50 protein-coding genes and 1 tRNA gene (2 of these 51 only partly in view) are annotated in these 57204 nt (G+C 67.4%); 19 read left to right on the top strand and 32 right to left on the bottom strand.

Annotated features, from left to right (window positions below; all coding sequences use genetic code 11):
• Positions 1 to 415 carry the 3' portion of a dephospho-CoA kinase gene (gene coaE, locus DX03_RS04330; RefSeq protein ID WP_038686621.1) on the top strand. Its footprint begins 203 nt before the window's first position, so only the last 415 of its 618 coding nucleotides appear in the window; the start codon falls outside the window, past its left edge; the stop codon is at positions 413 to 415.
• 94 nt (positions 416 to 509) lie between these two features.
• Here the strand turns inward: coaE and DX03_RS04325 are convergent, their stop codons facing one another.
• The 6 genes from DX03_RS04325 to DX03_RS04300 all read right to left on the bottom strand — a co-directional run bounded on the left by DX03_RS04325 (position 510) and on the right by DX03_RS04300 (position 5866).
• A complete protein-coding gene (locus DX03_RS04325) occupies positions 510 to 1877 on the bottom strand; it encodes a sensor histidine kinase (protein WP_051598742.1) in 1368 nt (455 codons plus the stop codon).
• Complete coding sequence (locus tag DX03_RS04320) at positions 1840 to 2517, bottom strand: response regulator transcription factor (RefSeq protein ID WP_017356179.1); 678 nt, start codon at positions 2515 to 2517, stop codon at positions 1840 to 1842. Before DX03_RS04320 ends, DX03_RS04325 begins: the two co-directional genes overlap by 38 nt.
• An 8-nt stretch (positions 2518 to 2525) precedes the next feature.
• Positions 2526 to 2993, bottom strand: a complete 468-nt coding sequence (locus DX03_RS04315; protein WP_244880180.1) for a hypothetical protein — start codon at positions 2991 to 2993, stop codon at positions 2526 to 2528.
• Positions 2994 to 3238: 245 nt separating this feature from the next.
• Entirely contained in the window at positions 3239 to 4132 is an 894-nt protein-coding gene (rimK, locus tag DX03_RS04310) for a 30S ribosomal protein S6--L-glutamate ligase (protein ID WP_038686616.1), read from the bottom strand.
• Positions 4133 to 4233: 101 nt separating this feature from the next.
• Positions 4234 to 5433, bottom strand: coding sequence for a hypothetical protein (locus tag DX03_RS04305; RefSeq protein ID WP_051598966.1), 1200 nt, complete (start codon positions 5431 to 5433; stop codon positions 4234 to 4236).
• On the bottom strand, positions 5417 to 5866 hold the full coding sequence (locus tag DX03_RS04300) for a hypothetical protein (protein ID WP_038686611.1): 450 nt from the start codon (positions 5864 to 5866) through the stop codon (positions 5417 to 5419). Before DX03_RS04300 ends, DX03_RS04305 begins: the two co-directional genes overlap by 17 nt.
• A 135-nt stretch (positions 5867 to 6001) precedes the next feature.
• On the opposite strand from DX03_RS04300, the gene DX03_RS04295 reads away from it, so the two are divergent.
• Positions 6002 to 6739 (top strand): hypothetical protein, encoded by a 738-nt coding sequence (locus DX03_RS04295; protein ID WP_038686610.1) that lies wholly within the window; start codon positions 6002 to 6004, stop codon positions 6737 to 6739.
• Positions 6740 to 6924: 185 nt separating this feature from the next.
• Here DX03_RS04295 and DX03_RS04290 read toward each other — a convergent pair.
• Both DX03_RS04290 and DX03_RS04285 read right to left on the bottom strand, forming a co-directional pair.
• Positions 6925 to 6998, bottom strand: a tRNA-Gly gene (locus tag DX03_RS04290).
• A gap of 124 nt (positions 6999 to 7122) precedes the next feature.
• Complete coding sequence (locus DX03_RS04285; RefSeq protein WP_038686609.1) at positions 7123 to 8952, bottom strand: autotransporter domain-containing esterase; 1830 nt, start codon at positions 8950 to 8952, stop codon at positions 7123 to 7125.
• 201 nt (positions 8953 to 9153) lie between these two features.
• Here DX03_RS04285 and thiS point away from each other — a divergent pair, with 201 nt between their 5' ends.
• The 4 genes from thiS to DX03_RS04265 all read left to right on the top strand — a co-directional run bounded on the left by thiS (position 9154) and on the right by DX03_RS04265 (position 12819).
• Positions 9154 to 9354, top strand: coding sequence for a sulfur carrier protein ThiS (gene thiS, locus DX03_RS04280; protein WP_038686607.1), 201 nt, complete (start codon positions 9154 to 9156; stop codon positions 9352 to 9354).
• Positions 9355 to 9418: 64 nt separating this feature from the next.
• Complete coding sequence (locus tag DX03_RS04275) at positions 9419 to 10210, top strand: thiazole synthase (RefSeq protein WP_038686606.1); 792 nt, start codon at positions 9419 to 9421, stop codon at positions 10208 to 10210.
• Positions 10210 to 10944: a tRNA (guanosine(46)-N7)-methyltransferase TrmB gene (gene trmB, locus DX03_RS04270; protein WP_038686604.1), complete on the top strand. Its 735-nt coding sequence runs from the start codon at positions 10210 to 10212 to the stop codon at positions 10942 to 10944. Before DX03_RS04275 ends, trmB begins: the two co-directional genes overlap by 1 nt.
• Positions 10945 to 10971: 27 nt before the next feature.
• On the top strand, positions 10972 to 12819 hold the full coding sequence (locus DX03_RS04265; RefSeq protein WP_038686602.1) for an SLC13 family permease: 1848 nt from the start codon (positions 10972 to 10974) through the stop codon (positions 12817 to 12819).
• A gap of 28 nt (positions 12820 to 12847) precedes the next feature.
• On the opposite strand, the gene DX03_RS04260 is transcribed toward DX03_RS04265, so the two are convergent.
• Entirely contained in the window at positions 12848 to 13195 is a 348-nt protein-coding gene (locus tag DX03_RS04260; RefSeq protein ID WP_038691887.1) for a Rieske (2Fe-2S) protein, read from the bottom strand.
• Positions 13196 to 13372: 177 nt separating this feature from the next.
• On the opposite strand from DX03_RS04260, the gene DX03_RS04255 reads away from it, so the two are divergent.
• The 4 genes from DX03_RS04255 to DX03_RS04240 all read left to right on the top strand — a co-directional run bounded on the left by DX03_RS04255 (position 13373) and on the right by DX03_RS04240 (position 16604).
• Positions 13373 to 13651 carry a hypothetical protein gene (locus tag DX03_RS04255; RefSeq protein WP_038686600.1) on the top strand — a complete coding sequence of 93 codons (279 nt, stop codon included), beginning with the start codon at positions 13373 to 13375 and terminating at the stop codon, positions 13649 to 13651.
• 117 nt (positions 13652 to 13768) lie between these two features.
• Positions 13769 to 14476, top strand: coding sequence for a fumarylacetoacetate hydrolase family protein (locus DX03_RS04250; protein ID WP_038686598.1), 708 nt, complete (start codon positions 13769 to 13771; stop codon positions 14474 to 14476).
• A gap of 56 nt (positions 14477 to 14532) precedes the next feature.
• Complete coding sequence (gene mscL, locus DX03_RS04245) at positions 14533 to 14937, top strand: large-conductance mechanosensitive channel protein MscL (RefSeq protein ID WP_038686597.1); 405 nt, start codon at positions 14533 to 14535, stop codon at positions 14935 to 14937.
• Positions 14938 to 15182: 245 nt separating this feature from the next.
• A complete protein-coding gene (locus DX03_RS04240; protein ID WP_038686595.1) occupies positions 15183 to 16604 on the top strand; it encodes a M28 family peptidase in 1422 nt (473 codons plus the stop codon).
• 44 nt (positions 16605 to 16648) lie between these two features.
• Here DX03_RS04240 and DX03_RS04235 read toward each other — a convergent pair whose 3' ends face one another.
• The 9 genes from DX03_RS04235 to DX03_RS04195 form a co-directional block, all read right to left on the bottom strand.
• The gene (locus tag DX03_RS04235; protein WP_038686593.1) at positions 16649 to 18115 is read right to left on the bottom strand and encodes an alanine/glycine:cation symporter family protein; all 1467 of its coding nucleotides are present in this window, start codon (positions 18113 to 18115) and stop codon (positions 16649 to 16651) included.
• A gap of 43 nt (positions 18116 to 18158) precedes the next feature.
• Entirely contained in the window at positions 18159 to 19094 is a 936-nt protein-coding gene (locus DX03_RS04230) for a hypothetical protein (protein WP_051598741.1), read from the bottom strand.
• A gap of 625 nt (positions 19095 to 19719) precedes the next feature.
• Positions 19720 to 20559 (bottom strand): TrmH family RNA methyltransferase, encoded by an 840-nt coding sequence (locus tag DX03_RS04225; protein WP_038686591.1) that lies wholly within the window; start codon positions 20557 to 20559, stop codon positions 19720 to 19722.
• Complete coding sequence (locus tag DX03_RS04220; RefSeq protein ID WP_038686589.1) at positions 20552 to 22069, bottom strand: alanine/glycine:cation symporter family protein; 1518 nt, start codon at positions 22067 to 22069, stop codon at positions 20552 to 20554. Before DX03_RS04220 ends, DX03_RS04225 begins: the two co-directional genes overlap by 8 nt.
• Positions 22070 to 22386: 317 nt before the next feature.
• Positions 22387 to 25512 (bottom strand): efflux RND transporter permease subunit, encoded by a 3126-nt coding sequence (locus DX03_RS04215; protein WP_038686587.1) that lies wholly within the window; start codon positions 25510 to 25512, stop codon positions 22387 to 22389.
• On the bottom strand, positions 25509 to 26594 hold the full coding sequence (locus tag DX03_RS04210; RefSeq protein ID WP_038686585.1) for an efflux RND transporter periplasmic adaptor subunit: 1086 nt from the start codon (positions 26592 to 26594) through the stop codon (positions 25509 to 25511). The genes DX03_RS04215 and DX03_RS04210 overlap by 4 nt, the downstream gene beginning before the upstream one ends.
• Positions 26595 to 27036: 442 nt before the next feature.
• Positions 27037 to 29097, bottom strand: coding sequence for a TonB-dependent copper receptor (locus tag DX03_RS04205; RefSeq protein WP_038686583.1), 2061 nt, complete (start codon positions 29095 to 29097; stop codon positions 27037 to 27039).
• 73 nt (positions 29098 to 29170) lie between these two features.
• Positions 29171 to 29605 carry a DUF2946 family protein gene (locus DX03_RS04200; protein ID WP_185753525.1) on the bottom strand — a complete coding sequence of 145 codons (435 nt, stop codon included), beginning with the start codon at positions 29603 to 29605 and terminating at the stop codon, positions 29171 to 29173.
• A 247-nt stretch (positions 29606 to 29852) separates the two neighbouring features.
• Positions 29853 to 30836: a LysR family transcriptional regulator gene (locus DX03_RS04195; protein ID WP_038686579.1), complete on the bottom strand. Its 984-nt coding sequence runs from the start codon at positions 30834 to 30836 to the stop codon at positions 29853 to 29855.
• Positions 30837 to 31040: 204 nt separating this feature from the next.
• Between DX03_RS04195 and cysK the strand changes: the two genes are divergently transcribed.
• On the top strand, positions 31041 to 32000 hold the full coding sequence (gene cysK / locus DX03_RS04190) for a cysteine synthase A (protein ID WP_038686578.1): 960 nt from the start codon (positions 31041 to 31043) through the stop codon (positions 31998 to 32000).
• 247 nt (positions 32001 to 32247) lie between these two features.
• On the top strand, positions 32248 to 32844 hold the full coding sequence (locus tag DX03_RS04185; protein ID WP_038686576.1) for an O-acetyl-ADP-ribose deacetylase: 597 nt from the start codon (positions 32248 to 32250) through the stop codon (positions 32842 to 32844).
• A gap of 65 nt (positions 32845 to 32909) precedes the next feature.
• Here DX03_RS04185 and DX03_RS04180 read toward each other — a convergent pair whose 3' ends face one another.
• On the bottom strand, positions 32910 to 33545 hold the full coding sequence (locus DX03_RS04180; protein ID WP_185753457.1) for a hypothetical protein: 636 nt from the start codon (positions 33543 to 33545) through the stop codon (positions 32910 to 32912).
• Positions 33546 to 33852: 307 nt separating this feature from the next.
• Here DX03_RS04180 and DX03_RS04175 point away from each other — a divergent pair, with 307 nt between their 5' ends.
• Entirely contained in the window at positions 33853 to 34536 is a 684-nt protein-coding gene (locus DX03_RS04175) for a hypothetical protein (RefSeq protein WP_038686573.1), read from the top strand.
• Positions 34537 to 34560: 24 nt separating this feature from the next.
• Here DX03_RS04175 and DX03_RS04170 read toward each other — a convergent pair whose 3' ends face one another.
• The 8 genes from DX03_RS04170 to gap form a co-directional block, all read right to left on the bottom strand.
• On the bottom strand, positions 34561 to 35892 hold the full coding sequence (locus DX03_RS04170) for a M1 family metallopeptidase (protein WP_244880179.1): 1332 nt from the start codon (positions 35890 to 35892) through the stop codon (positions 34561 to 34563).
• A gap of 322 nt (positions 35893 to 36214) precedes the next feature.
• Entirely contained in the window at positions 36215 to 37219 is a 1005-nt protein-coding gene (locus DX03_RS04165) for a class I fructose-bisphosphate aldolase (RefSeq protein ID WP_038686571.1), read from the bottom strand.
• Between the two features lie 167 nt (positions 37220 to 37386).
• Entirely contained in the window at positions 37387 to 38853 is a 1467-nt protein-coding gene (pyk, locus tag DX03_RS04160) for a pyruvate kinase (protein ID WP_038686569.1), read from the bottom strand.
• A gap of 213 nt (positions 38854 to 39066) precedes the next feature.
• Positions 39067 to 39732 (bottom strand): HAD hydrolase-like protein, encoded by a 666-nt coding sequence (locus DX03_RS04155; protein ID WP_051598739.1) that lies wholly within the window; start codon positions 39730 to 39732, stop codon positions 39067 to 39069.
• Entirely contained in the window at positions 39732 to 40907 is a 1176-nt protein-coding gene (locus tag DX03_RS04150) for a phosphoglycerate kinase (protein WP_038686567.1), read from the bottom strand. Before DX03_RS04150 ends, DX03_RS04155 begins: the two co-directional genes overlap by 1 nt.
• Before the next feature lie 617 nt (positions 40908 to 41524).
• Positions 41525 to 42889: a DUF3999 domain-containing protein gene (locus DX03_RS04145; protein ID WP_038686565.1), complete on the bottom strand. Its 1365-nt coding sequence runs from the start codon at positions 42887 to 42889 to the stop codon at positions 41525 to 41527.
• Positions 42889 to 45585, bottom strand: coding sequence for a DUF2339 domain-containing protein (locus DX03_RS04140; RefSeq protein ID WP_038686563.1), 2697 nt, complete (start codon positions 45583 to 45585; stop codon positions 42889 to 42891). Before DX03_RS04140 ends, DX03_RS04145 begins: the two co-directional genes overlap by 1 nt.
• Positions 45586 to 45768: 183 nt before the next feature.
• A complete protein-coding gene (gene gap, locus DX03_RS04135) occupies positions 45769 to 46773 on the bottom strand; it encodes a type I glyceraldehyde-3-phosphate dehydrogenase (RefSeq protein WP_038686561.1) in 1005 nt (334 codons plus the stop codon).
• 199 nt (positions 46774 to 46972) lie between these two features.
• Here gap and DX03_RS04130 point away from each other — a divergent pair, with 199 nt between their 5' ends.
• Positions 46973 to 47602, top strand: coding sequence for an OmpW/AlkL family protein (locus DX03_RS04130; RefSeq protein ID WP_038686559.1), 630 nt, complete (start codon positions 46973 to 46975; stop codon positions 47600 to 47602).
• A gap of 290 nt (positions 47603 to 47892) precedes the next feature.
• Here DX03_RS04130 and DX03_RS04125 read toward each other — a convergent pair whose 3' ends face one another.
• Together DX03_RS04125 and DX03_RS04120 are read right to left on the bottom strand one after the other, a co-directional pair.
• Positions 47893 to 48807 carry an IS110 family RNA-guided transposase gene (locus DX03_RS04125; RefSeq protein WP_038685553.1) on the bottom strand — a complete coding sequence of 305 codons (915 nt, stop codon included), beginning with the start codon at positions 48805 to 48807 and terminating at the stop codon, positions 47893 to 47895.
• Between the two features lie 548 nt (positions 48808 to 49355).
• Positions 49356 to 50057 (bottom strand): aspartate/glutamate racemase family protein, encoded by a 702-nt coding sequence (locus tag DX03_RS04120; protein ID WP_081797144.1) that lies wholly within the window; start codon positions 50055 to 50057, stop codon positions 49356 to 49358.
• A 104-nt stretch (positions 50058 to 50161) separates the two neighbouring features.
• On the opposite strand from DX03_RS04120, the gene DX03_RS04115 reads away from it, so the two are divergent.
• Together DX03_RS04115 and DX03_RS04110 are read left to right on the top strand one after the other, a co-directional pair.
• Positions 50162 to 50977: a S1/P1 nuclease gene (locus tag DX03_RS04115; RefSeq protein WP_038686556.1), complete on the top strand. Its 816-nt coding sequence runs from the start codon at positions 50162 to 50164 to the stop codon at positions 50975 to 50977.
• 10 nt (positions 50978 to 50987) lie between these two features.
• Entirely contained in the window at positions 50988 to 51794 is an 807-nt protein-coding gene (locus DX03_RS04110) for an MBL fold metallo-hydrolase (protein ID WP_038686553.1), read from the top strand.
• A gap of 169 nt (positions 51795 to 51963) precedes the next feature.
• On the opposite strand, the gene DX03_RS04105 is transcribed toward DX03_RS04110, so the two are convergent.
• Genes DX03_RS04105 through DX03_RS04095 form a run of 3 tightly spaced genes read right to left on the bottom strand, consistent with a single transcriptional unit; the run spans position 51964 to position 54120 of the window.
• On the bottom strand, positions 51964 to 52518 hold the full coding sequence (locus DX03_RS04105) for a hypothetical protein (RefSeq protein ID WP_244880178.1): 555 nt from the start codon (positions 52516 to 52518) through the stop codon (positions 51964 to 51966).
• 17 nt (positions 52519 to 52535) lie between these two features.
• Positions 52536 to 53762 (bottom strand): M56 family metallopeptidase, encoded by a 1227-nt coding sequence (locus tag DX03_RS04100; RefSeq protein WP_038686551.1) that lies wholly within the window; start codon positions 53760 to 53762, stop codon positions 52536 to 52538.
• Positions 53755 to 54120, bottom strand: a complete 366-nt coding sequence (locus tag DX03_RS04095) for a BlaI/MecI/CopY family transcriptional regulator (protein ID WP_038686549.1) — start codon at positions 54118 to 54120, stop codon at positions 53755 to 53757. Before DX03_RS04095 ends, DX03_RS04100 begins: the two co-directional genes overlap by 8 nt.
• Positions 54121 to 54238: 118 nt before the next feature.
• On the opposite strand from DX03_RS04095, the gene DX03_RS04090 reads away from it, so the two are divergent.
• The 3 genes from DX03_RS04090 to ybiA all read left to right on the top strand — a co-directional run.
• The gene (locus DX03_RS04090) at positions 54239 to 54796 is read left to right on the top strand and encodes a flavin reductase family protein (RefSeq protein ID WP_038686547.1); all 558 of its coding nucleotides are present in this window, start codon (positions 54239 to 54241) and stop codon (positions 54794 to 54796) included.
• 31 nt (positions 54797 to 54827) lie between these two features.
• Complete coding sequence (locus DX03_RS04085) at positions 54828 to 56786, top strand: acetyl-CoA hydrolase/transferase C-terminal domain-containing protein (protein WP_038686545.1); 1959 nt, start codon at positions 54828 to 54830, stop codon at positions 56784 to 56786.
• An 87-nt stretch (positions 56787 to 56873) separates the two neighbouring features.
• Positions 56874 to 57204: the 5' portion of a riboflavin biosynthesis intermediates N-glycosidase gene (gene ybiA / locus DX03_RS04080; protein ID WP_038686543.1), read on the top strand. It continues 218 nt past the right edge of the window; only the first 331 of its 549 coding nucleotides appear in the window; the start codon lies at positions 56874 to 56876; its stop codon lies off the right edge, out of view.

Raw genomic sequence — 57204 nt, 5'->3', positions numbered from 1 at the left:
TGCGGCGCTGCGCGAGCGCATCTTCGCTTCCGCGCAGGAGCGCCAGGCCCTGGAAGCCATTACCCATCCGGCGATCCGGCAGCAGCTGCGCGCCACCTGCGAGCAGGCCACCGGGCCTTATGCGATGGCCGCCATTCCGCTGCTGGCCGAGGCCGGCGGCCGCCAGCAATACCCTTGGCTCGACCGGGTGCTGGTGGTGGACGTGCCGGTGGCGGTGCAGCACGCACGCCTGCTGCAGCGCGATGGCATTACGGCCGAACTGGCCGACCGGATGATTGCCGCCCAGGCCAGTAGGGAACAGCGCCTTGCCTTGGCCGATGACGTGGTGGTCAATGATGGCCAGCCGGAGCATCTGCAGGCGAAGGTGGAGCAGCTGGACCGCCTGTACCGCGAATTGGCGACCAGCCCCCGGTAGAGCCATCCCATGGGTGGTTGCGCGATTATCTTATGCCGTGAAGAGCAGCCACCCATGGGGTGGCTCTACCTGCGTGGGATTCGCGGGTGCCGCCTTACAGCGCTGGCGCGAACGTCAGTGTGGCCACCACGCCGCGCTCAACACCCGGGCGCACACTCACCTGCCAGCCGTACAGGTCGCACAGCCGGCTGACGATCGACAGGCCGATGCCGCCGCCCTGCGAATGGCCGGCATGGGTGCCGCGGTAGCCGCGCTGGAACAGTTTGGCCGCGTCTTCGGCGCTCAGGCCGGGACCGCTGTCGATCACGTCCACGCGGTTGCCACTGACCCGCACGCGCACCGAGCCTTCCTGCGAATACTTCACGGCGTTGCCGATCAGGTTGCCCAGCGCCACCGACAAGGCCGATTCGGGCGCATCGATGACCAGATCGCGGTCGCCCTCGAGCACGAGCTCCAGCGGCTTGCCGCCCAGCTGCGCACGGTGCGCGTCCAGCAGCTGCTCGGTCACGCGCGCGACATTGCTGTTGCCCTGCCCGCGCTCGTTGCGCGACAGCAGCAGCAGCGACCCGATCAGGTCGGTGCATTGCTGTTCGGCGCGCTGGATGCGCTGCAGGCGCTGCACCACTTTTTCGTCCAGCCCCGGGCGCGCCAGCAGCAGCTCGGTAGCGCCGCGAATCACCGCCAGCGGCGTGCGCAGCTCGTGGCTGACGTCGGCGTTGAACTCGCGATCGCGCTGCACCACTTCGGTGAGCCGCGAAGAATAGTCATCCAGCGCCTGGGCCAGCTGGCCCACTTCGTCATCGGGGAAGCGCGGGGCCAACGGCTCCGGTTCGCTGGTGCCGCCGCGATAGGCGCGCAGGCGCGCGGCCAGGTCGGACACCGGCTTCATCACCTTGGACGCCGACCACCAGCCCAGTACCAGCGACAGCACGCTGAAGACCAGGACGGAGAAGAACAGCGCGCGGTTGAGCTGGGCTTCGCCGCGGATGCTCTCGGTCATGTCGTACGCGAGGAAGAACCACGCATCCGGCGTCTTGCGGACGGCCAGCTTGTAGGAAAACGGACGATTCTCTTCGTCCACCCCGGCCACGTTGTAGTTGCCCGTGGCGTAGGCAGCCCATTCCGGTCGCTCCTCACGTACCCGGTCGAACTTGTCCTTGGGGTAGGCAAACGCGCGCACCTGCTGGAAAGGCACCTCCGGGCTGCGGCCCGGATCGAGTTGATACCGCATCGCGAACTCGTCGATGTTGCGGTTCAACACGTCTTCCACCAGCTGGTTTTCCACGCGTGCGCGGGTCCAGTTGGTGGCAAACGCAAACAGCGCTGTCAGGCACAAGCCCAACAGCGCGAAGGACACGATGATGCGACTGCGCAGCCGACGCCGGTACGGTGCCCGGCGGCGCTCCCCCTTCGCCGTCACCGGATCAGGCTTCCGGGGCGGCGATGCGGTATCCGATGCCATGGCGGGTCTGGATCAACGGCACCTCGAAGGGCTTGTCCACCACTGCACGCAGGCCGTGGATGTGCACGCGCAGCGAGTCCGAATCCGGCAGTTCCTCGCCCCACACGCGGGTTTCCAGCTCCTGCCGGGTCACCACGGCCGGGGCCGCTTCCATCAGTGCCTGCAGGATCTTCAGTGCGGTCGGGTTGAGCTGAAGCAGCTTGCCCTGGCGGCGCACTTCCAGCGTGTCCAGGTTGTATTCAAGGTCGCCGGTTTCCAGCACGCGGGTCTGCACGCCCTTGCCGCGACGCGACAGGGCGTTCAGACGGACTTCGACTTCCTGCAGCGCGAATGGCTTGATCAGGTAGTCGTCCGCACCGGAATCGAACCCGGCCAGCTTGTTGTCCAGCGAATCCCGTGCGGTCAGCATGAGCACCGGGGTCTGCTTGCGTGCTTCGTTGCGAAGCTTGCGGCAGACCTCGATTCCATCCATGCCCGGCAGATTGAGATCCAGCACGATCGCGTCGAACTCATGGACCACCGCCAGATGCAGGCCGGTCACGCCATCGGCGGCGAAGTCGACAGTATGGCCACGGTCTTCGAGGTAGTCACCCAGGTTGGCGGCGATGTCGCTGTTGTCTTCAATTACAAGAATTCGCACTGTGACCTCTAGTTGGAGAAATTGCCAACGCGCTGCGCCTTGTTCATCTGCAGCTGCGCATCGTTCTTCATGCGCTCACGCTGGGCGAGAGTCAAACACTGGGTAACCGCGAAATTGGAGCCGGTTGCCTTCTCACGCCGACATATTAGACGGCTATCCTCGCGCGCCTGTGTCAAAACCGTGTTCACGATCTGCTGGTCGTTGAACAGATCGGTCTTGGCAGCGGCGGGAATGGACGCCTCCTGCGGGAAGCGTTCCAGGGTGATACGCATACGCCCCAGTGCTTCACGAACGCGACTGCGATCTTCAAGCTTGAGTTCAGAGTACGTCTTGCCATCGTTCATATCGACATCGATGCGCTGGAGTTGTTCAGCCAGCGGTTTGCCGGTGGCGAACACTTCGTCTTTGGCGGCCTGCACCCCACCGGAGGCCAGCAACAGGAGCGACGCAACGGTGGCGAGCTTCATGCGATTCATTTCAACCAATCCTTTAGTCAGCCTGAACAGAACGCCGACTGTATCCCTGTCGGGTTTCCCTCAGCAAGTGAGTTTTGGCAGGCGCGGACGCCCTTGGAAAAAGGCCCAGACGGTAAACCGCCTGGGCCTGAAGTGTGTTCCCGATTACCGATCCTGCTGAGGAGGGCAGAGCTGCGGTTCGTCGAAGCCTACGCCGGGGTCGATTAAACCGGTGTTAAGCGCTCCGAAAGGTTTCGGAAAACCAATCAAGCCTTTGAAATGGAAGGCTTTTTCATGGATGCCACGTGATCGATGATGCGGCCGGCCAGGTCGGCTTGGCAGATCGCCTCGATGCCCTCCAGCCCGGGCGTGGAATTGACCTCCAGCACCAGCGGGCCGCGGCTGGAGCGGATCAGGTCGACGCCGGCCACGCTCAACCCCAGCGCCTTGGCCGAGCGCACCGCCACCTGCTGTTCGGCGCGGCTGGCCTTGGCCGCGCGGGCACTGCCGCCGGCATGCAGGTTGGAGCGGAAATCCCCGTCCGGGGCCTGGCGCTGCATGGCGCCCACCACCTGGTCGCCGACCACCAGGCAGCGCAGGTCGGCGCCCTGGGCCTCGCCGATGAATTCCTGCATCAGGAAGTTGGCGTACAACCCGCGCAGTGCCTCGACAATGCCGCGCGACGCGCTGGCCTTCTCGGTCAGGATCACCCCCCTGCCCTGGGTGCCCTCATTGAGCTTTACCACGTGCGGCGGCGGGCCGAGCATCGACAACAGGTCGACGGTGTCGTCGGGGTTGTCGCCGAAGACGGTCACCGGCATGTCGATGCCCTTGGAGGCCAGGATCTGGTGTGCACGCAGCTTGTCGCGGGCCCGCAGGATGGCGTCGGAGGGGTTGGGCGTGCGCGCGCCCATCATCTCGAACTGGCGCAACACCGCGGTGCCGTAGCGGGTGACCGAGGCCCCGATGCGCGGGATCACCGCATCCACCCCGGTGATCGGCCGGCCCTTGTAATGCATGGTGAAGCCGTCGGCGGCGATCCGCATGTAGCAGCGCAACGGATCGAGCACCCGCACGGTGTGGCCGCGGGTGCGCGCGGCTTCGACCAGGCGGCGCGTGGAGTACAGCTTGCTGTTGCGGGACAGGATGGCGAGTTTCATCGCGGTGCGAAGGGGCGGGAAAGCGCGCAGCATAGCGCGGGGCTACCGTGTCCAGATGACGGTGTGCGCCCGCGCATGCATGCCCCCGGATGAATGCCCGGTCAGCCCTTGGGCACCGCCAGCCGCGCGCGTAGGCCACTGCCGCCCACCGACACTGCGGTCTGCCGCCACTCCACCACCACGTACAGGGGAACGTTCACCAGCGGCTCCCGATGCCAGCCATCGGCGTCTGCCCATTCGGTATAGGCCTGCAATTCCAGACGGCCGTCGTCGCCCGCCGCGAGCACCTCCAGCCAGGCGCTGCGACGCTGCTTGCCCTGCCCGGCAAACACATGGCGCCCCACCGCCTGCCAGCGGCCGTGCCAGTAGACCAGCCACACGCCTTCCACTGGCCGATGGGTGGCGTCCAGGCAGGAGCCGGCCACCACAATGCACTGGCCGCCGGGACTGGCAATGACGTTGTCCAGATCGCAGACGTGGCGCCCGCTGTCAACGCCGTCCAGGGCCAGCGCGTACGGCTGCGTGCGCGTGAACAGCTCCGGGTGTGCGGTCAGCCGCAGGTCGTCGGGCAACAGCAGGCCTGCGCTGAGCTCGCGACCATCGGGCAGGCGGTGACGCAGCTGCGCATGCATCGGGCTGGCCAATGCCGGGTCATCAGGCGCCAGCCAAAGGCCGTGGTACGCAACCAGCGCAGTGGCCACATGCGGCTGGCGCAGCACCCACGCCGCCGCGGCGGCGTCCCCGTCAGCCTGGCGCCGTTCGCCGAGCATCTGCCAGAACACATGGGGGACCGCATTGAAGTGAAGCAGGACCTTGCGCTGCGCGTCATACCCAAGCACCGCCCCACTGCGGTCAACGTAGGCCAACGTGAGGCGCAGCGGCGTTCCTGCCAGGTCGGTCCACGTGCTGCTTCGCGCATTTCCGCCTTCGCAGGCGATGTCACCCACGATCGCACCGTCGCGCAACATCTGGGTGCAGTACGCGGGGCCACCCATGCCCAGCTCGGCCCAGCCCAAGGTCACATCGCCGGTGGGGGGCTGGCGGGCGAAGGGCGACAACGGCGTCGAGTGCAGTGTCGCGCCACCGACCGGCAGCACGTCGCCGGCCAGGTCGAAGCGCTCCAGCACGCTTTGTACGGCAATAGAGGCGGCCAATGCCGCAATCACGCCCAATGGCGACCACCAGGCGATGCACACCGCCACCAGCACCCCAATGGGCAACCAGCGGGTGTAGCGACGCAACGCCGTACGGTCGGCGGGTCCCGGCGAGGGCGACACGGCGCGCTTACTCCCGCGGGACATGCGGCGCATCCATCCGCACCTTTGGGGTGCAGACACTGTCGTACTGCGCGGTGGCCAGCCAGTCGAGGTTGGTTCCTGCCGGAATGCGCGCTACCGGTCCGTCGATGGTGCTGCGCTCCCAACCTTCTCCGCGTCGCCGTGCGGCATATCGCAGGTCCCACTGCCCCTTCTCCAACTGGTACATCGCGACGCTGCCCCGGGTGCAGTCGGCCTCGATCCGGTACGTTTTGTAGCCAGGCACACGCCCTTCCACGCGACGCGTGCCATCGGGCAAGGTGGTGCGCGTCGACACCGTCGCCTGTACGCCGGGCTCGGCCGGAAACTGCTCCAACGGCGGCAGCACCGCCCACGCGGGCGCGACCATTGCGGTGAAGGCGGGCACCAGCAGATACCGCAGTCGAGACGCTGTGCGGTCGACACTGCGACGGATCATGAACGTTCCTTTTTCAGATCGGGCAAGCGGATAGTATGACGGCGGCCCCGTGCCACGATCCCGTCATCCTCACCCGCCGATGCACGGTGAATCGTGTCGACGCCGCGCAGGCCTGCACTCTCCAATGGATTTCCCATGAAACGGATCATTCCCGCCGGCATTGCCCTGCTGAGCCTTCTCCTGTCGGCGACGACACAGGCTGCACCGGGTTCCTTCACCAACTACGGGGATTTCTACCGCTCACTGGGCGGCAGCCTGTTCCAGGGATCGGGGACTGACATGGCAATGCCCTGCACAGACGCGCCTCGCAACTGCGTCTGGGTGACCTCGATGGGCCAGGCGCTACGACGCTTCGACCAGACGCTCTGGAGCGGGCCGGGCGACCTGGCCATGACAGCCCCTGCCGGCGTACCCGAGGTGGCGTTCGACGGCGAGGCGTTGGTGGTGGGCACGCAGCGCTGGCCCCTGAGCCGTGCGATCAACCTCGCGCCCGCACCGTGGAATGACAACGCGCCGATCGCTGCCGAGAACGTCGCGGTCATGACGCTGTGGCACCGCGGCAGCTCGGTGTGCCTGGACATCCGCCAGGTCAGCAGCGGCAAGGGCGACCGCTATACCAAGGTCGTGCTGCTGCATGAGAAGCAACTCTACGTGCTGCCCCCACTGTTCGGCACCTGTGCCGCGGTTCGCGAAGCGCCGCACCAGGGGTTCAGCTATCCGAGCAACAGCTACCTGGGCGCCGGGATGGAAACCGATCCGGAAGGTCTGCAGGTGGACTACCTGCTGTCTGACGGCATCACGCGCATCGCGCGATACCGGCTGCGCTTCCCCGACCACGACGATCCCTTCGTGTTCGAGGCCATGCGCGAGTAAGTGGGGATGGCAGCGGCCAACGCGTGCCGATGGCTCCCAAGCGATGTCGTTGGAAGTGCCCGGATCTGGCGCCCTGTGCGGATGCCGCACGCGAAAGACGCGATGGCGGTGCGCAGGCAGAAAGAGGGGAATGCGCTTCGTTCAACGGCTTGCAGAGCGCCGCGGGCTGCGGCGGAAGCCGGTGATGGAGCGGGTGAAGGGAATCGAACCCTCGTCAGTAGCTTGGGAAGCTACAGCTCTACCATTGAGCTACACCCGCGTTGCGCCGGGCAAGTTTATGCGGCGGGGCGGTAAAAACGCAACGGGCGGCACTGGGCCGCCCGTTGTGGCTGGCTTTCGCCAGCCGCCGGCAACGCCCCGTGCGGGGCGTTGCGCGCGGTGGATCAGAAGCTGCCGCTGAAGCTGGCGAACAGCGACACGTCGCGGGCACGCTTCTGCAGCGTGGTGGTGCTCATGCCCACGTTGCTGTTCAGGCCCCACAGGTTCAGGCGCGCACCCAGCACAGCGGTGGCGTAGTTCTTGTCGAACTCCAGGCCCGGCACCTTGTACATGCCCACGTCCGGCATCGACTGCAGCCACGCGCTGGCCTGCTTGCCGTCTTCGAACTCGTGGTCGTAGGTGACCTGCACGTACGGCTTGACGCTGCCGCCGTCGAAACGGGCCTGCCAGCCGATGCGGCCGACGGTGGAATCGACATCCTGGTCGCCATAGCCCAGCGCGGTGGCGCTCGGGTTGCTTTCGGTGTAACCGTCCAGCTTGACCTTCTGCCAGATCACCGCGGCCACCGGGCCATGGCGGAAGCCGCCCTCAGCGCCGAACTCATACCCGGCGTTCAACGCGGCGGTCAGGTTGCTGCCTTCCGGCGAGCCTTCATGGATACGGGTCGCCGGGCCCAGCTGGACCTTGCGGGTGACGTCATAGTCCAGCCAGCTGTAGCTGACCTGGCCGTTGACCCACACGCGCTCGCCATACCAGCCGGCGAACAGACCCAGAGAGGTATCGGACTGGGTGAAGTCGCCCTTGCTGTTGCCAAAGTCGGCGTCCATGCGGCCATAGCCGGCGAAGCCGCCGACCACCATGCCGTCACGCGCCCAATCCACGCCGAACAGGCCGGCCGGGGCCATGCCGTCGTACAGATCGGCATGCGCGTAGCGCTGCATGTCGCCGCGCAGGTTGCCCCACCAGCTCAGGCCGTCGGCCGGACGGCCGTCCAGATGCCAGCTGACCTGGTCGGCGCGCGAACGACCGATGGTCTGCGCCGAGTGGGTGAGGATCTGCTGGTTGCGCGGGGCTTCCAGGATCGACAGGGTGTACTGGCCCAGCATTTCATGCGTGGCCGAGGACGGGTGCACGCCGTCGGCGAACACGTAGGTCTTGTAGGCGTCCGGGGTCGCATAGGCGGCCGGGCTGCAGGTCAGCGAGGTCGCGGTGAGGCAGGCCTTGTCGGTGACATTGACGAAGCCGTAGGTGGACGGGCTGGCGACGATTTCCTGCAGGATGTGGAAGGTGTCCACCGGAATTACCTGCAGGCCGGCCGCTTTCAGGCCACCGAACAGCGCGTCGTTGTAGGCCTTGGCCAATGCGGTGCCGCCCGCCATGCCAACCGGGCCAGCCGCACGCGCGTCCGGGGTCAGGCCGATGTCGGGAATGGTGGGCACCACCACGTACTGGGCACCGGCCGCCTTCAGGGTGCCGACGATGCCGACCTGATCGGTCACCGCCGCGCCCAGGGTGGCGGCCAGCGGCGCGCCGCGCTGGATGGCGAACAGGTCATTGGCGCCGCCCCACACGGTGTACAGCGCGTTCGGGTCGGCCTTGCCGCCATTGGCAGCCAGGTACTGGTTCATCTGGGTCTTGAGCGAGTACACCGGCACTGCCGGGGTGCCCGGCACCAGCACCTGGCTGGTATCCACACCGACGCGGGCGCCGCCGATGGCGTAGTTGTCACCGCCCTGGCCGTTGCCGTGCGCGCCGCCGTTGGTGCCGTAATAGTCGGCCACGTACTCGGACCAGATCCAACCGGGGTTGGTGGTGAACTGGCCGATGATCGGGTTCGCGCTGGCCGGCAGCAGCGGGCGGAAGTAGCCGGCGTCGCTCAGGCTGTCGCCAAATACCACAGTCTTGGTATACGGCGACTGGGCCATGGCCGGCAGGGCGGCCATGGCGATGGCCACGGCCATCAGGGAACGCAGGGGGCGCTTGCTGAGCAGCATGTAAAGCTCCTTGAAGTGGGGGAACAGCCGGACGTACGCCGGCGCACGGTGGCAATGGTTTCACCGCGCCCCGGGCAATTCACGCTGCGTCGCGGCATGAAATCGCCCCGGAGCCGGGAAAACCCGCCACAGCAACGTCCGCCGCCCGGCAGGCGGCCGGCAAGGGTACGCACCCCGGCCACAATTAGGGACAATGGCGTCATGAACATCGTCCTCAATGGCGACACCCGCCAGCTTCCGCAAAGCGCCACCGTCCACGACCTGCTGCACACCGAGCAGCTGCTTGAGCGCCGGGTGGCGGTGGAGGTCAACGGCGAGATCGTCACCCGCAGCCGGCATGCCAGCCACGCCCTGCGGGACGGCGACGTGGTCGAGATCGTGCACGCACTGGGCGGCGGTTGACCGTGTTTGGAGCGCGCGTGCACGGGCGCAGCATCGTGACGCGCGATAGGCGATAATTCGCGCCATGAATCCACACGCCCCCAACGACGCGCTGGTGATCGCCGGCAAGACTTACGGTTCCCGGCTGTTGACCGGCACCGGCAAGTTCAAGGACCTGGAAGAAACCCGCATCGCCACCGATGCCGCCGGTGCCCAGATCGTGACCGTGGCGATCCGCCGCACCAACATCGGGCAGAACCCGGGCGAGCCGAACCTGCTCGACGTGCTGCCGCCGGACCGCTACACCATCCTGCCCAACACCGCCGGCTGCTACACCGCCGAAGACGCCGTGCGCACCTGCCGCCTGGCCCGCGAGCTGCTGGATGGCCACAACCTGACCAAGCTGGAAGTGCTGGGCGACCAGAAGACCCTGTACCCGGACGTGGTGCAGACCCTCAAGGCCGCCGAACAGCTGGTCAAGGATGGCTTCGCGGTCATGGTCTACACCTCCGACGATCCGATCCTGGCCAAGCGCCTGGAAGAGATCGGCTGCGCCGCGGTGATGCCGCTGGCTGCGCCGATCGGCTCGGGCCTGGGCATCCAGAACAAGTACAACCTGCTGCAGATCGTCGAAGACGCCAAGGTGCCGATCATCGTCGACGCCGGCGTGGGCACCGCCTCGGACGCGGCCATCGCGATGGAGCTGGGCTGCGACGGTGTGCTGATGAACACCGCCATTGCCGGCGCCCGCAACCCGGTGCTGATGGCCAGCGCGATGCGCAAGGCGGTCGAGGCCGGGCGCGAGGCGTTCCTGGCCGGGCGTATTCCGCGCAAGCGCTACGCCACTGCCTCCTCGCCGGTGGACGGGCTGATCTGATGACCAATCCCTTCGACAGCGCCGGCGCCAAGGCCCCCGCCAAGCCGTTCACCATTACCGAAGGCCGCCGCGAGGTACGCAGCTTCGTGCTGCGCCAGGGCCGCTTCACCCCCGCCCAGCAGCGTGCGTTCGACGACCGCTGGCCGCGCTTCGGCCTGGACTTCACCGGCGAGCCGCGCGACCTGGACGCCACCTTCGGCCGCGATGCGCGCAAGGTGCTGGAAATCGGCTTCGGCAACGGCGCCGCGCTGCGCTTTGCCGCCCAGCAGGACCCCAGCCGCGACTACATCGGCCTGGAAGTGCACGCCCCCGGCGTGGGCCGTCTGCTCAACGCGCTGGCCGACGACAACGCCGACCACGTGCGCCTGTACCACCACGACGCGGTGGAGGTGCTGGAAAAGGAAATCGCCGATGGCGTGCTCGACGAAGTGCGCATCTATTTCCCGGACCCGTGGCACAAGAAGCGCCACAACAAGCGTCGCCTGATCCAGCCGGGGTTCGCTGCACTGCTGGTGCGCAAGCTGCGCAGCGGCGGCCGCCTGCACTGCGCCACCGACTGGGAAGACTACGCCGAGCAGATGTGGGAGGTGCTGGACGCCACGGACGGGCTGACCAACCGCGCCGGTCCGCGCGGCCAGGTGGACCGTCCCGAATGGCGCCCGCAGACCCACTTCGAAACCCGTGGCCAGAAGCTGGGCCATGGCGTGTGGGACCTGTTGTACGACCGCACCTGATCCCCGCCCAAGGAACCGCGCCACCCCATGGATACCGCGCTGACGCTGACCACCGATATGAAGCTCGTGCTCGGGCTGGTCGGCTTCACGATGGCGATGTTCCTGTTCGAGCGCATCCGCGCCGACGTGGTGGCGCTGGTGGTGCTGGTGGTCCTGGGTGTCACCGGCTTGATCGCGCCGGAGGAAATCTTCGGCGGCTTCTCCGGTAACGCGGTGATGAGCATCATCGCCACCACCATCCTCGGTGCGGGCCTGGACCGCACCGGGGCGTTGAACCGGCTGGCCGCCTGGCTGCTGCGACGCGGGCACGGGGTGGAAACCCGCCTGCTGATGATGACCACCGCCATTGCCGGCTTGAACTCCTCGTTCATGCAGAACCCATCGGTGATGGCGCTGTACCTGCCGGTGGCCTCGCGGCTGGCCGCACGCACCGGACTGACCCTGCAGCGCCTGCTGCTGCCGATCGCCGCGGCGATCGTGATGGGCGGCGCGCTGACCATGGTGGGCAATTCGCCGCTGATCCTGCTCAACGATCTGCTGGCGTCGGCCAACAACAACCTGCCCTCGGGCCTGGCCACCATCGAACCGTTGCGCATGTTCGCGCCGCTGCCGATCGGCGTGGCGCTGCTGGTTGCCTCGCTGCTGTATTTCCGCTACTTCGGCGACCGCAAGCTGGTCGAAGAGGAAACCTTGGCCAACGACGGGGTCACCCCGGCGCGCACCGAGAGCTACTTCGCCAAGACCTACGGCATCGAAGGCGACGTGTTCGAGCTGGTGGTCAGCGCCGAGAGCCCGCTGGTGGGCATGACCCTGGGCGAAGCGGAGAACGTGCACGACGCGCCGCTGCTGCTGGCGCTCAAGACCGGCAATGACACCCGGCTGGCACCGCCGGCGGAGATGCGCATCTGGGTGGGCAGCGTGCTGGGGGTCATGGGCGCCCGCGCGCAGGTCAACGACTTCGCGCAGAACCAGTTCCTGCGCATGTCCTCGCGGCTGAAGCACCTGGGCGACCTGTTCAACCCCAGCCGCGCCGGTATTTCCGAGGCCGTGATCCCACCCACCTCGGACGTGATCGGCAAGACCGCCTCGGAACTGCGCCTGCGCAAGCAGCGCGGGATCAGCCTGCTGGCGATCAACCGCGACAAGCAGGTGATCCGCGAAGACGTGCGCAACGTGGCCCTGCGCGCCGGCGACATGCTGGTCTTCCACAGCATCTGGACCGACCTGGCCCAAGCCGCCAAGAGCCGCGATTTCGTGGTGGTCACCGACTACCCCAAAGGCGAGCAGCGCCCGCACAAGTTCAAGATCGCGATGAGCATCTTCGCCATCACCATCCTGATCGCGCTGACCTCCAAGCTGCCGGTGGCGCTGACCCTGATGACCGGCGTGGCCGGCATGCTGCTCACCGGCGTGCTGCGCATGGACGAGGCGTATGCCTCGATCAACTGGAAGACCATCTTCATGATGGCCGGCCTGATTCCGCTGGGTTGGGCCATGGACAGCAGCGGCGCGGCGGCGTGGGTGGCCGGGCACACCATCGACCGCCTGCCCACCGGCATTCCGGTGTGGGTACTGGAGATCGCGCTGGCGCTGTTGACCACGGTGTTCTCGCTGACCATCAGCCACGTGGGCGCGACCATCGTGATGGTGCCCATCGCGGTCAACCTGGCGCTGGCCGCCGGCGGCAACCCCACGGCGTTCGCGTTGATCGTGGCGTTGTCGGCGTCCAACAACCTGATGACCGCGTCCAATCCGGTGATCTCGATGATCACCGGGCCGGCCAACTACACCCCGCGCGAGCTATGGCGCGTCGGTGCGCCCCTGTCGTTGATCTACACCATCGTGGTGGTGGCGATGATCAACCTGATGTTCTGAGGAAAGCGTAGCGACCCACGGTCGCTACCTATCCGAGCCACACCTGGCCGTCGCGCACCTGCAGCGGTACCGCGCGCAGGCGGTCGCCCTTGCACGGGCCGGCCACGCAGCTGCCATCGTCAAGCGAGAACGACGCGCCGTGCGCGGCGCACACCAGATGGCCTTCACGGCTTTTCAGGAACTGTCCCGGTGCCCAGTCCAACCGTCGCCCGGCATGCGGGCAGATGTTCAACCACCCGCGCACGTCGTCACCATGGCGGTACATGACCAGCGACTCGCTGTCGCCGTCCAGGGTGACCTCGACCTCGGCAAAGCCTGCGTCGGCAATGGCGTCCAGGGCCATCAGGGGAACGGCGGCGGTATCGGAAACAGACATGTCGGCACGCGGATTCAACGGGGCGGCATTCTCTCACGCCGTCACGTGGCTGGCCCGGCGATGAACACAAGTCATTGATTTGAAATGAACGCACGGTACGTTTAACGAGTTTTTCACTCAATGGCAGAGGCCACCCCGGATACTGATGGCTCGCTGACTTCAGCCAAAAGAAACGCCATGTACAAGCGCTACTTCCAGTTCAACACGTTCCGCACCCTGTTCGCGCCGCGCAAGCCGCGCCATCCGCTGGTGCGCGTCGCGGTGGGTCTGTTGGGCTTGGCTATCCTGGCCGCGCTGGTGTTCGTGGGGGTGTTCGTGGGGGCGGCGATGATCATCGCCGGCGTTGCGTGGAAGCTGCTTGCCCAGCGCAAGCAGGGCACGCGCCCGAGCGACCCGCAGGCGGTGGACGCCGAGTACCGCGTGGTTCGCAAGCAGGCATTGCCGCTGTCGCGTTGAGGGGTTGCCGCGCCGTCGCGCGGCCCTTTGTCCGTCCCGCATTCGGCCACGTTTGGCGTGGCACGTCGCGCGCGCTCGTTCTAGACTGCCTGTGACCCAACGTGACAGGACGCGAGCATGACCGATGTAATTCCCACACCCGAGCAGCCGCGCATTCCGGTGGCCGGTGGCGGCACGTTCCCGGTGCGCCGCATCTACTGTGTTGGGCGCAATTTCGCCGACCACGCACGCGAGATGGGCGCCGCCGTTCCGGCAGCCGATGACCGCGGCCGCCCGATGTTCTTCAGCAAGCCCGCCGATGCGATCGTGGTCGGGCATGACGATGTGATCCCCTACCCGCCTGCCACCCACGACCTGCACCACGAAGTGGAGCTGGTGGTGGCGATCGGTCGCGACGCGCCCGCCGGCGAGCTGCCGGTGGACCAGGCCGAGGCGCTGGTGTTCGGCTACGGTGTCGGGCTGGACCTGACCCGCCGCGACCTGCAGGCGGCGGCCAAGGCCAAGGGCCACCCGTGGGACCCGGCCAAGGGCTTCGATCATTCCGCGCCGATCAGCGAACTGGTGCCGGCCGGTGAAGTGGGCGACCTGGCCGCGCTCAATCTGTCGCTGGAAATCAACGGCGAAGTGCGCCAGCAATCGCTGCTGGACCAGATGATCTGGAACGTGCCGGAGATCCTGCACGAGCTGTCCAAGCTGTGGGCGTTGAAGGCCGGCGACCTGGTCTTCATGGGTACCCCGGCCGGCGTGGCGGCACTGCAGCCCGGCGACCGTTTCAGCGCGCGTCTGGAGAATGTGGCAGAGCGCCACGGCATCATCGCCGGATGACACCTGCTGCGTTACGCTGCGCCGTCATTTGATTACCCCTGCCACAGGAGAGCCCGATGGGAATGTTTACCGAGTTCAAGGAATTTGCCATGCGTGGCAACGTCATCGACCTGGCGGTCGGTGTCGTGATCGGTGCGGCGTTCGGCAAGATCGTCACCGCACTGGTGGACAAGATCATCATGCCGCCGCTGGGCTGGCTGATCGGCCGGGTGGATTTTTCGCAGCTTGCCTGGACCCTTGCCCCCGCGCGGCTGGGACCGGATGGCAAGGAAATCCCGGCGGTGGTGATCGGCTACGGTGACTTCCTCAACACGCTGGTGCAGTTTGTGATCGTGGCGTTTGCGATCTTCCTGGTGGTCAAGGTGATCAACCGTCTGGCCCGCAAGAAGGAAGCCGCGCCGGCCGCCCCGGCTGAAGAAGTGCTGCTGCTGCGCGAAATCCGCGACAACCTCAAGCGCTGAAGCATCAGTATCCCGGTAGTGCCGGCCGCCGGCCGGCTCCAGGCGATGCTGGATGTCTGCAGAGCCGGCCAGCGGCCGGCACTACCCGGTGGTTCTGGCGGTTGCCGATGCACATGCGAAACCTCGCCCCGGCGGGGTTTTCGCGTATGGAAAACAGCGTCCGCGCAACCATGACCTCCCACCCATGTGCGGGCCGGGCAGGCTGCTAAGCTCGGACGCTTCTGTCCTGCTTTCCGGAGCTGTCCATGCGTCGCCGCGTCCTTGCCATCGCATCCTCCCTCGCACTGTTGGCCGCCCCGGCGTTCGCGGCGACCGGCCCCACCACGCTGGCGCCCAAGTCGCTGGCCACCGCCGCCGAACTGCGCGAGCAGGCCCTCAAGGACGACACCGGCTGGAAGGTGGTCGAGTCGCTCACCACCGAGATCGGCCCGCGCATCGCCGGTGGCGAGGCCGATGCCCGCGCCGTGGCCTGGGCCGTGGCCAAGTTCAAGGCACTGGGTTTTGACAAGGTCTGGACCGAGCCGGTGACCTTCCCCAAGTGGGAACGCCGCAGTGAACACGCCCAGGTGATCGGCAAGCACGCCCAGCCGCTGACCATCACCGCGCTGGGCGGCAGCCCGGGCGGCACGGTCGAGGCCGAGGTGGTGCGCTTTGCCGACCTGGCCGCGCTGCAGGCGGCACCGGAAGGTTCCCTGAAGGGCAAGATCGCCTTCGTCGACTACCAGATGACCGCCTACCGCGACGGTCGTGACTACGGCAACGGTGGCGCGGTGCGCAGCAAGGGCCCGTCCGAGGCGATCCGCAAGGGTGCGGTGGGCTTTGTGATGCGCTCGGCCGGTACCGATTCGCACCGCGTGCCGCACACCGGCATCACCCGTTTCGATGACGGCCTGACGCCGGTACCGGCCGCGGCCTTGTCGGTACCCGATGCCAACCAGCTCGCCCGCCTGGTCGCGCTTGGCAGCACCACGCTGAAGCTGAGCCTGGATTGCGGGTGGGACGGCAAGGCCACCTCGTACAACGTCATCGGCGAAATCACCGGGCGCAGCCTGCCCAAGGAAGTCGTTGTCATCGGCGGTCACCTCGATTCCTGGGACCTGGGCACCGGTGCCGTGGACGATGGCGCCGGCGTGGGCATCACCATGGCCGCGGGCCACCTGATCGGCCAGCTCAAGCAGGCCCCGAAGCGCACCATCCGCGTGGTGGCGTTCGCCAACGAGGAACAGGGTCTGTACGGCGGCAAGGCGTATGCCGAGGCCCATGCCAAGGACGTGGTGCTGCACCAGCTGGCCGCCGAGAGCGACTTCGGCGCCGGCCGCATCTACGCCTTCAACACCGGCTCGCCGAACCCGCAGGGCTCGCGCGATGCCACCCGCCAGATTGCCGACGTGCTCAAGCCACTCGGCATCGAGTACGCCGCCGACAAGGGCGGCCCCGGCCCGGACGTGGGCCCGCTGGCCGCCAAGGGCGGCGCCTGGGCGTGGTTGGCGCAGGACGGCAGCGACTACTTCCACCTGCACCACACCGCCGACGACACCCTGGACAAGATCGACCCGGCCGCGCTGGCACAGAACGTGGCCGCTTACACCGTGTTTGCCTACTTGGCTGCCGAGGCCGACGGCAGCTTCGGCAGCGAAGCCAAGCCGACCACGCCGCCCAACGAATGACGGTCCTCAGGGACCGTGGCGCATCGCCACGGTCCCTGCCCTGCTCATTTGCCGCCGCGCGCGGCGATCTCGTTCCACAACTCGGCCCGGGCAACGCCGGCCACCTGCGGGTTGAACACCGGGTCGATGCCGGCACGCCGGCTTTTCTCGTAGTCCCGCAATGCGGCCAGTGCCGGCTTCTGCAACAGCAGCAGCGCGATGATGTTCAACCAGCTCATCAGGCCGACGCCGATGTCGCCCAACGACCACGCCACCGTTGCGGTATTGACCGCCGACCACGTGGCCACGCCCAGGAACGCCACCTGGAACAGCCGCAGCACCCACGGGCGGTGCTGGTTGCGGCACAGGTACACCACGTTGGTTTCGGCGTTGTAATACAGCGCCAGGATGGTGCTGAAGGCGAACGGCAGAATCGCCAACGCGATGAAGGCCGTGCCGAATCCGGGCAACGCCGACTCGACCGCGTGCTGCACGAAGTGCGGTCCGGCGGCCAGCCCCGGTACGTTCGCCACCAGCATGCCGGCATGGCTTGCCGCCGCCGGGTCGTACACGTTGTAAGCGCCGGTGGACAACACCAGGAATGCGGTGGCGCTGCACACCACCAGGGTGTCGATGTAGACCGAGAATGCCTGCACCAGGCCCTGCTTGACCGGATGCGAGACCTCGGCGGCCGCAGCCGGATGCGCGCCACTGCCCATGCCGGCTTCATTGGACATCACCCCGCGGCGCACGCCCCACTGGATGGCGGTGCCGATCATCGCGCCAAAAGCGGCATCGGTACCGAACGCGCTGTCGACGATCAGCCGCGCCATGCCCGGCAGCGCATCCACGTTGAGCGCCATCACCACTGCGGCCACCAGCAGATAGCCGATCGCCATGATCGGCACCACCACCTGCGTCACGCTGGCGATACGGCGTACGCCGCCGAAAATCACCAACCCGATCACGACCACCATGCCGGCCGCCGATGCACTGGCGGGAACGCCCCAGGCGCCGTCGAGCGCACTGGCGATCGCATTGGACTGGGTGCCCGGCAGGAACAGTCCGCAGCCAATCACCGCGCTGATCGCGAAGGCCACGGCATACCAGCGCTGGCCCAGCGCGCGTTCGATGTAGTACGCCGGGCCGCCGCGGTACTGCCCGTTGGCATCGCGCTCCTTGTAGATCTGCGCCAGGGTCGATTCGATGAACGCGCTGCTGGCACCCAGGAAGGCCACGCACCACATCCAGAAGATCGCGCCGGGACCGCCGTAGGCGATGGCCATCGCCACGCCGGCGATGTTGCCGACGCCGACGCGGCTGGACAGCGACAGGCTCAGTGCCTGGAACGAGGACACCCCGGAGGCCGAACTGCTGGAACTGAACAACAGGCGCAGCATGTCCGGCAATGCACGCAGCTGGATGAAGCGGGTGCGCACGCTGAAGTACAGGCCGGCCAGCAGGCACAGCCCCACCAGCGCTGGGCTCCAGACCAGGTCGAGCAGGCGGGCAACGATGGATTCAATGGTCATGGGCGGCTCCCGGGGACAGGACGGCGGGTCGAGGGCGCGCGCATCAGAAGTACATCCCGAGTGCGATCTGCGGGCTGACGAACGCACCGCTGTTGCGGCCGCCCACGCTGAACTCGACGCCGGCGATCAGCCCCAGCGAGGGACTGAAGTGGTACTCGATGGCCGGCGCAAGGCTGACGCTGCTGCTGGAAGGCCGGCGCTGGTTGACGCTGCGCAGGCCCTCGCTGCCCGGGGCATAACCGGTGATGTGCTGGTCGCTTTCGCGGCTGGCGGTGAGGTCCAGCGCAGCCACCCAGCGGGCGTTGAAGCTGTATTCGGCCCCCAACGAGAGACCCAGCAGCGAGCCCCGCGCGATGCTGCCGCGGAAGCCGGGATCGGTGCCGTACACGCTGCTGTCGTGCAGCGCCACGCGCGCCGGTGCCGGGCTGGCGCTGAGCTGGCCACGCCAGCGCAGCGGGCGGTCATTGGGCATCCACAGCACCTGCTGCACGCCCAGTGCAAAGGTGGTGCGCTGCACGCCATCGCCCTGGGCGTTGAGTGGATTGCCACCGATGCGGTCGTAGCTGCCGGTGGCAAAGCGCTGCAGCAGCGCCACCGAAATGGCCGGGCGCGTGCCGTCGGCGCTGGGCGCCTGCAACAGGTACTGCAGCCGCGCGGTGGTGTCACCGGCACGCACTGCACCGCTGCGCGCGCCGGCCGCGTCGGCACGTGCCGCGCTGAGATTGACCTGCGCGGTCACGCGCTCGCCCATGCCATAGGCGATGGGCACGACGGTGAGCCAGGCGCCGCTGTCGCTGCTGCGCTGGCGGCGACCGGTGGTGTCGTAACCGGCATCACTGTCGACGCGGACCAGGTACGGCTCGATGTACCAGTGGCCGCGCGCCACCCCGGCCGGGTTGGCAGTCACCAGCGGACCGGTGAAGTTCACCCCGTCCAGGCTGCGCGCCTGCGCGGCGGCGTGCGGAGCGACAAGCCCCATGGAAACAGCCGCCAGCGCTAGTGCGGCGACACGATGAAACGACAACGCGGACAAGGTCATGCCAAGACTCCCGTGAGACTGGAAAGAAGGCGGTGCTCAAGCACACCGCTGCGCCAATCTGCACAGCGCGTCGGGCGGCAACAATGTGCAGAACCCTTGTTTTTGCCGATCTGTGCGGGGCCGCACGCACGCCATTTCGCATCACGTGCGATGGTGTTGTTCTGCGTTCTTGGCCGGCGATCGCAACCATGGTGTTCATTGCGTGGGGCAATGACGGAAGCGTAGAGAGCGGGTGTTCCCGCGCTGCGTGCAGCCACCCGTGGGGTGGCTCTACCCATCGATGACGCATAAAAAAGCCCGGTCGAAAAACGACCGGGCTACCGGGACTCGTCACACCCCACGCGGTGAGCGTCACAGACATTCTGCGATCCGGACAACGGCGCCGCGCTGGGTGGGTGTCTCTCCTCACCTACCCAACACAGCACCGCCGAGCACTGTGACGCAGCTCAAGGCCAGCGCACTATGCGAAAAATCCGAATCGGCTGTAGTCACTACGCCATCAGTGACACCGATCACACCGCGTTGGGCAAGCGCGCACGCGCGCTACCCGAAAAACATCACCTGTTCAGCGGACCTGGCGTCCGTACCAGTGCGACAACAGCACCGCTGTCGCCGATGCCACGTTGAGGCTCTCCACCGCGCCGGTACCCGGAATGGACACCTGCGCGTCGCAGTCCTGCGCCAGCTCACGGTCCATGCCCTCGCCTTCGGCGCCCATCACGTACACCAGGCGCGCCGGCACATCGCTGGCGAACAGGTTGTCGCCGCCGTCCACCAGCGTCGCGGCCAGGCCAAAGCCGGCGTCGCGCAGCTGCTGCATCGCCTGCGGCACTGCCGGCAGCCGCACCAGCGGCACCGATTCGGCGCCGCCTTCGGCTACGCGCGCGGCCGCGCCGGACAACGCCAGCGTGGACCCCGGTGGCAGCAGCAGGCCGGCCACGCCGAAATGCGCCGCCGAGCGCAGGATCGCGCCGAAATTGTGCGGGTTGCCCACGCCATCCAGCCACAGCGCCAGCGCCGGCGTGCCGGCCGGCAGCGTGCCCAGCCACTCGCCCAGCTCCAGCATCGGCGCGCGCAGCACGTCGGCCACCACCCCTTCATGGTGGGTGGTAGCGGCCAGCTTGTTGAGGTCGCCCTCTTCCACCACGCGGTAGCCCACCCGGTTGGACACGCACCACTTCAGCATCGGCTGCAGGCGCGGGATCAGCGATTCGGCCAGGTACAGCTTGCGCAGCGCCTGTGGGCGCTTGTCGAACAGGGCCTGCACGGCGTTCCAGCCATACAGGCGCAGCTCGTCATTGCCCCGCCCCGGCGGTGGCGGCGTGCCGCCCTCGCGCGGGGGCAGCGGGGTGGCCCGCGGCGGCCGCGAAGACGGGCGGCGGGCATTCTTCCAGGGATCATTCACTACGGGACAACTCCAGCTTGCGTTGACGCCAGAAATCGGCGTTCTTGATGCCCAATGCATCGGGGTCGAAGGTCGGATCCAGGCCGAGCTTCTTCTGTCGTTCGTAATCGCGCAGCGCCAGCATCGCCGGCTTCTGCACGATCAGGATGGCGATGATGTTCAACCAGGCCATCAGGCCCACGCCGATGTCGCCCAGCGCCCACGCCAGGGTGGCGTTGTGGAACGCACCGAACACCACCATGCCGATGATGCCCAGGCGCAGCACCAGCACGGTGAGCGGGCGCTTGCGGTTCTGGTTGATGTAGCTGAGGTTGGTTTCGGCCATGTAGTAATAGGCCATGATCGTGGTGAAGGCGAAGAAGAAGATCGCCACCGACACGAACGAGGCGCCCCAGCCCGGCAACACCGCTTCCACACCGGCCTGCGCGTAGCCCGCGCCTTCCGGGATACCGGCCAGGCCCTGGAAGATCGGCTCGGCACCGGCCACCGGCGAGTACACGTTGTAAGTGCCGCTGGCCAGGATCAGGAAGGCGGTGGCGGTGCACACCATCATGGTGTCGAAATAGATCGCGAAGGCCTGCACGTAGCCCTGCTTGGCCGGGTGCGAGACCTCCGACGCAGCCGCGGCGTGCGGGCCCGAGCCCTGGCCGGCTTCATTGGCATAGATGCCGCGCTTGATGCCCCACTCCACCGCCAGGCCCATCATCGCGCCGAACGCGGCGTGGGTGCCGAAGGCGCTGTCGAAGATGATGCCGAACATTTCCGGCACGCGGTCGTAGTTGATGATCATGATGACGATGGCCATCAGGATGAACGCGGCGGCCATGAACGGCACCACCACTTCGGCGAAGTTGGCGATGCGCTTGACGCCGCCGAAGATGACCACGCCCAGCAGCAGCGCCACCACGACGCCGATACCCAGCTTCAGTGCCTGGACGTCGGCCAGGCCCATGAATTGGCCATCCAGCGGGCCGCACAGGGCGCCGCCACGGCAGGCGTTGATGATGCTGTCGGCGATGGCATTGGCCTGCACGCCCGGCATCAGGAAGCCCGCGGCGATGATGGTGGCCACGGCGAAGGCCAGGGCGTACCACTTCATGCCCATCGCTTTTTCGATGTAGTACGCCGGGCCGCCGCGGTAGCGGCCTTCGGCGTCCTTGGTCTTGTAGATCTGGGCCAGGGTGCATTCCACGTACGAGGTGGAGGCGCCGACGAAGCCCATGACCCACATCCAGAAGATCGCGCCGGGACCGCCGAAAGCGATGGCGGTGGCCACGCCGGCGATGTTGCCGATGCCCATGCGGCCGGCCATCGACATGGCCAGGGCCTGGAAGGAGGACACGCCGGCATCGGACTTCTCGCCCTTCACCGTAAGGCGGCACATCTCGAAGAAGCCGCGGATCTGCATGAACCGGGTGCGGACGCTGAAGAACAGGCCAGCGCCCAGGCACACGGCGATCAGCGCCTTGCTCCAGATGATGCTGTTGATGAAATGTACGGTTGCTTCCACGCGCTCTCTCCAGTCGGCGGAAAAAAAGGACGTCCCGTCGGCTGGAGGGGACCGGGTCGATTCTCCACCATCACGGCCGCCACGGGTAGCGCCGGGTGCGTGGGGGGCGGCGGCGTGGGGCGGGTGAACGCGTCGCCACGCGCCCGGGCAATCACACGCCAGCGCCGTAGAGCCGGGCTCTGCCCGGCTGCTTGATGCTTTTTGGCCGCGCGGAGCAGAGCAGCCGGGCAGAGCCCGGCTCTACGCGGCCTCTTATCGGCAGAGCAGCCGGGAAAAAGCCCGGCTCTACACGGCAGCTACGTATTCATCTGCCCCGGTCAGGCGTGCCCGCCCACCGACGGGGTCTCCGCCTCCTGCTTCTCCAGCTCACGGGCCACCGCTTCGGGCGAACGCGTGTACGGGGCCAGCAGCGAATAGAACGCCGGCACCACGAACAGGGACAGGAAGGTGGACACGGTGACGCCGAAGATCACCACGATGCCGATGGTGCCGCGGCTGGCCGAGCCCGGGCCGCCGGCGACCACCAGCGGGATCGCGCCGACCACCGTGGCAATGGAGGTCATCAGGATCGGGCGGAGGCGCACCATCGACGACTCGACGATGGCCCGGTGCACGTCGCGGCCTTCGTCGCGCAGCTGGTTGGCGAACTCCACGATCAGGATGCCGTTCTTGGCCGCCAGCCCGACCAGCATCACGATGCCGATCTGGCTGAACAGGTTGATGCTGCCGCCACTGACATACAGGCCCAGCAGCGCGCCGAGCACGCCCAGCGGCACGGTCAGCATGATCACCAGCGGGTGGATGAAGCTCTCGAACTGCGCGGCCAGCACCAGGTACACCACCAGCAATGCCATGGCGAAGGTCAGCAGCACCGCACTACCGGCGTTCTGGTATTCGCGCGATTCCCCCTTCCAGTCCAGCTGCGCGTGCTGCGGCAGTTCCTCGCGGGCGGTCTGCTGGGCCCACGCGATCGCCTCGCCCAGCGGGTAGCCCGGGGCCAGCCCGGCGGTGATGGTGATCGAGCGCAGCCGGTTGAAGCGGTTGAGGTTGCCCGCCTCGGCCACTTCGCTGAGCGTGACCAGGTTGGACAACGGCACCAGTTCGCCGCCGCTGGCACGCACGCGGATGGCGGCCAGGTCGGCCGGGGTGGCGCGGCCATCGCGGCCAGCCTGCACCAGTACGTCGTATTCCTCGCCGTTGTCGACGAAGGTGGTGACCCGGCGCGAGCCCATCATGGTTTCCAGCGCGCTGCCGATCGCGGTGACCGACACGCCCAGGTCGGCGGCGCGCTGGCGGTCGATGTTGACCCGCATCTGCGGCCGGGTTTCCTTGTAGTCCGAATCCGGGCCGACCAGGCCCGGGTTGTCGGCCATGCGTGCCAGCATGCGATCGCGCCACTGCGCGATTTCGGCGTACTCCGGCCCGCCCAGCACGATCTGGAACGGCTGGCCCTGGCTGCGCACCAGCCCGCCACCGACCTGGGTGCGCACGCGCACGCCGCGTATGCCATCCAGGTGCTTCTGCAGGTCGGCGGCCACGTCCGGCGTGGCGGCCTGGCGCTCGCGCCATGGCTGCAGGAACACGCTGATGCGGCCGGTATGCATTTCTTCGCTGGCACCGAAGCCGCCGGGCACGCGCGGGTTGGCGCGCACGATCGGCTTGTCGTCGCCGACAAACCCGGCCACCACCTTCTCCACTTCCTGCACCTGGCCCACGGTGTAGTCGTAGCCGGCGCCTTCCGGGCCATCGATCATGATCTGGAACGAACCGCGGTCTTCGGCCGGCGCCAGTTCGGACGGCAGCAGCTTTAGCAGCAACGCGCTGGCCAGCAGCGACAGCAGCATCACCACCACGTAGATCCAGGTGCGCCCGACGTGTGCGTCGAGCACCCGCCCGTAGGCGGCCGAGACGCGGTCCAGATTGCGGTTGATCACCCCGTGCAGTCCCTTCGGCGGCTGGCCGCTGTGCGGCTTGAGCAGCTTGGAGGCCATCATCGGGGTCAGCGTGAGCGAGACGAACGCCGACAGCGCCACGGCGGCGGCCAGCGCCACGGCCAACTCGCGGAACAGGCGACCGGTATTGCCTTCCAGGAAGCCCACCGGCAGGAACACCGCCACCAGCACGGCGGTGGTGGCGATCACCGCGAACGCCACCTGCGCGGTGCCGCGCTTGGAGGCCACCAGCGGCGGCTCGCCCAGGTCGATGCGGCGCTGCACGTTTTCCACCACCACGATGGCGTCATCAACCACCAGGCCGATACACAGCACCAGCGCCAGCAGGGTCAGCAGGTTGATGGAAAAACCAAACGCGTACAACGCGATGAACGCCGCCACCAGGCACACCGGCACGGTGACCGCGGGAATCAGCGCGGCGCGGAAACTGCCGAGGAACAGCCAGATCACCGCCAGCACCAGCAGCATGGCTTCCACCAGCGTGGCGTAGACGCGGTCCACGGCCGCTTCGATGAAGGTGGTGTTGTCGAAGGCGACGAAGATGTGGGTGCCTTCGGGCAGGGTCTGCCCGACGCGCTCGGCTTCGGCACGTGCGGTGCGGGCCACGTCCAGCGAGTTGGCGGTGGAGGTCTTGACGATGCCCAGCCCGATGCCCGGTTCGCCATTGCTGCGGTAGTACGCGCGCCGTTCGGACGAAGCCAGCTCGATCTTGGCCACGTCGCCCATGCGCACCACGTAGCCATCGGCGCCCTTGCCGAGCGGAATGGTGGCGAAGTCTTCCGGCTTCACGTAGTTGCGCTCCACGCGCAGGGTGAAGTCACGGTCGGCCGATTCGATGCGGCCCGCCGGCAGCTCGACGTTCTCGTTGCGCAGCGCGGTTTCCACGTCGCCCACGGTGAGGCCGCGCGCGGCCAGCTGGTCGCGATCCAGCCAGATACGCATGGCATAGCGCTGGCGCCCGCCGATGCGGACCTGGGCCACGCCATCCAGGCTGGAGAAGCGGTCGACCACGTAGCGGTCGGCGTAGTCGCTCAGCTCCAGCGTGTCCATGCTGGAGGAGGTCATGTTGAACCAGATGATCGGGTCGGCGTCGCTCTCGACCTTGGCGATTTCCGGCGGCCGCGCTTCTTCGGGCATGCGGTCGGCGACACGGCTGACCGCATCGCGCACGTCATTGGCCGCCGCTTCGATATCGCGGTTGGAGGTGAATTCGATGCTGACCTGGGCGCGGCCGTTGGAGCTGCGCGCGTTGATGGTGTCGATGCCTTCGATGCCGGCCAGGGCATCTTCGAGCACCTGGGTAATGCGGCTTTCGATGACCGCGGCCGAGGCGCCGGTGTAATCCACCGAGACCGAGACGATCGGCGGGTCGATCGCGGGCAGCTCGCGCAGGGTCAGGCGGGTGAACGACATCACGCCCAGCACGACCAGCAGCAGGCTCATCACCACGGCGAAGACCGGGCGCTGGATGGAAATATTGGAGAGTTTCATCCGGCCGGGTCCGCGGCCTTGGCGGCGGGCACGCCGGCAGCCGCCGGCGCCGGGCGGTCATCGACCTTCAGGCCCGGGCGCAGCTTGCCGGTCCCGTCGACCACGATGCGGTCGCCGGCCTTCAACCCGCTGCGGATTTCCACCACGCCGGCACGGCGCGCGCCACTGGTGATATCGAGGCGTTCGACGCTGTGGTCGGCCTTGACCCGGTACACGAACGAGTCGCGGCCGACCTGGACCACGGCGATTTCCGGGATCACCAGGGCCTGGCGCTCCGGACGGAACATGCGGATATCCAGCAGCATGCCCGGGCGCAGGGCGTGGTCGGCGTTGATGAAGTCGGCGCGCACGGTGACCGCGCGGCTGCCCGGGTCGACGCGGGTATCGATGGTGGCCACCACGCCCTCGAAGCTGCGGCCGGGATACGCCACGCTGGTGGCGGTGACCTTGTCGCCGTTGCCCAGGCTGGCCAGTTCGGCTTCGGGCACCTGGAAATCGACGTGCATGCGTTCGATGTCGTCCAGGGTGGCGATGCTTGTGCTGGGGGTGACCAGCGAGCCCGCGCTGACCTGACGGATGCCGAGCACGCCGGCGAACGGTGCGCGCACGCGACGGTCGCCGATGTCCGACTGCATTTCGCGCACGCGCGCCTCGGCGGCGTCGCGGATGGCGCGCTGGGTGTCCAGGGTGGCGCTGGCGACCAGCTGCTGGGCGGCCAGTTCGCGCTGCCGCTTGTAGAGCTGGTCGGCCTCGGCAAACGTGGCTTGGGCCTGCAGCAAGGCCGCTTCCTGGGCCTGCCCACGCAGGGTGACCAACGGGGTGCCGGCGCTGACCTGCTGGCCGCTGTCGAAGTGGACGGTCTCGATGATCTCGCTGACCTTGGCGGTGATGGTCACCGACTCACGCGCCTTGGCGGTGCCCAGGGCCTGCAGCGTGTCGTTCCATACGGAGGTCTGCACCACCTGGGTAGTGACCGGTACGGCGTCTGCCGCCCGGCGCGCGGTGTCGTCCTTGCTGCTGCACCCGGCCAGCAGGGCCAGGGTGAGGCCAGCGGCGATGCGCGCGGTGATGCGTCCCAACATTTGGAAAAATCCCGTTAAACCCACGACCGCCGAGTGTACGGGTCGGGGCTGGCCGGGCATATGTGCCAAGCGTTTACCGGCGCCCGGTGGCAGCCGAAATGCCTTTCGTGCTGGCCTGTGCGGGTGTGTAACGGCATGTATCGGCGCGTGTCGGATGACGTCAATCACCGGGTGGAGCCGACCGTTGGTCGGCTGGACGCGTCTCGTAGAGCCGGGCTCTGCCCGGCTGCGGTTCCGTATCGGACGGTGACGCATGCAGCCGGGCAGAGCCCGGCTCTACGTGGCTGCGGCTCCGTGTCGGGCGGTGATGCATGCAGCCGGGCAGCGCCCGGCTCTACGTGGCGGCGGTTCCGTGTCGGACGGTGGCGGATGCAGCCGGGCAGAGCCCGGCTCTACGTGACGGTGACACGTGGCAGCCGGGCAACGCCCGGCGCCACGTCCCTCAATACCGGTAGTTCACCTTCATCCACGCCGTCCGGCCCGGTTCGTTGATCCGCACCGGGTCGGCCGGGAAGCCGAAGTCGGCGCTGCCGGCCAGGTTCAGGTGTTCGCTGTAGGCGCGGTCGAACACGTTGTCGATGCCGGCACTGAGCAGCAGCGCATCGTTGATGCGGTAGCTGGCATTGAGCGCAAGAGTGGCAAAGCCGGCGCTCGGACCCAGGTCACGGGCCACCACGTTGCCTTGGCCATCGGCGACCCGATGCTGGTGCGCTACCGCACGGGCCAGCGCGCCCACGCTCCAGCGGTCGGCTTCCCAGGTGGCGCTCACGCGTGCTTCCAGCGGCGGCATCTGCGGCAACGGGCTGCCATCGCTGCGGTTTTCGCCCCAGGCATAGGCCAGGCTTCCGCCCAGTTTCCAGCGCGTACCGAGCATGATGTCGGCGCCGGCCTCGGCACCGGCGATGCGGGCATCCACGTTGTTGGCCTGGGTCATGCTGCCCATCATGCCGCCGTCGAAGTAGGTGAACAGGATGTAGTCCTGCAGCCGGCCGGCATACGCCGATACCCACGCGTTGAGGCGCGCGCTGCGGTACTGCAGGCCCAGGTCCAGCTGGGTGGTCTGCTCCGGCTGGATGCCGGTAAACGCGTTCGCCGCGCCCATCGGCCCCATGTCCGGCGAGAACAGTTCCCAGTAGTCGGGCATGCGTTCGCTGTGGCCGATGCCGGCGTACCAGGTCAGCGACGGCGCCAGATCGCGTTCGATGCGCAGGAAGCCGCTGCCGAGGTACTCGCGGCGCTGCTGGCCGGCGGTGGGGTTGGGCATGGCCATCATGCCGCTGGTGCGGCGTTCGTCGGTGACCTCGGCGCGGTCGATGCGCAGGCCGCCCACCCAGCGCTGGGCGGTGCCCTCGCCCAGGGTGATCTCACTGAAGGCACCCAGGTTCTCGAAGCGCGCGTCGGTGCGCCAGGGCTGCTGCTCATAGGTATTGCGGCCCATGCCGCTGCGGCTGCGGTGCCGGCTGTCCTGCGCGTCCACGCCGGCGACCACCGCGATGTCCTGCCAGCGCCATTCCGAGGCGATGCGGCCGCCGGTGGTACGACGGTCGACATTGGCGGCCATCGGCATCGGCATGCTGCTGTCCGGATTGGGCGTGCGCAGCGTGTAGTTGTCCATCACGTGGTCGGCGTCGTTGTAATACACGTTGGCCAACAGCTTGTCCCAGGCACCGGGCAGATTGTCCTTCTCGAAACGGGCGGCATAGCTGGTGCGCTTGAACGCGGCGCCGTCCATGCCACGCCCGGCGTAGCGCGCGATGGCGTCACCGGTGCCGGCCGACAGCTCCAGCACGGTGTCGGCATCGGGTGTCCAGCCGACGGCCACGTCGCTGTTCCACTTGCGCCATTTCGACGGCACCACGTAGCCATTGCCGTCCTTGTAATCGTCCGCTTCGGAGCGGTTGCCGTTGACCCGCACGTAGCCCTGCGACGCACCGGCGGTCAGGTCGAGCACCTGGTCGTTGCGGTTGCGCGAGCCCACCAGTGCACTGGCGTTGATATCCATGGCCGGTGCGTCGAAACGGGGGGTGTCGCGCTCGAAACGCACCGTGCCGGCCGAGGCCCCGGCGCCCCAGCGCACGCTCTGCGGCCCCTTGATGATGGTCAGCCGGTCGAAGGTTTCCGGCGCGATGTAGGACAGCGGGTTGTCCATGCGCGAGGGGCAGGCGCCGATCAGGTTGCCCTCGTTGCTGACGATGTTCAGGCGTGACCCGAACATGCCACGCAGCACCGGGTCGCCGTTGGTGCCGCCGTTGCGGATCGCCGAAAAGCCCGGCACGGTCTTGAGGTAGTCGGCGCCATCGCTGGCGGGTACCGGTTGGCGCGGCAGGCGCGGGTCGGTGACCCAGTGCAGCGGCGAGGACGGGGCGGTGGCGGTCACCACCAACGTGTCCAGGGTCTGCGCGGGTTCACGCTCGGCGGCGTGCAGCGGCAGCATGGCCAGGGCGAGCGACAGGGAAACAGACAGGCGCGTCATTGCGCCCGCACTGCGGGAAGCGAGATTCATGTGGAACTCCAGAAAACGCACAGGCGCGCGCCGCCATCACGGCGTCACGCAGCAGGAAAGGACATCGGCGGTTTCAGGCGTTCAGCGGTGGGCCGCGTGCGGCATGCGCAGGCCAGCGCAGGCTGCGCGGCGTGGCGACGGCGCGCAGCACCGTCGGGGCGACCACCGGCAGCGCCGGTAGCAGCAGGATCAACACCGCCAGCCACGGCATCAGCCGCGAGGCCATCATGCAGTACTCGCACGCCTCGCCATGGCCGGCGTGTTCGTCCAGCGGTGGCGCAGGTGCACTCGGCGACGGGGCGGCGGCGTGCGTGGCCATGCCGTGCATCGGCATGTCCTGCATCGGCATTGCGTGGTGCTGGTGCGAGGCCGGCATGCCGTGCCCGGCGTGCGGATCAGCGGGAACGTCGGCAACCGGCATGGCATGAGCCATGCCCGAAGGCATCAGCATCAGCGGCGCATCGGCATGCGCCTGTTGCCAGCGGCTGACCAGCGGCGCCAGCGCCATCAGCAGCGTGGCCACGAAGGCGAGCTGCAGCAGAACGGCGTACGGGCGACGGCGGACATTCACCCCATCATGGTAGCGCCCGACCGTGGGTCGGGCGGCCCGACGCCCTGCGACCAACCGTCGCAGCGGCCTCTGCAAGGCCCCGGCCGATCCCCTACCCCCCTCTGGAGAAAAGCCCCCTTCTGTTAAAGGGGGCGCGCCAAAGTCGCGGGGTAGAGGAAGCATGCGCCGCCATCACCGTCGCTTCTCAGACGGTGATGGTCTGCGTCAGCGATTCCCAGGTGGGCGGCAGCGGCCAGTTGGCCTCCTGGTTGCCGTCGATGACGCGGCGCAGGTCGCGGGTGTCGATCTGCGGGGCCAGCACGTGCACCAGCTCCAGCGCGTAGTCGCGCAGCACGCGGTCGCGCGGCAGCACCGCCCACGCGATGCACTCGTCGATCGGGGCCGGGGCCGGCCACGCGCGCAGGTCTTCGTCGCTGGCGTTGACCGCCATTTCCGCCAGCAGGCCAACGCCCAGGCCGGTGCGCACGTAGGTCTTGATCAGATCCGCATCCAGCGCGGTCAGCGCGATGTCGGGGGTCAACCCGGCACTGGCGAAGGCACGCTGCAGCGAGGAGCTGCCGCGGGTGGAGGATTCATAGCTGATCAACGGCTGGGTGGACAGCGCCTGCAGGTCCGGTGCGGCACCGGGGCGGTCCAGCACATGCCCGCGCGGCACCAGCACCAGCCGCCGCCAGCGGTACAGCGGAATGGCGATACCGGCGCTGGGTTCGGCGCCGGCCGTGGAAATGATCGCAATGTCCGCATCGCCCTGGCTGAGCAGATCCAGCGCATCGCTTTCGGCGGCCTGCTGCAGGTGCACGCTGACCTGCGGGTAGGCCTGCTTGATCTTCGCCACGGCCGGCGGCAGCACGAAGCGCGCCTGGGTATGGGTGGTGGTGAGAACCAGCTGGCCCTGGCTTTCGCGGCGCTGGTTGGCCGCGTAGGTGCGGATGTTGTTGGCTTCCCCCAGCACGGCACGCGCGCGGCCGATCACTTCCACGCCGGCCGGCGTGACCGCTTCCAGGCTGCGCCCTTTGCGCACGAACAACAGGAAGCCCAGCTCGTCTTCCAGCTGCTTGAGCTGCTTGGACAAGCCAGGCTGGGTGGCATGCACGCGCGACGCGGCGAGCGTGATGTTGAGCTCGGCGTCGGCGATGGCCACCAGATAACGGAGTTGGGTCAGCGTCATGGGCGTGTGGCACGGCAGGCGAAGGGAGGGCAATCCGACTGTAGGGCAATTGCCGTCACCAGCTTATAACCAAATGTTGTTTAAGAAGGGTATCAGGTCATTTCCCGGGGGCATATGCCGGGGCTACGGTCTGCCGGAGCATCCCCGCCCTGCCCTCCCCCTGCCGCGCCGGGCGCGGTGAACGGACTTCCCTGGAGCATTCCCATGGCCCTGTACAACTCGATCCTGGACACCATCGGCAACACCCCGGTGGTCCGCCTGAACCGCATCGCCCCCGACCACGTCACCGTCTACGCCAAGGTCGAGTCGTTCAATCCCGGCGGCTCGGTGAAGGACCGGCTGGCGCTGGCGATCATCCTGGACGCCGAAGCGCGCGGCGTGCTCAAGCCCGGCGACACCATCGTCGAAGCCACCTCCGGCAACACCGGCGTGGCGCTGGCGATGGTGGCGGCCGCGCGCGGCTACAAGTTCGTGGCCACCATGGTGGAGACCTTCTCCATCGAGCGCCGCAAGCTGATGCGCGCCTACGGGGCCAAGGTGATCCTGACCCCGGCGGCCGAGCGCGGCTCGGGCATGGTCCGCCGCGCCAAGGAACTGGCCGACGAGCACGGCTGGTTCCTGGCCAGCCAGTTCGCCAATCCGGCCAACCCGGCCTACCACCGCAACACCACCGCACCGGAAATCCTGCGCGATTTCGCCGGCAAGCGCCTGGACTACTTCGTGACCGGCTGGGGCACCGGCGGCACCCTGACCGGCGTGGGCGAGGTGCTCAAGGTGGCCCGCCCGGACACCCGCATCGTCGCGACCGAGCCGTCCGGTGCGGCGCTGCTCAAGGGCGAGGAATGGAAGCCGCACAAGATCCAGGGCTGGACCCCGGACTTCGTGCCGGAGGTGCTCAACCGGGGCGTCTACGATGAACTGCTGAGCATCGACGATGCCCGCGCGATCGAGACCTCGCGCCGGCTGGCGGCCGAGGAAGGCATCTTCGTGGGCATCTCCGCCGGGGCCACGGTGGCCAGCGCGCTGGACATCGCCGCCCGGGCCGACAAGGGCAGCGTGATCCTGGCCATGCTGCCCGACACCGGCGAGCGCTACTTCTCGACCCCGCTGTTTGCCGACATCAACGAGGGCTCCGACGACGACTGGCTGGCCGGTCTGCCCTGAGCCCCGCGTTGGTCTGAAGGAGCCCGAGACGCCCACCGCCCGGTGGGCGTCTTCGTATTCAGCTATCGAAGTTGCCTTCATCTACGGTGAAGGCAATGGACCGCATCGTGTGAACTGCAAGGCGGCGCACATCGGGTCGCGCCGCCTGAGACGATGATGACGCAGCCTAGATCCCCCGCCCGGTAACGTGCGAGGCAGCAGTCACCCGTTGCAATGGACCCGGTATCAGTATCAAGGAGCGGCACGCATGAAGATCGAAGTGTGGCAGGGCGACATCACGACCCTGGCGGTGGATGCGATCGTCAATGCGGCCAACGAATCCCTGCTTGGCGGTGGCGGTGTGGACGGCGCGATCCATCGCGCGGCCGGCCCGGCGCTGCTGGCCGAATGCCAGGCCCTGCCCGAGATCCGCCCGGGCATGCGCTGCCCTACCGGCGAGGTGCGTGCCACGGCGGCCTACAACCTGCCGGCCCGCCACGTGATCCATACGGTGGGCCCGGTGTGGCAGGACGGCCAGCGCGATGAACCGGCCCTGCTGGCCAACTGCTACTGGAAGTCGCTGCAGCTGGCCGAAAAGCTGGACCTGCAGTCGATCGCGTTCCCGGCCATCAGTTGCGGCGTGTTCGGCTATCCGCTGCACCAGGCGGCACAGGTGGCGGTGACCGAAACCCTGGCGTGGCAGCGCAGCCATGCGCAGCCCAAGCGGATCGTGCTGGTTGCGTTCAACACGGCCACCGCGAAGGCCTACCTGCAGGCACTGGCGACGGCAGGCCAGAGCGCTGACGAACCGCGCCCACTGGTGATGCCACCACTCGGCGATGCAGGCTTGGCGGCCTCGCATTGAGCGAAAACGGCTGATGCACGAAAAACGCCGGCACTGCGCCGGCGTTTTTTTTCATGCGTTGCCGATCACGGACAGACCTGGGTGACCTGTGCGGTGCAGCTCAGCCCACCGCCCGCGGCGGGATACTGACCACCACAGGAAATCGAGACCGTGCCCGGTCCCGACGATGCAATGGTCTGGCCGGCCGTCATCGACGCGTTGGCGCCCGGCGCCTGGATGCCGCAGGTGGTGCCGTTGGTGCCGCCGGTGGCCGAGACGCACTGGATGGTGGCGTTGGCTTTCACGGCCGCCAGGCCGCGATACGAGTTGCCACCGCTGGCCGCGCCGGAAATCGTCTGCGATGCCGTGCACACCGTATCGTCGATCTGTGCCGTGCAGCTCAGCCCCCCAGTGGCGGGATACGTCCCGTTGCAGTTGAGGACGACGTTGCCGGCGCCGGTGGTGCCAATGGACTTCCCTACTTCAACAACGCCGTTCCAACCCGGGGCCTGCACACTGCAGCGCGGGATGGTGCCAGCACTGCCCCCGGAGGCCTGCGTGCAGGTGATCCGTGAGGCCGACGTGGCAATGGCATTGCCGGATGTGGAGCCGCCGTTGCGGGTACTTGCGGTAATGGTCTGGGTGGCTGCGAACGCGGCGCCTGCCAGCAGACCGCCCGCAACGAGCGCTACCAGCACACCGGGAAACAGTTGACGCTTCATCATCACTCCTACTCCTGTTGGAAAGAACATTCCCTTGGATGACACATGGAGAAGCCGGAACGCCGAACCGCAACCGGGCGCAGGACGCGCCCTTCCGTACACCACCCCCGGCCATCGTGGACCGTGCGTACAGATGCAAAAGCAATAGCTTGTATGCATCTCAATGCAGCCTACTGCGCATTGCGTCAATCGAAACGTGAACTGTGTTCTATTTCCACCTGCGTACCGCCGATAGTGTTTGCGCTGTAGCAGATGGGCATGGCGCAGGGGTAGCGCAGCCGTTACCGCCGCCAACACGGAGAATGGTATGAGCAAGGGAAACACGCTGCGGGTGGGCAGCCTGGTGGTGATCGTGCTGCTGGCCGGCCTCTGGTTGGTCGTGCAGCCGCGCTCGCTGGCCCGCATGCTCGGCACGGGCGAACCCGCAGATGGCCTGGCAGCGTCAGCCACGCCGGGATCTACCCGACCGACGTCACCGCTCAACGGGCGTGACGCGGGTACGCCAGATGCACGGTGGGTAACGCCCTCGACGCCGCCCGCGGCCAACCCAGCCCCCTACCTCGCGTTTGAATCGGCGATGTTGCAGGGCTCGGAACTCTCCTTCGACCAGGCCATGCTTGCGTTGAAGGGCGACGCGTTCGATCACTACCTGGCGTTGATCGCGCAGCAGTCGATGCGTGTTCCGGAAGCGGCGGAACTGACCGACGCGTATTCCCGGAACCTGCAAGCCGCACTGAAGGAAAATCCGGCGCTGTCGATGCAGAATTTTGCGTGCGGACTGAGCCTGTGCGCGGGCACGATCTCCACGGGCGGCCGCGCTGACGCGGCGCAGGTCGAGCAGTGGCGGCAGTCGCTGTCGCTTGCCGGTAACACGCCCGCCTATTCGATGATCGACGTAACGGTGCCCGGCAAGGACGGGCGCGTCGAGCACCGCTTCATCTTCTCTTCCGATGCCAGCATCAACGGTATCCACGGGCCGTCACTGCCCTAGTACGGCGTGCCGTTGCCAGCGTTTTCAGCGCGCCGTTGCGTCTGCGCCGTACACCCAGTGCTGGAAGAACGGTTGCAGCGAGCGCCCTGCCGACTTTTCCATCGCGTGCTGGAAATCGAGGGTGGTCACCGAACGGCCGTCATAGGTGCGGGTGTAATCGCGCAGGCCGCGCCAGAATGCCTCTTCCCCCAGTTCACCGCGCAGCAGGTGCAGCACATACGCGCCCTTGCGATACACCACCGCCCGGTCGTCGCCGGTCGGCGCATCCCAGTTGGCATAGACCAGCGCATGATCGGCGCCTTTGGCGCGCAGCGCCTCCAACCGCGTGCGCCAGCCCTGCACCTGTGCCTGGTAGGCGGCCTCGCCCTGCGCATGCTGCAGGTAGGCGGCGGTCATGAAGTTGGCCATGCCCTCGTTGAGCCAGAAGTGTTCCCAACTGGCGCAGGTCACCCGGTTGCCCCACCACTGGTGGGCGGCCTCGTGCGCCATCAGCGCGGTGTCATCCGGATCGTCCAGCACGCCCTGTCCGTAGTCTTCGGACATCAGCGATAGCCCGGCCATTTCCTGGCCGATGGTACTTTCCACCAGTGCCTGCTGGTAACTCTCACCGCGGTAGGGCAGCCCGGCGCGCGCAGCGAAGAAGTCGAGCATGTCGCCGGTGCGGGCAAACAGCGTCTGCAGTTGTGCCGGGGTTCGATCCACCGACAGGAAGCGCAGTGCGATGGCATCGTGCTGGCGGGTGGCTTCCTGATAGCGCCCGGCCGCAAAGCCATACACGTACGCCGGCAGTGCGCTATCGGACGACCAGCGGTGTTCAATTCGTCCATCAGCCAGCGTGCGCGGTGGTTTTGCACGACCACTGCCGGCGGCCAGCAGACCGGCTGGTAGTGTGAGCGACAGATGCAGGCGGGCCCGCTCATCCGGCGCATCCACCGACGGCATCCATTGGCTGGTGGAGAACACGCTGTACACCTCGTCGCGCTCGGGGGCGAACTCCAGCCCGAAGCGGGGCGCGCCGGAGTATGCAATGCGAACGTTGCCGAAGGCGCCTGAAGGTATCGGCTCGGCCAGCGTGATCCGAAGGCGGCCGTTGGTCTGCTCGAACTGCAGCGCCCGCCCGCCCTGGGTGACCGAAGCTATGTCCAGCTCGCCGGCATCCAGGGTCAATGTCTGCACGCGCTGGACCGCGTCGAACCACACCGTCACTTTTCCCTGCAGGCGCTTTTGCTGAATGTCCGGCTCAAGCGCGACTTCGTAGCTGATGACATCAAACGCGCGCGGTGCAGACGCATGTGCACGCACGGCAAACAACAACGGCATCAACAGAAGCGCGTGCAACAACGAACGGCATGCCATCTTCGACTCCCTTCTCGCCCAGGCCTGGCGCATCCTGCCATGCCACGATGGATGCGTGCGGCACGCCATCACAATGGTGGTGGACCTGGAAACAAACCCGCGATGTTCGATGGAGTCGGCGGGTTGGGCGCTGGGGCCCCATGCCCTTGGAGGCGAAATAAAGGAGGAGGTGGCGGCCGCAGGCCGACGCCGGGGGACATTCGCCGGAAAGGGCATGGGGCCCCAGCGCCCAACCCGCCGACGGTTGCGCCTGGGCAGGGCGAAGAACCAAGAAAAATGCCGGCACAGGGCCGGCATTTTTTCAGGTGCGGTCAGGCCGGTATCAGCCGTTCCACTTACCCAGTGCCGCCTGGCCGTTTTCCTTGGCGCGGTCGTACACGGTCTGCTGTGCCTTGGCGATGTTGGCCTTGGTGTCCTTGGCCCACAGCTTCAGCGCGGCCTGCTGCATGGCGCGGCCGTAGGAGAAGCTCAGCGGCCACGGCAGGTTGCCCATCTGGTTCATGGCATCCAGGTGCGCGGTGGACTGCTCGTCGCTCTGGCCGCCGGACAGGAACACCACGCCCGGCAGGATCGCCGGCACCGTGCTCTTGAGGCACATCACGGTCGATTCGGCCACTTCCTCGACGTCGGCCTGCTCTTCGCAGCCCTTGCCCGAGATGACCATCGAGGCCTTCAGGATGGTGCCTTCCAGCAGCACGTTCTGCTGGTACAGCGCGTCGAACAGCGAACGCAGGGTGGCTTCGGTGACTTCGTAGCAGGTTTCGATGTCGTGGTCGCCGTCCATGATCACTTCCGGCTCGACCATCGGCACCAGGCCGCATTCCTGGCACAGCGCCGCGTAACGGGCCAGCGCGTGGGCGTTGGACTCGATGCAGGTGCCCGACGGGATGCTTTCGCCGATGTTGATCACCGCACGCCACTTGGCGAAGCGCGCACCCAGCTTGTAGTACTCCTGCAGGCGCTCGCGCAGGCCGTCCAGGCCTTCGGTCACCAGCTCACCGGGGCAGCCGGCCAGCGCATGGGCGCCCTTGTCGACCTTGATGCCCGGAATGATGCCGTTGTCGGCCATGTACTTGGCAAACGGCACGCCGTCCTTGGTGGACTGGCGGATGGTTTCGTCGTACAGGATCGCGCCGGAGATATGCTCGTTCAGCTTCGGCGTGGTCAGCAGCATTTCGCGGTAGGCGCGACGGTTCTCTTCGGTGTTTTCCAGGCCGACGCTGGCGAAGCGCTTGCCGATGGTGCCGGTGGATTCGTCGATCGCGATGATGCCCTTGCCCGGGGCGACCATGGCCTGGGCGGTTTCGGCCAGCTGTTCGATGCTCATGTATTTCCTGTGGCGGGTGCGGGAAAAACGCAATTATAGCGCCCGCCTCCCGTGAACTGACCGTCCACAGAATCTGGAAACGCTTTCAGATGCCCAACGCATGACGGCGCGACGTTTCCGCCGCGCCGCCGTGTGCTGCACTGCCGGGGTTTGCCCGGCAGTTTCCCTTACAGGTCGCCCAGACCGCTGGCGCGCCCGTCTTCACCCACTTCCAGCAGGCGCAGGGTGTTGGTGGCGCCATGGGTTTCCATGTGCTCGCCGCTGGTGAACACCACGCGGTCACCGGCCTGCAGCTGGTTGGCTTCCACCAGCAGGCGGATGCTGCCGCGGGCGGCTTCGCGCGGGGTGAAACCGCGGCTGTCGAAGTTGATCGGGAACACGTCGCGCATCAGCGCCATCTGGCGACGGGCGCCGTCGTGGCGGGTCACTGCGAACACCGGGGCCGACGCACGGAAGCGCGACAGGTAGCGCGCGGTGCCACCGGATTCGGTCATCGCCACGATCGCACGCACGCCCACGTGCTGGGACAGGAACATGGTGGCCATGGCGATGGCCTGGTCGGCACGTTCCAGGTTGCGCGGCGAGGCGCCGAAATCGGTCTCGGTCTGGAACTGGCGTTCGGCACCGAGGCAGATGCGTGCCATCGCTTCTACCGCCTTGACCGGGTACATGCCAGCGGCGGTTTCGGCCGACAGCATCACCGCATCGGTGCCGTCGATGACCGAGTTGGCCACGTCCAGCACTTCGGCACGGGTCGGGATCGGGCTTTCGACCATCGACTGCAGCATCTGCGTGGCGGTGATCACCACCTTGTTCTGGGCCAGCGAGGCCTTGATGATCTTCTTCTGCAGGCCCGGCAGTTCGGCATCGCCGATTTCCACGCCCAGGTCGCCACGGGCCACCATCACCACATCACTGGCGTCGACGATTTCTTCCAGGTTCTCGATGGCTTCGGTGCGCTCGATCTTGGACACCAGCGCGGCGTAGCAGCCATGCGATTCGGCGATGGCGCGCGCATCGTTCATGTCCTGCGCGTTGCGGCAGAACGAGACAGCGATGAAATCCACGCCGATCTTGGCCACGATGCCGATCAGTTCCTTGTCGCGCTCGGTCAGCGCGCCCAGCGACAGGCCACCGCCCTGCTTGTTCAGGCCCTTGCGGTCGGACAGCACGCCGTCGTTGAGCACGGTGTTGATGATGCGCTCGCCCTGCACTTCCAGGACCTGCAGCTGCATCAGGCCGTCGTCGAGTAGCAGCACGTCACCGGCCACCACGTCCTGCGGCAGGCCGAGGTAGCTCACGCCCACCTGGGTGGTATCGCCCGGGGGCGGGTTGGCCGAGGCGACCAGGTCGAAACGGTCACCGGCCTTGAGCTTGATCTTGCCTTCGGTGAAACGCTCGATGCGGATCTTCGGGCCCGGCAGGTCGGCCAGGATGCCCACTTCCACGCCCACGCGCTGCGCGGCGGCGCGCACGTCGGCGGCACGCTTGGCCTGGCCGGACGGGTCACCGTGGCTGAAGTTGAGGCGAACCACGTTCACGCCGGCGCGGAAGAGATCCTCCAGCACGCCCGGCGGGTCGGTTGCCGGTCCGAGGGTGGCAAGGATCTTGGTGCGACGCTGACGCTCAATCATGGTAAATGGGCTCCCGGGAAAGGATCGAAATTAGCACACCCTTCACGTCCCATGAATACGTTTACAGCCTTGGGGCAGCTGGCTCTTGCTGTTGTCCTGCAGACACCGGCGGACCGCCGGGCGGACATCGGTTGACGCCGAAATGCCGACAAGCCCCGACCCGGTTGGCTTTGCGCGGGACATGCGGCGGCGTACGGGACGCCGCCGCGTGCCTCAGGCGAGCAGCGTGAGCAGGTCGTCTGGCGTGTTTGCCAGATGTTGCGCACCGGCCAATTGCAGCTCTTCCGCGCCGCCGAATCCCCACAACACGCCAATATTGCGCATGGCGTGATGACGCGCGCCGGCAATATCCATGCGCCGGTCGCCGATCATCCAGCACTGATGCGGGGTCAGCGACAGGCGCTGCAGGGCTTCGGCGACCAGCTGTGGTTTCTCGCTGCGGCTGCCGTCGATCGTGGCCCCGATGACGTCCTCGAAGCAGCTGCCAAACGGCAGGTGGTCGATGATGCGGCGTGCGTGCGGCTCGTTTTTGGCGGTGACAATGGCCAGGCGGTGGCCGCGGCCGTGCAGTTCCTGCACGACCTGGCCGATGCGCGGATACACCTCGTGCTCGCGCCAGCCCACCACGTCGAAACGCTCGCGGTAGTAGGTGACTGCCTGTTCGACATCGGCCGGGTCGGCAAACAGCGGCGCGAAGCTGGTGCGCAGCGATGGGCCGATCCAGCGCCGCAGTTCCTCCTGCGGCGGGACCGGCTGGCCCATCTGGGTGAGCGCATGGGCCACGCACTGGGTGATGCCGACCGCCGAGTCGATCAGGGTGCCATCGAGGTCGAAGAACAGCGTTGGGCGCTGTTCGAAGGCGTGACGACCGAGGGTCATCAGGCGCCCCGTGCTTCCAGCGCGGCGACGGCCGGCAGGGTTTTGCCTTCCAGGAACTCCAGGAACGCGCCGCCGCCGGTGGAGATGTAGCTGACCTGGTCGGCGATGTCGTACTTGTCGACAGCCGCCAGGGTGTCGCCGCCACCGGCGATGGAGAACGCCGGGGAGGCGGCGATGGCCTGGGCCAAGGCCTGGGTGCCGTGGCTGAAGGACTCGAATTCGAACACGCCGACGGGGCCGTTCCAGACCACGGTGCCGGCCTTGGCGATGAGCCCGGCGTAGTGCTGGGCGGTGTCCGGGCCGATGTCGAGGATGAGGTCGTCTTCGGCGACGTCGGCCACGGCCTTCACGGTGGCTTCGGCGTCGGGCAGGAACTGCTTGGCAACGACGACGTCGGTGGGCAGGGGGATGTCGGCGCCGCGGGCCTTGGCGTCGGCGACGATTTTCTTCGCCGTGTCGAGCAGGTCCGGTTCGTACAGCGACTTGCCGACCGGGTAGCCGGCGGCGGCGATGAAGGTGTTGGCGATGCCGCCGCCGACAATGAGCTGGTCGACCTTGCCGACGAGGCTGGACAGCAGTTCAAGCTTGGTGCTGACCTTGCTGCCGGCGACGATGGCGAGCAGTGGCTGGGCGGGCGCGAGCAGGGCCTTGGCGAGCGCGTCCAGTTCGGCCATGAGCAGCGGGCCACCGGCGGCGATGGGGGCGAAGCGGATGACGCCATGGGTGGAGGCCTGGGCGCGGTGCGCGGTGCCGAAGGCGTCCATGACGAAGACGTCGCAGAGGGCGGCATACTTTTTGGCGAGCGTTTCGTCGTCCTTGCCTTCGCCGACGTTCATGCGGCAATTTTCGAGCAGGACGATGGAGCCGGGGGCAACGTCGACGCCGTCGACCCAGTCGCGCACGAGCGGGACCTGGACGCCGAGCAGCTGGGAGAGGCGCAGGGCCACGGGGGCAAGCGATTCGGCTTCGCTCCAGACGCCTTCGGTGGGGCGGCCGAGGTGCGAGGTGACCATGACGGCGGCGCCCTTTTCCAGTGCGAGCTTCAGCGTCGGCAGCGATGCGGTGATGCGCTGTTCGGAGGTGATGCGGCCATTCTCGATCGGTACGTTGAGGTCCTGGCGGATCAGCACGCGCTTGCCGGAGAGATCGAGGTCGGTCATGCGAACGATGGACATGGGCAACTCTTTGGCTGAAAAAGGAAAGGGCGCCACGCACGGCGCAGACGCCCATTGTCCCGGCTGCGCGGGTGCATCGCAAATTTTCGGGTGGAAACAGAAGCCAAAAGCCAAAAGCCGAGTCCAAGTCCAAGTGCAAGTCCAGAGCCCTACGGCCGATGCTCCTGCGCTGTGCGGGGGCCTGTGGGTTCACGGGACACGCTGCAAGTACGTCCCTGTAAGCTCCGTCGCCGCATCCATGCGGCTCAGGGTCCCGTGAACCCACAGGCCCCCACACTCGACAGTTGGTCGGCGCGCATGCAAAAGCCCACCGGTAGTGCCGGGCGCTGCCCGGCAGCCTCATCGTCATGAATGCGGAGGAATGGTGAGAAGCACGTCCACAAAGCGGCGCTCGGACACGTAGTGCCGGGCTCTGCCCGGCAGCTCTTCCCCCACCGCCAACGCGGTGAACCGTCCGGAGGTGGCCGGGTGGCCTTGCCCAGGACCGTGTGTTGCCATGGATGGCAACACCGAGCCCCCAAGGACGGGTTTACGGCGTGTCCTGGGCAAGGCCACCCGGCCACCTCACCGCAGGAACAACCAAAGCGCCGCCTTAGCCGTCAGCAAAACAACAACAATCAACCAGCAACGTCCCCAGGCTTCTGCCGCAGCACGCTCACCGCAAACCCGCCCACGATCAGCACGCCCAGCACCAGCAGCCCCCACAGCAGCCACCGCTTCCAGTCGCGCTGCGTGGCCACGGCGGCGGCGCCGCCCAGGACCTGCGCCTGCCCCTGCAGCGTCGCGGCGGCCGGCTGCCATTGCGCGCCTTGCTGCTCGCGCAGTTGCGCGATCACCGTGCCCACCGGCGCATCGCTGCGGCGCGCGCGCACGCTGCCGGCGGCCACGCTGTACGGCGGCTCGCCCTGGCTCAGGAACACCAGGGCCTCGGGCTGGTAGCCCAGTTTCAGCGTGGGCGCCTGGTTCGGCTCGGCCTGCGCCGCCACCAGCTTCCAGTAGCGGTCGCGCGTGGGCACCGGCAACGATTGTGTCTGCGACCGACGGCGTTCGGCGGCGTCCTGCACCTGGTAGGCCACCCACGGGCCTGCGCGTACCTGCCACGGCTGCGCGGCATCGTCGCGGCTGAGCAGCGTCCACTGCACGACGCTGTTGTCGGCCGTGCTGATGTCGACCTGCGAGATCGGGAAACGCCCCTGCAGTTGATACTCGAACTCGCCCGGCTTGCCGGCGGCGCCACCCAACGATTCCCAGCGCCAGTTGATCGCCTCCAGCGCCGGTGCCAGTTCCGCCTGCACGTTGGACAGCACCGGCAGTGCATCGGCACCGATCGGCAGGATGCGGAAATAGCGCGCCTGGCGGCCGATCTCGATGCGCCGCTGCTGCAGCCGCCGCCCATCGTGCTGCAGGTCCACCAACGGTACGTCGTCGGCAATGCGCTGCCACTGTTGAAGATCGTCGCTGGCCTCCACCCGTACCCGCGCCTGCAGCGACGACTGCGCCTGCCAGTCCAGCCGCAGCGCCTGCACACCCACTTTCAGCGCACTTGCGTCCACCAGCCACCCTGCGGCCTGCGCACTGCCGGCACCACTGCGGCCCAGCCGCGCTTCCACCCGGCGCACGCTGCCGTCGGTGTTGCGTTCGGTCAGCAGTTGCAGGTCATCGGCACCGGCACCGGCCATCGCCGGCAGCGGGAACCAGGCCAGGTCCTGCCACTGCGCAGGACGCGCCAGCGGCTGGTCGGCACTCAGCAACGTGGTCGGCAGGGCCTGGCCCTGCGCGTTGAACACCTGCACATCCGCCAGCCTGGGCGACACCGCGCTGCGGTATACCGCCTCGTCCAGCATCACCCGGTAAGCGCCGGCCTGCGGCTGGGACAGCTGCAACGGCCATTGCTGGCGGTAGTCCTGGCGCGCATCGGCGGCCTGCGCCAGCGACGGCACCGCGGCAAGGGACAACACAGCGATCAGGGTGCGCAACGTCATCACGACTGAGACTCCACGGTAGCGTCCGGCGCGCGCGGCGGTGCCGGTGCGAGGTAGCCCACGACCGTGCACAGCAGGCCGTAGGCGATGAAGGAGGAAATGCCCAACAGGTTGCCCAGGTGTTGGCGGTCGATCAGCACCAGCTTGGCCAGCACCACGCCCATCAACACCGCGCCCACCAGCCACAGGGTGCGCTGGCCACGGCGCGAGCCCCACACCCAGCTGATCACGCCGAGCACGCTCCAGACCACGGTGAGGCTGGTCTGGGCCAGGGTCGAGGACCACAGTGCGTCGTTCCACGGCACCGCGCCCCAGTGGTGCACGCTGTGCAGGGTGGTGCTGGTGAGCAGGGCGAAGCCGGCGATGGCCAGCACCGGTACGCGCCGGCCCCGCAGACCGGCCGGTGCCGGTGCCGACCACAGCCAGCGTGCCGCCAGGGCGAGCACCGCCAGCTGCGCCAGTTCCATCGGATTGAGCAGGGGCAGCCACGGCAGCGGTGCCGGCGAGGCCGGTTGTATCAGCAGACATAGCCAGCTCACGCCCAGCACCCCGAACAGCGTGGCGGTAAGTGCGGTGCGCAGCACGTCGAAGCGTGCACCCAGCGGCATCGCCAGCCACGGCCAGCGCAGCAGTGCGGTGGCGGCCACCAGTAGCCACGGCAGCAACGCCAGCGCCAACGACCAGCCCTGCGCCAGCGCGAAGCGGTCGGCCAGCCACATGCACGCCAGCGACACCACGCTGGGCCACAACAACCACCAGCTGAACTGTGCGGCCAGCGCCACCCGGTCCTGCCCACCGCGCAGGCACCACAGGCTGCGCACGCCCAGCACCGCGAACACGGCCCAGGCCAGCGCGCCGTAGCCGGCGAACGGCTGCTGGTGCACGTCGGCCTGCCACAGCGCCAGCGGGAACGCGGCCAGCAGCATCGCCAGCGTGGTCAGCACCAGCGCGCGGGCTGGCGCGCGCCGATGCACTTCGGCCGCCACCCAGGCGCTGAAGGCCACCGCGATCAGCAGGGCGTCCGGGCGGCTGTCGCGCGCGACGAAGCGGCCCACCTCGTGGATCACGCCGCCCAGCCACCACAGCAGGCCCCACAGGTAATACACGATGGCGGGCGAATCCTGGCGTGCACGCCGGTAGCACCACGCCGAGGCGAAGCCGGCCACGGCCAGCAGCAGCCCGCTCATGAAGGTGGGGTTGGCGATCGCGGTGGCATCGGTGTGCCAGTAGTCGGCGCCGACCACGAACCCAAACGCCGCCCCCAGCTGCAGCAGCGCGCCGGCGATCTGGGGCAGCCACCGCTTCTGGCGCAGGCCCAGCCAGACCAGCCCGGCGCCTTCCAGCGCGAACACGCTGGCGGTGGCGCGCGCAGACAGCGCCAACGGTACCGCCAGGGTGGCAAAGCCCACGGCCAGCACCGCGTGCGACTGGCCCAATGCGGCGTAGCGCGCGCGCCGGATCAGCGCCCAGCCGAGCACCGCGTACAACGCCGCCAGGCCCAGGGCACACAGGGCCAGTGCAAGCCGGTCGTCATGCAGCATGCCGGCCTGCAGCGAGAAGGCGATCAGCGGCGTACCGAACACCAGGCTGCCGTCGACCAGGTCGCGCTTTTCCGCCGGCTGCCGGCGTGCATACAGGATCGGAATCAGCAGGTAGAAGGCGAAGAACAGCAGCAGGAACGGCTCGGTGCTGCTGAACTTGTCGGCGTTGTACTGCAGCACGCCCCATGCAGTGCCGATGCCGAAGGTGAAGGCAAACCCGAGCAGGTTGAGTACCCGCCACGGACGCCACCAGGCAATGGCGAGGATCGCCGCGTTGAGCACCGCGTAATACGAGAACAGTGCGACGTGGTTGCCGCTGCCGGTGGACAGCCAGATCGGCGCCATGAACCCGGCCAGGATGCCGAGCACCGCCAGCGTGCGCGAATTCTGCACGACCGCCAGCACGCCCATGCCGGCGATCAGCAGCACGCTCATCGCAAACGCCGGCAGGGCATCGATCAGGTCGTAGCGCTTGAACGCGGCGAAGACGGTCAGCAGCAGCACGCCGATCGCCCCGCCCTGAAGGGCCAGCGCGAACAGGCGCCGGCGGTCGCGCTGGACCCAGCCGAACACCAGGCCGCCCAGCGCGGCAGCGGCAATGGCGGCCAGCCGCAGCTCGATCGGTGCGTTCAACCAGCCCTGGTCGCTGGCGTACTTGAGCAGCGCGGCGACACCGGCCAGCAGCACCAGCATGCCGATCTTGACCGGCACGTTGCCGTCGGTGAACCAGTGTTTGATGGCCCCCACAATGCGCTCGCCCAGGCCCGGCTCCGAAGGCGGTGGCGGCGCGCTCGGTGCCGGCGGCAGCGGTGGCGGCCGGCTGGGGGGCGCGGCGGGGGCCGGGTCAGTAGCGGCGGCAGATGCGGCCGCGGCCGATGCGTCCGGCATGGCCGGCCGGGTCAGGGTGGCCGGCGGTTGGGCAGCATCGGCAACCGGGACGCGTGCCTGGTAGGGCTGGTCGGCCCAATGCACCGAGCGCACCTCCGGCGCGTCGGCGTGTGCGGGGTCAGCGACGTTGGCCGGCCGGCCCTCGAACTGCTGCAGTTCCAACGCGGCAACCCGCCGACGCAGGCCGGCGATCATCACCAGCGCCACGATCAGCAGCACCGGGATCAGCAGCAGCACCACCGCTACCAAGGCAATCAACGCTTCCATTGCACGCCATCCTCATAGGGAAGCCCCGGCGGCCCTTGCCAACGCCATGCCGGTGGCACGCGGCCATGCTAATGGATCGGCGGCGGCTGCGGGCGGTCGCCCGCCCGGACCGGTTGCACCCCGGAAACGACGAACCCCGGCACAGGGCCGGGGTTCGCAGGGACTACCGATGACGCGCCGCGCTTACTTGGCGGCAACAACCTTGGCCATTTCCAGGCACTTGTTGGAGTAGCCCCATTCGTTGTCGTACCACGACACCAGCTTGACGAAGGTGCTGTCCAGCGCGATGCCGGCATCGGCGTCGAACACCGAGGTGTGGGTCTCGCCGCGGAAATCGGTGGCCACTACCTTGTCTTCGGTGTAGCCCAGGATGCCCTTCAGCGCGCCTTCGCTCTGTGCCTTCACTTCGGCGCAGATCTCGGCGTAGGTGGCTTCCTTTTCCAGTTCGACGGTCAGATCGACCACCGACACGTCCGAGGTCGGCACGCGGAAGCTCATGCCGGTGAGCTTCTTGTTCAGTTCCGGAATCACCACGCCCACGGCCTTGGCTGCACCGGTGGAGGACGGAATGATGTTCTCCAGGATGCCGCGGCCGCCGCGCCAGTCCTTGTTGGACGGGCCATCGACGGTCTTCTGGGTGGCGGTGGCCGCATGCACGGTGGTCATCAGGCCGCGCTTGATGCCCCACTTGTCGTTGATGACCTTGGCCAGCGGGGCCAGGCAGTTGGTGGTGCACGAAGCGTTGGAGATGATGGCCTGGCCGGCGTAGGTGCTGTCGTTCACGCCGAACACGAACATCGGGGTGTCGTCCTTGGACGGCGCCGACAGGATCACCTTCTTGGCGCCGGCATCGATGTGCTTCTGCGCGGTGTCCTTGGTCAGGAACAGGCCGGTGGATTCGATGACGACGTCCACGCCGACTTCGTCCCACTTCAGGTTGGCCGGGTCGCGTTCCTGGGTCAGGCGGATCTTCTTGCCGTTGACCAGCAGGTCGCTGCCGGACACTTCCACGTCGGCCTTGAAGCGGCCATGCACGGAGTCGTACTTCAGCATGTACGCCAGGTAGTCCGGCTCCAGCAGATCGTTGATGGCGACGATTTCGATGTCATTGCCGAAGTTCAGCACGGCCGAGCGCAGCACGTTGCGCCCGATGCGACCGAAACCGTTGATGCCAACCTTGATTGCCATGTTCACAAGCTCCTGCAGCCGCGACGGTGCGGCGCCGATGGAAAGGGGCGCTCATTCTAGCAGGGCCAGACCGGACCCGGTCCCCGGGAGGCGAATGGGAACCGGTTACATGTGGAATTTCCTGGATTGATCCGGATCAAGGCGCGGCGGGCCCGGGACGGGAAAACTGGCCCCATTCCACCCGCAACGAGACACCCTCATGCGCAACACCTCCCCCCTCCTGCTGTCCGCCCTGGCCGCCGCACTTGCGCTGGCTGCCGCCCCGGCCATGGCCCAGTCCAAGGGCGACTGGACGATCGGTGCCGGCGTGCACCAGGTCGCCCCGAAGTCCAACAACGGCTCGCTGGCCGGCGGCACGCTGAAGGTGGACGTCGACAACGACGTCAAGCCGACCATCACCGGTGAGTACTTCATTGCCGACAACCTGGGCATCGAGATCCTGGCCGCGCTGCCGTTCAAGCACGACATCAACATTGCCGGCCTGGGCAACGTGGGCAGCACCAAGCACCTGCCGCCGGTGGTGTCGCTGCAGTACCACTTCAACAGCAAGGGCAAGGTGTCCCCGTTCGTGGGCGCCGGCATCAACTACACCACTTTCTTCAGCGAGAAGACCAGCGGCGCGCTGGCCGGCAGCAAGCTGAAGATGGACGACTCCTGGGGCCTGGCCGCCCATGCTGGTCTGGATTTCGCGATCAACGACAAGGGCTCGCTGCGCGTCGATGTGCGCTGGATGGACATCGACAGCAAGGTGAAGCTCGACGGCGAGAAGATCGGCACCGTCAACATCGACCCGCTGGCCTACGGCGTGTCCTACGTGTTCAAGTTCTGATCGGCGGATCAGCACTGACAAGCGCAACACCCCTCGCAGCAAGCGTTTATCCCCGGCTTCGGCCGGGGATTTTTTTGGTTCTTCTCCCGTTTGCGCAATAGCCACCAAAACCAGAGCGGCGAGTGCGTGCCTGTACGTGTGTGGTCAGGTGCGGGTGGAGGGGCGGGACACGCCGCAAGTACGTCCTTGTAGCAACTGTGTTGCTGGAGGAGGCTTCGGCCCCTCCAGCAGACGGGCACGGTAGTGCCGGCCGCTGGCCGGCAGCCGTTGGAGATGTGCCCGGGCGCGCTTCAGGCGGGGATCGGTCCGCTTTGAGCGTCGCGCACGCGGGCGTTGAGGATCACCAGCATCTTTCGCATTACCGCCACGATGGCTACTTTGGCCTCCTTGCCGCGGGCCCGTAGCGACCGGTAAAAGTCCCGTATGCGCGGTTCGTGCTGCAGGGCTGACATGCCGGCCATGTAAAGCACCTGACGGATCTCGGCTCGACCGCCGTGGATGCTTCGTTTTCCACGCATCGTCCCGCTGTCGTGGGACATCGGCGCCACGCCCACCAGGCTGGCGATGGCCTTTCCACTGATATGGCCCAGCTCAGGCAGGTAGCTGGCCAGCACCGCCTGTACCACCGGCCCCACGCCCTTCATCGACTTCAGAACCGTGAGCTGGGGCTGTTGAGCGAGCTGCTCGGCAATCTGCTTTCCCAGGCGTTTGACCAGTGTCTTCAGGTGGGTGATGTTGGCCTGCAAAAGCCGGCGCAGTTCACGATCACCCACCATTTCCTGCTGCTGTCGCGCGACGGCCAAGGCCTGGATCATCTGTCGACGTGCCCGCACAAACTCCCGCAGTTTCTGCTGCCAAGCCTCCAACGGCTGATAGGCCGGCAGCTTCACCAGCGTGGCCATCTGTGCCAATGCATAGGCATCCAAGCGGTCGGTCTTGGCCCTCTGGCCCAGCCCCTGAGCAAGCTTCCGCGCCCGCAAGGCATTGGCCCGAACCACCGGATGACCGGCCTTGTGCAGAAAATCCAGCACAGGCTGTTCGTAGCCACCGGTGGCCTCCAGCACGATCTGGTTACTCGGGCGCTGCCTCAGCCAGAGGTCCAATTCAGCGAAACCGGAGGGGTCATTGCTGACCTGCAGGGTTTGGCCGTCGGAGGTTCCAACATCCAGCCGGCGCTTGCTTACATCAATCCCGATCCCGTTCATCGCCCGACTCCGTATAGTCTGGAAGGGTCGAGAGCTCCCCCGCTTGCCCAGTCTTATCGCTTCGAGTGACAGCTCCAGCAACTGTTCGGGCGGATCAAGGGAGATTCCGGCGTGGGCGCCAAGCTACACGGCGATCGTCGAGATCCAGGCTCACACGGCGGCCCACGCCGGCTCTCGACACCTAAACTGCCAGATTCCGGTCAGATAAGGCTCCGCCACCGCATCCATGCGGTGGAGGGTCCCGCCCCTCCACCCGCACCTGCCCTTGGACACGCTATCGGCATGCAAAGAAGTGCAGAGCCCGTCGTTGGGCGCCCTTGGCTCTCTCCTAGGCCACCAGCCAAGTGTCGAGGGCCGGGGTGGGTGGGATCACGGGACCCTGAGCGCCATGGATGGCGCGACGGAGCTTACATGGACGTACTTGCAGCGTGTCCCGTGGTCCCGCCCACCCCGGCACAGCCTCGGTGCAAGCAGGGTCAGGCTTCTGCCTCTCGCGCATTTGGGAAGGACCTTTTGGGGATCGAAAGGCAGCCACCCATGGGGTGGCTCTACCTCGGTGCAAGAAGATGCCGGGCTGCGGCCTGCGCATGCAGCGCTGCCGTGTCGAACAGCGGTACGGTGGCATCCTCGTCGCCCACCAGCAGCATGATCTCGGTGCAGCCCAGGATGATCGCCTGCGCACCGCGGTCCACCAGCCGCTGCATCACCGCGCGGTACACAGCGCGCGATGAATCCAGCACCCGCCCCTGCACCAGCTCCTCGTAGATGATCCGGTGCACCTGCGCACGGTCGTCGGCGTCGGGCACCAGCACCTCCAGCCCGTGCCGCTGCGCCAGCCGCACCCGGTAGAACTCCTGCTCCATGGTGAAGGCCGTGCCCAGCAACCCCACCCGCGCAAGCCCCAGCGCGCTGATCGCCTCCCCGGCCGGATCGGCGATGTGCAGCAAAGGCACCTCCACCGCCGCCTGCACCTCGTCGGCCATCAGGTGCATCGTGTTGGTGCAGATCACCAGCGCCGTGGCCCCGGCCCCCTGCAGCCGACGCGCAACATCGACCATTGCCGCCGTGGCGGCGGCCCAGTCGCCCGCCCGCTGCATCGCCTCGATATCGGCGAAGTCGAACGACCACAGCAGCATGCGCGCCGAGTGCATGCCGCCCAAAGCATCGCGCACCTGCTCATTGATCATCCGGTAGTAGTGCGCCGAACTTTCCCAGCTCATCCCGCCGATCAGGCCCAAGACCTTCTGCACTGCCGCTGCTCCCGTAGTCGTCCAGGCCCCAGCCTATCGCCCGCGCGTGCCGCCAGCCAGATCCGGCCAAGCCGCCCCGCAGGCGGCCCGCTAGAATGAGGCCGATGAAGATCGCCTCCCTGATTCCGGCCACGGCCCTCGCCCTGGCCCTCACCCTTGTTTCCACCGATGCCCTGGCCTGGGGCGCACAAGGCCACCGCCTGGTCGCCCGCGTCGCCGAAACGCGTCTCACCCCGGCGGCCCAGGCCGAAGTGGACCGCCTGCTCGCCAGCGAGCCCGACCCCACCCTGCACGCCATCGCCCCCTGGGCCGACGAGCTGCGCGCCAAGGACCCGGGCCTGGGCAAGCGCTCGGCGCGCTGGCATTACGTCAACATCGGCGAAGACAACTGCCACTACGAAGCACAGAAGCACTGCAAGGGCGGCAACTGCATTGTCGACGCGTTGAAGGTGCAGACCGCGATCCTCGGCGACCGCAGCAAAAGCGATGCCGAGCGCGCCCAGGCGCTGAAGTTCGTGGTGCATTTCACCGGCGACATCCACCAGCCCATGCATGCCGGTTACGGCCACGACAAGGGCGGCAACGACTTCCAGGTGCAGTTCAACAACCGCGGCACCAACCTGCACTCGCTGTGGGACAGCGGCATGCTCAACGAGCTCAAGCTCGATGACGACCAGTACCTCAAACGCCTGATGGCCCTGCCCGCCCCCAAGCTGGGCAAGCGCTCCAGCATCAACACCGACGCCGTGCAGTGGGCCGAGGCCAGCTGCCGCATCGCCATTGCACCTGGCGTTTACCCGGGCAAGCGTACGCTGGCCCCGGAGTATGCCGCGACCTACCGCCCGGTCGCGGAACAAGAGCTGCGCCTGGCTGGCGAACGCCTGGCCGTGCTGCTCAACGCTACGCTGGGCAAACGCTGAGGAAATCCCCATGTCACTGCACGTCGCCAGTTTCTTCCACCCCGACAGCCATACCTTCAGCTACGTGGTGCATGATCCGGCGACGTTGCAGGCTGCGGTGATCGACCCGGTGCTGGACTACGACCCGGACACCGACGCGCTCGGTGCCGGGCCGCTGCAGCCGCTGCTTGCCCACGTGCAGGGCAACGCACTGCAGGTGCACTGGCTGCTGGAAACCCACGCCCATGCCGACCACGTCAGTGCCGGCCGCTGGCTCAAGCAGCACTGGCCACAGGCCACGCTGGCGATGGGCGACGGGATCGTGCAGGTGCAGAAGACCTTCGCGCCGCGTTACGCGCTGGAAGTGCCGACCGACGGTTCGCAGTTCGACCACCTGTTCGCCGATGGCGAGCATTTCGCACTGGGCGGCATCGATGCCGAGGTGATCGCGGTGCCCGGCCACACCAGCGACAGCGTGGCCTACCGCATCGGCGATGCGCTGTTCACCGGGGACTCGCTGTTCATGCCCGATGGCGGCACCGCCCGCTGCGACTTTCCCGGCGGCGATGCGGCGCAGCTGTACCGGTCGATCCAGCGCCTGCTGGCGCTCCCCGATGGCACCCGCGTGTTCATCTGCCACGACTACGGCCCCGGGGGGCGCGAGGTAGCCAACCAGACCACCATCAGCGAACAGCGCGCGCGCAACATCCACCTGCGCGATGGCGTCAGCGAAGCCGACTTCGTCGCCACCCGACAGGCACGCGATGCAACGCTGGCCGAGCCCGCGCTGATGCACCCCTCGGTGAAGGCCAACATCCAAGGCGGCCCACCAACGTAGAGCGGGGCTCTGCCCCGCTGCCTCACCGATCACGTAGAGCGGGGCTCTGCCCCGCTGCCTCAACGGTCACGTAGAGCGGGGCTCTGCCCCGCTGCCTTCCTCTGCCGCCGCGCAGCCACCCATGGGGTGGCTCTACCCGGTTGGTAGCGCAGCCACCCATGGGGTGGCTCTACCGCCCCTGGCGATGCACGGTCTGTTTGCCTTTCACGATCTCAAAGGTGAAGGCATACAGCAGGCTCACCGGCACCGGTTCAACGCGTTCTGCACCGGTGCAGTCACTGCGGTCCCCCGGCACGTGACCGGCCGGGTAGTGGCACACCGCCGCAGGCGAGTAACGCCACTGCGCCACCGCGGCCTGAGCCGCTTCCACCAGCGGTACGTTCTCGGGCATGCCGCCGGCCCTGCATTCGGCCCGGTCAAGCAGCGCCATGCTGCGCTCCACCTGGCCGTCGGCATCCACCACCACCTGCAGGCAGACCATCGTGGGGGCCAGCTCGCGGCGGGGATCGCGGTCGCCCAATACCGGGTCGGGGGCGGCATACAGTTGCGGCATCCGGTAGCCCTGGCTGGACTGCAGCTGATACGGCTGCACCGCGCCCGCCCCGCCGTCGCCATCACTCCGCAGGCGCTGCAGGTTTACGTTCTCCGTGCGGGTGTCCACCGTGTCTGTCGTGGTCAGCGGCTGATGAGCGGCACAGCCGCTCACCAGCAGTGTCAGCGTCACCGCCCGCAGTCCCTGCTTCACTGCGTCGGGGCCTTCTCGTTCATCTCGAACGTCATCGGAATCTTCAACGCCGAGGCAACGGCAGTTCCATTCCGGCGTGCCGGCTCGAAGGTCCATTCTTTCGCCGCCGCCACCGAGGCCGCGTCGAACACGCCGGCCGGGGTCGAACTGAGTACGCGGACGTTGCTCGCCTTGCCGCTGGCGTCCACCTCCACGCGCAGCACCACCTTGCCGGAGATGCCCTGGTCGAAGGCCGCTTTGGGATACGTCGGTGGCGTCGTGGTGCGCGCCTGGGCATCCACGTTACCTGCGGCGGCGTTGGCCTGCGCGGCCGGGCCGGTACTGGCCGACGGCCCCGCGCCTGCGCCGCCCTGGCTGGCCCACGCCACCGTTCCCATACCCACGCACAGCCCCATCACCAGCACCTGCCCGGTCATCCACGGCAGTGCTTTCCGCTTGTGTTCCTTCAACATGGCAATTCGCTCCTTCAACATCGGTTGGCTGCGCCAATGGCAGGCCATCGGTGCAACCGGGTGAACCAACTGCGCCTTGAGCAGCGCGTTGGCATAGAGCCGGCGCAGGGCCGGATGCGGGTCGACCGTGCGTGCGTCGCAGGCCAGCTCCTGGTCACGCAGGAACCGGCGCGCCGCCCACGGCAGCAGCGGATGGAACCAGAACACGCAGCGCAGTAGCGCCAGCACGGCGTTGGCCCAGGGATCGCCATGGCGGCGATGGCTGCGTTCATGCTGCAGAATCAGATCCTGTTCGGCCGGGCTGAAATCTGCCTCGAAGGCCGGGCCCACCACGATGCGCGGTGCCCACAGCCCCACCAACGCCGGCAGGCCGGGGTCGGCGCTGGCCTGCCAGGTGCCGTCGGCGCGCGGCCGCAACGTGCCCATGGCCCGCTCGAAGCGGCGTTGCGCGCGCCAGCTTGCACCGCCCATGCCCAGTGCCCCCAGTGCCCACGCCAGCAGCAGCAACCACGGCCACGCGGGCGCAGCGGGCACCACGACCGGGGCGGTCCAGGCGACAGCGGCGGCCAGCACCGGCAACGCATCGACCATCGGCCCCATCGGCAACGGCAGGTGCAGCGCCACCAGCAATACTGGCACGCACCACCAACTGCGATACACCAGCGCCGCCCCACCCAAGGCCAGCAACAGCGGTCGCAGCGCGGCCAGCAGCACCACCGTGATCGCCAGCCACACACTGGCCTGCAGGAGTGCGTTGAGCGACTCAGCCATGGTCCAGCCCCTCGATCAGCGCCTTGAGCTCGGCGATATCCTGCGAACTGAGTGCTCCGCGCTGGCTGAAGTGCGCCACCAGCGGTGCCACCCGCCCGTCGAACAGCTTGTCCAGCATGCCGCTGCTCTGCTCGGCCACCCAGGCCTGGCGCTGCAGCACCGGCGAGTAGAGGTAGCGACGCCCATCGCGGCTGGCGCTGATCGCGCCCTTGGTCAACAGCCGGTTGAGCAGGGTCTTGATGGTGGGCTCGGCCCAGTCACGCTCCGCCAGGGCGGCCACCACGTCGTCGGCGCCCAGCGGGTGGCTGCGCCACAACACGTCCATCACCACCGCTTCGGCTTCGCTGATCTGGCTCATCATTTACATCCGTAATCGACGTCCCGATTACGCCCGTAATCGAACAGCATGTCAACCCCTTCGACGGTCGGTTCATGCACCCGCTGCGAGGATCGGCGCATTGCCTGCGGAGCCTGCGATGAAACGCTACCGAAAGCTGGACTACCCGGTGGACGAGGTCCGTCGCTTGCTGGAACCCGGCCCGGTGGTGCTGGTCAGTTCGGCGTGGAAGGGCCAGCGCAACGTGATGACGCTGGGCTGGCACACGGTGCTGGCGTTCACGCCTTCGCTGCTGGGGACGATGATTTCCAGCGGAAACCACAGCTTTGACCTGATCCGGCGCAGCCGCCAGTGCGTGATCAACCTGCCCACCGCCGACCTGCTCGACACCGTGGTGGGCATTGGCAACTGCAGCGGCGCCGAGGTGGACAAGTTCGAACGCTTCGGGCTGGACACCACCCCTGCCCACGACGTGGACGCCCCGCTGCTGGCGCAGTGCCCGGCCAGCTTCGAGTGCCGGCTGCACGATGCCAGCCAGGTGAAGCGGCACGGCCTTTTCATCTGGGAGGTGGTCAAGGCGCACGTGGCGACGGTGCCCAAACGGCCTCGAACCCTGCACTACCGTGGCGATGGGCAGTTCATGCTGTCCGGCGCCGAAGTGTCGCGTCGCCGTCTGTTCAAACCGGAAATGCTGTAATGGCCCGCATGACTCTGCAGGATGGCGCTGGATGACCGATCACCTTACCGACCTCGACGCGGCCACCGACTGGTTGCTGCAGCGGGTGGACGGCCCGCTGCGCATCGGCGCGCCGCTGGCCCTGGGCAAACCGCATCGGCTGCTCAATGCCCTGTATGCGCGCGTGGAGAACGATCCCGCACGGCCGCTGCAGATCTACACCGCGCTGTCGTTGAACCCGCCCAAGCCCGCCGCGGGTGGATTGGAAGCGCGCTTCATGGCGCCGTTCGCGCAACGCCATTTCGGCGACGACTTCCCGCGCCTGGCCTATGCCGACGCGATGGTCCGCGACCGCCTGCCGGCGCACGTGCAGGTGGAAGAGTTCTACATGCAGTCCGGCGCCCTGCTCGGCTCCTCGCAGGCGCAGCGCAGCTACACCAGCCTCAACTACACCCATGCCGCCGATGCGGTGGCGCAGCGCGCACCGCATGCGATCGTGCAGAAGGTGGCGATGCGGCCGGACGATCGGCGGCTGTCGCTGTCGTGCAACAACGACATCACCCAGGACACCCTGGATGCGATGGCCGCGCGTGGCCTGCCGCGTCCGCTGATGATCGCCGAGATCGACCCGCAGCTGCCCTACCTGAGCGGCTCGGCGACGGTGGATGTGAGCTTCTTCGACCTGGTGATCACCCCGCCGCCGCCCTACCCCGCTCTGTTCGGGCTGCCGCGGCAACCGGTCACGGATGCCGACTACGCCATCGGCCTGTATGCCAGCGCGCTGGTCCGGGATGGCGGCACGCTGCAGATCGGCATTGGCACACTGGCCGATGCGATCAGCCAGGCGCTGGTGCTGCGGCATACCGACAATGCCCGCTACCGGCAGATCCTGCACGCGCTGGATCCGAGCCTGGCCACCCACCCCACCGTGCTCGAATGCGGTGGCCTGGACCCGTTCGAGATCGGCCTGTATGGCTGCAGCGAGATGCTCAACGAGGGCTTCCGGCGGCTGGTGCAGACCGGCGTGATCCGGCGCAAGGTGCATGACGATCTGGGACTGATGCAGCGCATCGAGAACGGCAGCACCCTGACCATCGACCACGCCACGCTGGAGGCCGAAGGCGAATACCTGCATGGCGCGTTCTACCTGGGCTCGCCGGAGTTCTACCAGTGGCTGCGCGACCTGCCCGACGACGAGCGCGGCGCAATCGGCATGCGCCGGATCAGTGAGATCAACCAGTTGTACGGGGGCAATGAGGCCCTGGAGCGCGTGCAGCGCCGCCATGCCCGCTTCTTCAACTCCTGCATGATCGCCACCGCGCTGGGCGCGGCAGCCTCCGACGCGCTGGAAGATGGCCGCGTGGTGTCGGGCGTGGGCGGGCAGTACAACTTCGTGGCGATGGCGCACGCGTTGCCTGAAGCCCGCAGCGCGCTGATGTTCCGCGCAGTGCGTGAAGACAAGGGCCAGGTGCAGTCGAACGTGCGCTGGAACTACGGGCACACCACCATCCCGCGGCACCTGCGCGACATCTACATCAACGAGTACGGCATCGCCGACCTGCGCAACCTGACCGACGAGGACTGTGTGACCGGCATGACCGCGATCACCGATGCGGCGTTCCAGGCCACGCTGCTGCAGACCGCGAAAGCCGCCAAAAAGCTGGACGCCGCGTTCGTGGCACCGGCGCACTGGCAACAGCGCAACACCGCCGCAGCGGTGAGCGCCGCACTGGCCCCGTTCCGCCAGTCGGGGCTGCTGCCGGACTATCCGCTGGGCAGCGACTTCACCGAGGTCGAACAGCACCTGGTGAAAGCGTTGGGCTGGCTGAAGCAGAACACCCAGACCCGCGGCAGCAAGCTGCGCACGGTGCTGGCCGCCCTGCGCCAGCCGGCCGGCGATGGTGACGCGGTGTACCTGCAGCGGATGGGGCTGGATGCACCGAAGACGTTTGGCGAACGCATTGAAGCCCGGCTGGTGCGGTTGGCGTTGGCGCGGACTGCCGTGGCGTGAGCGTGGGGCAGCCGGGCATGACCCGGCTGCTCGACCGGATGTACCCGGTATTGGCACGCACCACCTGGTGCCGGTTACGCTTTGCCGATGAATAATGACTCCTGCTTCCTGCATGACCTGCAGCACCGCCAGACTGAAGGCGACGCACTGGCCTATCTCTGCTTCTGGGGCCATCGCCCTCCCCGCACCGGCGTAGGCGCGTCCTGCTTCAGCCAGTGGTACGACGCCGGCTTCGAACACGATGGCGTGCGTTACGCCACGGCTGAGCACTACATGATGGCGGGCAAGGCGCGCCTGTTCGGCGACGAAGAGATCCTGGCCAAGGTGCAGGCCTGCCACACACCAGACAAGGTCAAAGCACTGGGCCGGCGCATCCGTGGCTTCGACGATGCACGCTGGGCGCAGGCACGTTATGCGG

The sequence above is a fragment of the Stenotrophomonas rhizophila genome, from assembly GCF_000661955.1.
GTDB classification, from domain to species: Bacteria; Pseudomonadota; Gammaproteobacteria; order Xanthomonadales; family Xanthomonadaceae; genus Stenotrophomonas; species Stenotrophomonas rhizophila.
Note: the sequence above shows the minus strand (reverse complement) of the source record. Positions and strands in the feature narration are given on the sequence as shown.

Bases quoted from the DNA above. Each gene is read 5' to 3' on its own strand.
- DX03_RS04095 (WP_038686549.1), bottom strand. From the start codon at position 54,120: ATGAGCCAGATCAGCGAAGCCGAAGCGGTGGTGATGGACGTGTTGTGG.
- DX03_RS04145 (WP_038686565.1), bottom strand. From the start codon at position 42,889: ATGACGTTGCGCACCCTGATCGCTGTGTTGTCCCTTGCCGCGGTGCCG.
- DX03_RS04180 (WP_185753457.1), bottom strand. From the start codon at position 33,545: ATGAAGCGTCAACTGTTTCCCGGTGTGCTGGTAGCGCTCGTTGCGGGC.
- DX03_RS04325 (WP_051598742.1), bottom strand. From the start codon at position 1,877: ATGGCATCGGATACCGCATCGCCGCCCCGGAAGCCTGATCCGGTGACG.
- DX03_RS04260 (WP_038691887.1), bottom strand. From the start codon at position 13,195: ATGTCTGTTTCCGATACCGCCGCCGTTCCCCTGATGGCCCTGGACGCC.
- DX03_RS04285 (WP_038686609.1), bottom strand. From the start codon at position 8,952: ATGCTGCTCAGCAAGCGCCCCCTGCGTTCCCTGATGGCCGTGGCCATC.
- DX03_RS04140 (WP_038686563.1), bottom strand. From the start codon at position 45,585: ATGGAAGCGTTGATTGCCTTGGTAGCGGTGGTGCTGCTGCTGATCCCG.
- DX03_RS04250 (WP_038686598.1), top strand. From the start codon at position 13,769: ATGACCGATGTAATTCCCACACCCGAGCAGCCGCGCATTCCGGTGGCC.
- DX03_RS04300 (WP_038686611.1), bottom strand. From the start codon at position 5,866: ATGATCCGTCGCAGTGTCGACCGCACAGCGTCTCGACTGCGGTATCTG.
- DX03_RS04130 (WP_038686559.1), top strand. From the start codon at position 46,973: ATGCGCAACACCTCCCCCCTCCTGCTGTCCGCCCTGGCCGCCGCACTT.
- DX03_RS04215 (WP_038686587.1), bottom strand. From the start codon at position 25,512: ATGAAACTCTCCAATATTTCCATCCAGCGCCCGGTCTTCGCCGTGGTG.
- DX03_RS04085 (WP_038686545.1), top strand. From the start codon at position 54,828: ATGACCGATCACCTTACCGACCTCGACGCGGCCACCGACTGGTTGCTG.
- DX03_RS04295 (WP_038686610.1), top strand. From the start codon at position 6,002: ATGAAACGGATCATTCCCGCCGGCATTGCCCTGCTGAGCCTTCTCCTG.
- DX03_RS04155 (WP_051598739.1), bottom strand. From the start codon at position 39,732: ATGACCCTCGGTCGTCACGCCTTCGAACAGCGCCCAACGCTGTTCTTC.
- DX03_RS04090 (WP_038686547.1), top strand. From the start codon at position 54,239: ATGAAACGCTACCGAAAGCTGGACTACCCGGTGGACGAGGTCCGTCGC.
- DX03_RS04110 (WP_038686553.1), top strand. From the start codon at position 50,988: ATGTCACTGCACGTCGCCAGTTTCTTCCACCCCGACAGCCATACCTTC.
- DX03_RS04195 (WP_038686579.1), bottom strand. From the start codon at position 30,836: ATGACGCTGACCCAACTCCGTTATCTGGTGGCCATCGCCGACGCCGAG.
- DX03_RS04205 (WP_038686583.1), bottom strand. From the start codon at position 29,097: ATGAATCTCGCTTCCCGCAGTGCGGGCGCAATGACGCGCCTGTCTGTT.
- DX03_RS04165 (WP_038686571.1), bottom strand. From the start codon at position 37,219: ATGAGCATCGAACAGCTGGCCGAAACCGCCCAGGCCATGGTCGCCCCG.
- trmB (WP_038686604.1), top strand. From the start codon at position 10,210: ATGACCAATCCCTTCGACAGCGCCGGCGCCAAGGCCCCCGCCAAGCCG.
- pyk (WP_038686569.1), bottom strand. From the start codon at position 38,853: ATGATTGAGCGTCAGCGTCGCACCAAGATCCTTGCCACCCTCGGACCG.
- DX03_RS04175 (WP_038686573.1), top strand. From the start codon at position 33,853: ATGAGCAAGGGAAACACGCTGCGGGTGGGCAGCCTGGTGGTGATCGTG.
- mscL (WP_038686597.1), top strand. From the start codon at position 14,533: ATGGGAATGTTTACCGAGTTCAAGGAATTTGCCATGCGTGGCAACGTC.
- cysK (WP_038686578.1), top strand. From the start codon at position 31,041: ATGGCCCTGTACAACTCGATCCTGGACACCATCGGCAACACCCCGGTG.
- DX03_RS04265 (WP_038686602.1), top strand. From the start codon at position 10,972: ATGGATACCGCGCTGACGCTGACCACCGATATGAAGCTCGTGCTCGGG.
- DX03_RS04255 (WP_038686600.1), top strand. From the start codon at position 13,373: ATGTACAAGCGCTACTTCCAGTTCAACACGTTCCGCACCCTGTTCGCG.
- DX03_RS04305 (WP_051598966.1), bottom strand. From the start codon at position 5,433: ATGTCCCGCGGGAGTAAGCGCGCCGTGTCGCCCTCGCCGGGACCCGCC.
- DX03_RS04170 (WP_244880179.1), bottom strand. From the start codon at position 35,892: ATGGCATGCCGTTCGTTGTTGCACGCGCTTCTGTTGATGCCGTTGTTG.
- DX03_RS04230 (WP_051598741.1), bottom strand. From the start codon at position 19,094: ATGGGGCTTGTCGCTCCGCACGCCGCCGCGCAGGCGCGCAGCCTGGAC.
- DX03_RS04125 (WP_038685553.1), bottom strand. From the start codon at position 48,807: ATGAACGGGATCGGGATTGATGTAAGCAAGCGCCGGCTGGATGTTGGA.
- DX03_RS04150 (WP_038686567.1), bottom strand. From the start codon at position 40,907: ATGTCCATCGTTCGCATGACCGACCTCGATCTCTCCGGCAAGCGCGTG.
- rimK (WP_038686616.1), bottom strand. From the start codon at position 4,132: ATGAAACTCGCCATCCTGTCCCGCAACAGCAAGCTGTACTCCACGCGC.
- DX03_RS04315 (WP_244880180.1), bottom strand. From the start codon at position 2,993: ATGAATCGCATGAAGCTCGCCACCGTTGCGTCGCTCCTGTTGCTGGCC.
- DX03_RS04275 (WP_038686606.1), top strand. From the start codon at position 9,419: ATGAATCCACACGCCCCCAACGACGCGCTGGTGATCGCCGGCAAGACT.
- DX03_RS04185 (WP_038686576.1), top strand. From the start codon at position 32,248: ATGAAGATCGAAGTGTGGCAGGGCGACATCACGACCCTGGCGGTGGAT.
- DX03_RS04235 (WP_038686593.1), bottom strand. From the start codon at position 18,115: ATGACCATTGAATCCATCGTTGCCCGCCTGCTCGACCTGGTCTGGAGC.
- DX03_RS04100 (WP_038686551.1), bottom strand. From the start codon at position 53,762: ATGGCTGAGTCGCTCAACGCACTCCTGCAGGCCAGTGTGTGGCTGGCG.
- thiS (WP_038686607.1), top strand. From the start codon at position 9,154: ATGAACATCGTCCTCAATGGCGACACCCGCCAGCTTCCGCAAAGCGCC.
- DX03_RS04240 (WP_038686595.1), top strand. From the start codon at position 15,183: ATGCGTCGCCGCGTCCTTGCCATCGCATCCTCCCTCGCACTGTTGGCC.
- gap (WP_038686561.1), bottom strand. From the start codon at position 46,773: ATGGCAATCAAGGTTGGCATCAACGGTTTCGGTCGCATCGGGCGCAAC.
- DX03_RS04210 (WP_038686585.1), bottom strand. From the start codon at position 26,594: ATGTTGGGACGCATCACCGCGCGCATCGCCGCTGGCCTCACCCTGGCC.
- DX03_RS04115 (WP_038686556.1), top strand. From the start codon at position 50,162: ATGAAGATCGCCTCCCTGATTCCGGCCACGGCCCTCGCCCTGGCCCTC.
- DX03_RS04200 (WP_185753525.1), bottom strand. From the start codon at position 29,605: ATGGCGCTGGCGCCGCTGGTCAGCCGCTGGCAACAGGCGCATGCCGAT.